Source organism: Alistipes sp. An116 (assembly GCF_002161005.1).
Lineage (GTDB): Bacteria > Bacteroidota > Bacteroidia > Bacteroidales > Rikenellaceae > Alistipes > Alistipes megaguti.
Genome location: NZ_NFLR01000014.1, coordinates 1 through 57,671 on the forward strand (window position 1 = coordinate 1; position 57,671 = coordinate 57,671).

The window sequence follows — 57,671 nt, forward strand, 5'->3', positions numbered from 1 at the left end:
GGGGGGTGGTCCGCAGTCGGCCGGGGGCAAACAGAAAAACGGCCGGAAAGGCTGTAACGGAGTAACCCGGAGGGGTGGCGCAGGTCGGCCGGAGTCAATCAGAAGGACAGTCAGAAAGGCTGTAACGGGGTAAGCCGGAGGGTGAGCCCGCAGGTCGACCGGAGAGATCAGAGATCCGGGTCCAGCCGCCACGAAAGCTCCTCGCGGACCAGCTCCTCGGCGGAGTGCGTCCCCAGCGAATCGACGGCCTGCTGCACGGCAAGGCGGTTCTCCTCGCTCCGGGAACCGAGGTTGACCAGCGCCGCAACGGCTCCCTGTGCCAGCAAATGGCTCTCCTGAAACTCCGACGCTGCCGCCCGGCGAACGATATCGACCACGCGCGGAATCCATGCCGTCTGCGGAGCTTCGGCCCGAGCAACGGCCATCAGCACCGCATACTGCTGGAGCCAGCCGGCCTCGGGGGTCGTCCATGCGTCGAAAAGTGCCGGAAGCGAAGGCGTCCGTCCCAGCAGGGCAAAGGCCCCCTCTTCGGCCATTTCGGAGTTGAGCAGCCCGTCGCCCCAGAACGGAAATTCGTCCGGTGTGAGGCGCCCGGGATCGGCGATATGGAAGGCTGCCAGGCGCAACTCGCGGACATCCTGCTGATAGAGATAGCGGGCAAAGTCGTGATCCGTGGACTCGGCCCGGGCCAGACGGCGCAGGGTCGGAAGGCTCACACCGTAGTTCAAGCCGTACGTGCGGCCGTAATAGCGCATCGAGTCGGCCACGGCGCCGTTCCGCTCCCGGCGAAAGGCGCCAAGCAACGCGGTCATTCGCGTGGTGAAATCCATCATTTGCGGCGAGGCAGGGCTACGTTGATCGTTCGGCCGAATTCAAAGACCGGAAGCACCGTGCGGGCATACTCCTGACCGCCCGAGAGCACCGTGCAGGTCGAGGGATCGGCCACACGGCAGCGGACAACATTCGTCTCCTTGGGTCCGGCCTCGAGTCCCGCTCCGGCCTCGGCGCCCGACGGCTCGATCTGCAGCAGGACGATGTCGCCCGAAAGATCGTTCTCCGGAAGCAAACCGCTGGCCGGACTGAAACGGCAGACGATATACTGCTTCTTGTCCGTCTGCGGATAGACCACATAGCGGCGCGTCGAGGTGGTGGTGACGTGTTTGCCCAGGAAGAGCTCCAGATAGCTCTGCTCCTGGCGGTCGATCTCCTTCAGCGCCGCATCCAGCCCCTGGCCGAAGACATTCTCACCCGCTTCGCCCGTGATGAGGTCGAGGCGGTGGCGACGCAGTGAATAGATCCGCTCGGCGGCCGCGCGCGCCGCATCCTCCAACGAAGAGGTCGTCATCTCAAGTTTGTCGGGCTGCAGCCGCGCAAACTCCTCGTCCGTCGCGGCATAGCTCTGCACACGGGTCGCGGGGGCCGCCGGGGCCGTTGCGTTCAGGCAGGTGGCGCCGTCGAGAAGGGCGATCCGGGCGCCGGTGATGCTCCACGTCGTCTTGTCGGCCAGCGCCGGCCGCACGCCCAGGAACTTCTGCGCATAGCGCGCGTAGGGCCCCGCCAGCGTCCGGTCGCACTCGACGGTCAGGTCCACGGCAAGGATCGTCCGCGGCTGCGACACAACCACGCCGTCAGCCGTCTCGTTGGCACCCTGCAGGGCAATGTATGGATTCTGAGCCGAAGCGCCTCCCGCAAGCAGCAGGATCAGCGCCAAAAGTCTGTATTTCATGGTCTGAATAGTTTGATGCTGTCGAAGAACAAAAGTAGCGTTTTTTCGCGTGTCGTCAAAATTTCAGGTAAAAATCACGCGTCAGCGCCCGGTATTCGGGCGTATAGTCTTCGTGGGCGCCCGTTCCGATGGTCAGTTCGTCGATCCGAAGATCCGTATCCGTGCCGCAGGCCACCGCCGGATCCCCGGCCGGGGAGAACTCCATCAGCACCCGGCGGGGAGCCCGGCGGGACGTGGTGCGAACCCACGTGAGGCGTCGCAACCGCAGGTGCTGCACCGCCAGCCGCCGGAACCGTTCGGCCTCGGGTGTCGGCAGCACCACGGCAAAGCGTCCGCCAGGCGAAAGAAGCCGGACAACCGCATCGAGAAGCTCTTCGTAGGAGAGGCTGACCGTATGGCGGGCCGTCGTGCGACCCGGGTCGGGGCAGGTCAGCGAATCGACGTAGAAGGGCGGATTCGAGACGATCAGGTCGTAGCGCTCCGCGGGGCGGAACTCCTGGATCGCCTGCCCGACGAAGTACAGACGGTCGCCCCAGGGCGAGGCGTCACCGTTCTCGCGCGCATCCGACAGGTCGTCGATATCGACTCCCGTGATCTCGGCCTGCGGGCAACGCTGCGCCAGCATCACGGCAATCAGCCCCGTACCGGTACCGATGTCGAGGATTTGCCGGTCCGTGGGCCGCACACCGACCCACGCGCCGAGCAGCACGCCGTCCGTACCGACCTTCATCGCAGTGCGCTGCTGGCGGATCGTGAAGCGTTTGAAGCGAAAGGCTCCTTCGAGATGTTCGACGGATTCACTCATGGTCGTTGAGAATTCGGTCCATACCGGCTCCGAAGAGCGAAAAATCGTATCGCACGGGGTCCGCCGCGTCGAACTCACGAAGCCGCGAGGTGATCTCCTCGACAGCCCGCCAGTCGTTCTGACGCCGCGTGAGCAGCCCCAGAGCCCGTCCCGTCACGCCGACGTGGAGGTCCAGCGGCAGGTAGAGCGCCGACATCGGAATACGCCGCCAAAGGCCGAAATCGACCCCGCGGTCGTCGCGGCGGACCATCCACCGCAGGTACATGCACAGCCGTTTGCAGGCCGCTCCCCGCTCGATCGACGAGAGGTGTTTCTCGCAGCGCGGGGCGTGGGGCGCAGCGAAGAACTCCCGGCGGAACTCCGCCAGCACGGGCCGCAGATCGCCGTGCACCGCGTAACACTCTTCGAAAAAGGCGCCCAGTCCGCCGTAGCGCTCCTCGAAGCCCCGCAGCGCCAGCACAAAATCCCTGAGATCACCGCCGTTGAAGGTGCGGTGGACAAAAGTTTCCAGCTGCTTGAGTTCACGCTCCGAGGCATGGCGCACGAAGTCCGCCGGGGCGTTGTCCATCAGAAGCATCATCCGGTGGCCGTTGCGGACGATCGAACGGCGGTTGCCCCAGGCAATCGTGGCCGACAGAAAACCGGCAATCTCCCGGTCGGCGCGCTCCGTGAAGCGGTGCGGCACCGAAATCGGATCGTCCGGGATGAACTCCGGGCGGTTATAGCGATCATAGAGCGATTCGAGCAGCTCCCTGAGCAGCGAGGGTTCCATCATGGTCAATTCGGGAATAGAATCAAACGTCGCAGCGGCTGCTGCCGCCGGCATGGACAAACGGAATGCGGGGTACACGCCGAATCGCAAACATCGGGGCCACGGTCCGGCAGAAGAGCCCCCGTTCACGAAAAAAGGATCAGGGTTCGACGATCCGTCCGTCGGACATCGTAATCTTCCGGTCGGCCATCGAGGCCAGATGCTCGTCGTGGGTCACCAGAATGGTCGTCTGCCCCAGGCGGTCGCGCAGTTCGAAAAAGAGGCGGTGGATCTCTTCGCGGTTGTGCGAATCGAGGTTGCCCGAGGGTTCGTCGGCCAGCAGCACCGCCGGCGAGTTGATCAGCGCCCGCGCAATGGCCACGCGCTGCTGTTCACCGCCCGACAGCTGGGCCGGTTTATGGTCGCGGCGCGCCGAAAGGCCCATCAGCTCGAGCAGTTCCGCGGCTCGGCGCTCCACCTCGGCCCGCGGCCGGCGGCCGATCAGCCCCGGAATGCAGACATTCTCAAAGGCCGTAAATTCGGCCAGCAGGTGGTGAAACTGAAAGACAAAGCCGATCCGCTCGTTGCGGAAGCGCGACAACGCCTTGTCATCCAGCGTAAAGACGTCCGTCCCGTCGATCTCGACACGGCCCGAATCGGGACGCGACAACGTCCCGATGATCTGCAGCAGCGTCGTCTTCCCGGCGCCGCTCGCCCCGACAATCGAGACCACCTCGCGCGGCGCAACCTCCAGCGACACGCCCCGCAGCACCTCCAGCGTGCCGAAACTCTTGTGTATATCCGTTATGCGTATCATGATCGGAATGCATTGAACAGTTTGACCGTATCGACCGCCTCGCGCACGTCGTGGACCCGAAGGATCCGCGCCCCCTGACGCAGGCACTCCCAGTCGAGCGCCACGGTCCCGGCCAGCGACTCCTCCGGCGTACAGCCCAGCGTGCGGTAGATCATCGACTTGCGCGAAAGCCCCGCCAACACCGGAAATCCCTCTCCGCACAGGCGGTGCAGACCGCGCAGCAGTTCGAAATTCTGCGCCGCGGTCTTGGCAAAACCGAAGCCCGGATCGAGGATGATCCGCTCGCGGCGGATGCCCGCCGCCATCATCTCGTCGGTCCGGCGGCGGAAATAGTCGACCACCTCGGTGGTGATGTCGCGCCGGTAGTCGGTCTGCGCCTGCATCGTCTGCGGCGTCCCTTTCATGTGCATCGCCACGTAGGGAAGGTCGTATCGGGCCACCGTCTCCAGCATCTTCGCATCCAGTTCGCCCGCCGAGATGTCGTTGACGACCACCTCGCCGAAGGCTTCGACCGTGCGCGCGACCACCTCGCTGCGGAACGTGTCGACCGAGACCGTCATCCCCGGAGCCAGGCGCCGCACCGTCTCCACGCCGAGCGCCACGCGCCGCCACTCCTCCTCCGTCGGAACCTCGTCGGCCCCCGGACGCGAGGAGTACCCCCCGACGTCGATCAGCGAAGCCCCCTCGTCGAGCGCCTCGCGCACGCGGCGTTCGACGGCATCCCGCTCCGGCATACGGCTCCCCGCATAGAACGAATCGGGCGTGACGTTCAGAATCGCCATCACCTGCGGCACGGTCAGATCAGGCATCATGGCGGCGATGGTGGGCTTCAAGCGTGAAACGTCGGTCAAGTTCGGCCACCGTCGGTTCGAGATCCTCCTCGCGGATGTTCACCACGCAGTAGTCGGCCCGGTCGCGCAGCGTATCGTCGTCCAGCTGGGCGGCCATGCGCCGCAGAACCGACTCCCGGTCACAGCCGTCGCGCCGGCACGTGCGCTCCAGACGCAGCTCGAACGGCGCCACCACGGCAACCGTCCGGTCCACGGAGTGCTCCAGACCCGCCTCGAAGAGAATCGCACTCTCCAGCACCACATAGGGGGAGAGCTGACGTGCGGCCCACGCCGCAAAGTCCGCCTTCACGGCCGGATGGACCAGCGCATCGAGATCCGCCAGCGCCTCGGAATCCGTGAAGACCCGCGAAGCCAGATAGCCGCGGTTCAAGGCGCCGTCGGCCGTATAGGCCTCGGCCCCGAAGCGCGCCGAAATCGCCGCGCGAAGCGCCGCATCCTCCGTCATCAGCCGCTTGGCTTCCCGATCCGAATCGTAGACCGCAATGCCCCGTTGTGCAAAGAGGCGGCATACGGTGCTCTTCCCGCTCCCGATGCCGCCCGTAATTCCAATCTTCATCATGACTTCGCCTGCGGTTGGTCGATCTCCGGAATATCCTTGATCGAGATGATCTTGATGTCGCTGAATCGCGGCGCCAGCGCATCCTGCAACGACTGCGGGTCGATGACCAGTTTGCCCTCGTGGCCCTCCTCCTGCGAAGGGCGCGTCTTGAGCTCCGAAAGCGGAATCCGCAACCGTTTGTTCATGTAGACCCGGTAGCCGAACAGATTCGTCCCGACCCCCTCCACCACGCACGTCACCTCGAAGGGCTGATCGTCGACACTCACCCGGACGGTCTGTTCCGTCGTATAGGTATAGCTCAGTTTGGCAATGTACCAAAGAATGAACGACGCCACGAGCAGCGCCAGAAAGACCGGCGAGACGTAACGTCGCATTCCATGCAGCAGATTTTCCATAGTGTGACCTCTATCTTCCCGACAAAGGTAAAAAATAAATACCAATTTGCCAACGACAATCCGCCATCGGCCGTCGCCGGCTCAGAATCCCGTGCCGTCGGCCGCCAGCACATAGAGATTCGGGTAAGAGGCGAAGAGGATCCAGATCAGGCAGGGAACGAACAGCCGGCCGGCCAGACGCTGGCAATGGCGCGGCGTCCGCACAACATCAGTCCCGTCGAAAGCGCCAAGGCGCTGACTCCGCCGATCAGGCAAGCTATCGACGGCACGCGGGAGGTCCGGTTCTCCAAGGCTACGGTAATCGTGCCTTCGTGATTCTTCAATCGCAAAAAACATGCCGACGGATGAGAACACGAAAAAGCCGCTCCCGGAATCCGGAAGCGGCTTTGGGTTCAGCCTCGAAAGCGATTATTTCTCCTCGTCGATCTTGGCGCGCTTCTTCATCAGATCGTAGGCGAGCGGCGTGGCGATGAAAATCGTGGCCACCGTACCGACTACTACGCCGATGATCAGCGCGAAGATGAAGCCACGGATCGTCTCGCCGCCGAAGAAGAAGATTGCAAGCAGCGTAACGAGCGTCGTGCCCGACGTATTGATCGTACGCGACAGCGTCGAGTTGATAGCGTTGTTCACGTTCTCATAGAGGCTCCGCTTCGGATAGATACCCAGGTACTCGCGGATTCGGTCGAAGACAACCACCGTATCGTTGATCGCATATCCGATGATCGTCAGAATGGCCGCAATGAAGGCCTGGTTCACCTCCAGGTTGAAGGGCAGAATACCGTAGAACATCGAGAAGATACCGATGATCAGCAGCGCATTGACGGCCAGGGCCAGCGTGGCACCCGTTGCCCACTGCCAGCGCTTGAAGCGGAACGTGATGTAGAGTCCGATGGCAATCAGAGAGAAGAGCACCGAGTAGACGGCGTTCCACGTCGTGTCGTTGGCAATCGAAGGTCCGATCTTGTCGGCCGTCAGAATACCGTTCACATCGGTCTGCGTGCTGCGGAACTGGTCGAAGGTGATGTCATACGAGTAGAGCGGCTTCAGTGCTTTGTAGATCAGCTCCTCAACCTCGCCCGTAGCCTCATCCGACGTATCGTCGTAACGGTACTGCGTCACGATGCGCATCTGGTTCTCGTTGCCGTACTGCTTGACCTCGAAGCTGATCGACGACTCGTCGGCCCCTTCGATCTGCGAGAAGACACGCTCCATGTTCGCACGAACCTCCTCGGCCGACACGGCCTTGTCGAAACGAACCACATAGGCGCGGCCGCCCGTGAACTCGGCACCCAGGTTCAGACCCCGGACGAAGAACGAAAGAATCGACAGCACGATCAGCGCGCCCGAAATCCAGTAGGCTACCTTACGCTTGCTCAGGAAGTTGACGTGCGTATTGCTGAGGAACTTCTCCGACCACTTGTACGAGAAGGAGATCGAGCCCCACTTCGCAACGATCCAATCGATCAGCAGACGCGTGATGAAGATCGCGCAGAAGACCGACGTAATGATACCGATGATCAGCGTCGTGGCGAAGCCCTGAACCGGACCCGTACCGAAGATGAAGAGCACGATACCCGTAATGATCGTCGTCAGCTGTCCGTCGATGATGGCCGAGTAGGCCTTCGAGAAACCTTCCTTGATGGCCAGCGACAGACCCTTGCCCTCGCGAAGCTCCTCCTTGATACGTTCGTAGATGATCACGTTGGCGTCGACAGCCATACCCATCGTCAGCACGATACCCGCAATACCCGGCAGCGTCAGCACCGCACCGAACGATACCAGTACGCCCATCAGCAGGAAGACGTTCATCAGCAGGGCCACATCGGCCATCCAACCCGCCGTCTTGTAGAACAGCCCCATGTAGAGCAGCACCAGAATGAAGGCGACGACGAACGACAGCATACCGGCGTTGATCGACTCCTGTCCCAGCGACGGTCCTACGACCGTATCCTGGATGATCTTCGCCGGAGCCGGAACCTTACCCGAGTTGAGCACGTTGGCAAGGTCCTGGGCCTCCTGGATCGTGAAGTCGCCCGTGATCTGCGACTGTCCCTTGTCGATCTTCGTATTGACACGCGGGGCCGAGTAGACATAGCCGTCGAGAACGATGGCAATGCACTTGCCGATGTTCTCACCCGTCATGCGCGCCCACTTCTGCGTACCCTCGGCGTTCATCGTCATCGAAACCTCGGCCGTGGCGCCGCGCTGCGCATACTGCTCGCGGGCGTCCGTTACGACCGATCCGTCGAGCGGCGCCTTGCCGTCGGGGGTCGTCACCTTGATGGCGTAGAGGTAGTAACGGCCGTCGATGTGGTCGTCGCCCTTCACGCCCCACTTGAAGAGGATGTCGGCCGGGAAGAGGTCGCGAACCTCCGGACGGGCCAGGTATTCGTTCACCGTAGCAATGTCGGCCTTATAGGCGGCTCCGATGGCGGCGCCTCCGGCATAGTTGGGATCCAGCACCGCAAAGAGCGGGTTCTGCGCCTGGTCGAAGTTGCCCGTATGGGCCGTCTCGGACTTGGCCGTCGAGTCGGCGCCGATCTCACCGATCAGACCCTCACCGGCCGTCGGTGCGACGGCCTCGGCGGCAGGCTGCTCCGTGGCGTTCTCCGTGGCCGGGGCGGCAGTATGCGAAGCCTCTTCCTTGAGGAGCTTGTCGGCCGATACCAGCATCGGAAGCACCTCGCGGGCGTCGTACGTCAGCCAGAACTCCAGCGAGGCCGTTCCCTGCAGCAGGTCGCGCACACGCTGCGGCTCCTTCACGCCCGGGAGCTCGACCAGAATGCGGTGCGAGTTCGGAAGGCGCATGATGTTGGGCTGCGTTACGCCGAAGTGGTCGATACGGCTGCGCAGCACGTTGAACGAAGCGCCGATGGCTGCCTCAGTCTCGCGCTTGAGCATCTTCTCCACGTCGGCATCCGAACTCTCGAGCGTGATGTCCTTGCGGTCGGGGCTCACGAAGATCGCGGCAATCGGACTGCCGTTCGACAGACGCGAGTAGGCCTTCACGAAGTCGCCGATGTAGTCGTTCGACGAACCGTCCTTCATGGCCACATTGGCCTCGGCAATGGCCTGCTGGAAGGCCGGATCGTTCTGGCTGTCGCCGGCAAGCGCCTTCACGACATCCTCGACCTGAACCTCCAGCATGACGTTCATTCCGCCCTTCAGGTCCAGACCCAGATTCAGCTCCTTCTCCTTGCACTCCTTGTAGGTGAACTTCTTGAAGCCCACGTTGTAGACCGTCAGGTTCTGGATCGAATCCAGGTAATGCTGTTCGGCCGCCGACTGCTCGTCGATGGGGAACTGGGCAGCGTAGGCCGCCGCCTTCTTCTCTACGCTCCGCGTCTTGAACGTGAACGAGAGTTGATAAACACATGCGAGGGCCAGAAGCACCGCGATGAGTTTAATGAAACCTTTACTTTGCATTTGGAAAAAATAGTTGTTATTATGTTTGTTTTAATGTCGTTGGGCACAATAGCACGCAAAGATAGAAAAAAAGAATTAAATCCCACGGTTTCAGCGGCAGAAAATGGCCATTGCGGCAAAATTATCACCCCTGCAGCCCCGTTGCGCACGTTGCGGCGGCATGGGCGCTCACGCAACGGAGCCGCCGGAATGTCGGGCTGCGGCGTCGAGGGCATTCGGACGGCACAGGGGAGCGTGCCCGGCCGAGATCTTCCTCCTGCGTTTCTCGATGGCCTGTCTCTGGATCCTCCCCCTGACCCGCGGACGACTCCTCGCCAGCTCGGGCGCGCCGAACGGCCCGAAAAAAACCAAAAGCACAACCCCGAAGGCATAATTCACAGCCGGAATTCGCTTTTTAGCCAATCTTTTCGTACCTTCGGGTATTCAATCCCCGAACACGATGAAAAAAATCCTCCTCGCCTGCTGCTCCGCCGCACTCTCGCTGGCGGCCGCGGCCCAATCCGGGTATGTGCCCGCTTCCGAGAACATAGCTGCCCGGCAGCAATTCGCCGACGATCGCTTCGGAATCTTCCTCCACTGGGGTCTCTACTCCCTGCTCGGGCAGGGCGAATGGGTCATGACCAATCAGGATATCGACTTCCGCGAATACCGCAAGCTGGCCGGCGCCTTCGCCGCCCCGGCCTTCAATGCCCACGAATGGGTCACGGCCATCCGACAGGCAGGTGCCCGATACGTCTGCTTCACGACGCGCCACCACGACGGATTCTCGCTCTTCGACACCGCACAGTCGGACTACAACGTCGTCGACGCCTCGCCGCTGGGCCGCGATGTCGTCCGCGAACTGGCCGACGAATGCCGCCGGCAGGGGCTCGGCATCCACTTCTACTACTCGCTCATCGACTGGTGGCGCGAGGATGCACCCCGCGGCCGCACCGGCCGCGGAACGGGCCGCGACCCCCGAAAGGAGGATGCCGACGCCTATTTCGACTTCATGAAGGCCCAGCTCACCGAACTGTTAACGCAATACGGGCCGGTCGGCGCCATCTGGTTCGACGGCGTCTGGGATCAGGACCAGAACCCCGGTTTCGACTGGCGGCTCGACGAACTCTACGGTCTGATCCACCGGCTGCAGCCCGCCTGTCTGGTGATCAACAACCACCACCTGGCTCCCTTCGAGGGTGAGGATGCACAGACCTTCGAACGCGACCTCCCGGGCGAAAACAGCGCCGGATTGTCGGGCCAGGAGGTGAGCCGCCTGCCGCTCGAAACCTGTCAGACGATGAACCATTCGTGGGGATACCGCATCACCGACTGCGACTACAAGCCGGTCGACGAGCTGGTACGCTATCTGGTCGGAGCGGCGGGGCGCGGCGGCAATCTGCTGCTCAACATCGGGCCGCAGCCCGACGGCCGGCTACCCGAAGCGGCCCTCGAACGGCTCGCCGGAATCGGAGAGTGGCTCGAACGCCACGGCGAGACAATTTACGGAACGCAGGCCGGGCCCGTGACGCCGCGTGCGTGGGGCGTCACGACCCGCCGGGGCGACAAGGTCTATCTCCACATTCTCGACTGGCCCGACACGGAGCTCTTCGTCCCCCTGCAGGGGCTGCGCGTGCGTCAGGCCACGGCCTGCGACAGCGGGGAGCGGCTCGACTTCCGGCAGAACGACGACGGCGTCGTCATCCGTCTCGGAGAGCGGACCGCGACCCCGGACCACATCGTCGTCCTCACCATCCGCCAATAGGCCTCAGTGCACAAGCTTCAGCCCCACGATCCCGATGAAAACCAGCGTCAGGAAGAACATCCGCCAGAAGGTCACCGCATCGTGGAAGCAGAATATCCCGATCAATACGGTGCCGATGCCCCCGATGCCCGTCCAGACCAGATAGGCCGTGCCCATCGGGATCTCCCGCTGCGCCCAATAGAGAAACAGCCCGCTCAGCCCCATCGACAGAACCGACAGCAGCAGAAAGAGCAGATGATAACGCGCACTGAGCGCCGCCAGCTTGAAACCCAACGGCCAGCCCAGTTCAAATAATCCGGCCAATGCCAAATACCACCATGCCATACGATGTTGTTGTTGAGATCGTGCAAAGGTAGCAAAATTTCCGCTCTGCAGCAACGTCCCGCGGAGCCGTTTGCGGGGTGTCGGGCAGGGGGGGGGCCGGACTGGAAGCCGGGCAGGTGTCGGGCGGAAGTCGGGCGGGAAGTCAGGCAGGAGTCGGGCAGGCACAAAAAAAGGAGGCATCCCCTTGCGGGAATGTCTCCTTCGTTTTTAGGCCGGCTCCTCGGTGGAGTCGGACGGCATTATTTCACCTCTTCGAACTCGACATCCTCAGGCTGGCCGTTGTTGCCACCCTGCTGGCTGCCGGCGTTCGACTGCTGTCCGGCATTGGACTGCGAACTCTGCTGCTGGCTCTGAGCCTGCTGGGCCGAGTAGATGTCCTGCGAAGCGGCCTGCCATGCGGCATTCAGCTCGTTCATCGCCGTGTCGATGGCGGCAACGTCGGCGTTCTTGTGGGCCTCCTTCAGTTTGGCCAAAGCGCCTTCGATGGCGGCCTTCTTATCGGCGGGCAGTTTGTCACCGTACTCCTTCAGCTGCTTCTCCGTGGTGAAGATATTCGAGTCGGCGGCGTTGATCTTGTCGATACGCTCCTTCTCGGCCTTGTCCTTCTCCTCGTTGGCCTTGGCCTCGTCACGCATCCGCTGGATCTCCTGCTCGGTCAGACCCGACGATGCCTCGATACGGATCTTCTGCTCCTTGCCCGTACCCTTGTCCTTGGCCGATACGTTCAGAATACCGTTGGCATCGATATCGAACGTTACCTCGATCTGCGGCACGCCACGCGGTGCTGCCGGAATCCCGTCGAGGTGGAACCGACCGATCGACTTGTTGTCGCGGGCCAGCGGACGCTCACCCTGGCATACGTTGATCTCTACCGAAGGCTGGTTGTCGGCGGCCGTCGAGAAGACCTCCGACTTGCGCGTCGGGATCGTCGTGTTGGCATCGATCAGCTTGGTCATCACACCGCCCAAGGTCTCGATACCCAGCGACAGCGGCGTCACGTCAAGCAGCAGCACGTCCTTCACTTCGCCCGTCAGCACACCGCCCTGGATGGCTGCACCGATGGCTACGACCTCGTCCGGGTTGACCGACTTGTTGGGCGTCTTGCCGAAGAAGTCCTCGACGATCTTCTGGATCGCAGGAATACGCGTCGAACCACCTACGAGGATCACCTCGTCGATCTGCGAGGCGGTCAGACCTGCGTCGCGCAGGGCCAGCTTGCACGGCTCGATCGTCTTGCGGATCAGATGATCGCACAACTGCTCGAACTTGGCACGCGTCAGCGTCATGACCAGGTGCTGCGGAATGCCGTTCACAGGCATGATGTACGGAAGGTTGATCTCCGTCGTGGTCGACGACGAAAGCTCGATCTTTGCCTTCTCGGCGGCCTCCTTCAGACGCTGAAGCGCCATCGGGTCCTCACGCAGGTCGATTCCGTGTTCAGCCTTGAACGACTCGGCCATGTAGTCGATCAGCACGTGGTCGAAATCATCACCTCCCAGGTGCGTATCACCGTTCGTCGACTTAACCTCGAAGACACCGTCTCCAAGCTCCAGAATCGAGATATCGAACGTACCGCCACCCAGGTCATAGACGGCGATCTTCATGTCGTTCGACTTCTTGTCCAGACCGTAGGCCAGCGCGGCGGCCGTAGGCTCGTTGATGATTCGGCGAACCTTCAGACCGGCAATCTCACCGGCCTCCTTCGTGGCCTGACGCTGCGAGTCGGAGAAGTAGGCAGGTACCGTGATCACGGCCTCCGTCACCTCCTGACCCAGGTAATCCTCGGCCGTCTTCTTCATCTTCTGAAGAATAATGGCCGAAATCTCCTGAGGCGTGTACTGACGTCCGTCAATGTCGACACGCGGCGTGTTGTTGTCGCCACGAACAATCGTATACGGGGCACGCGCAATATCAGCCGTTACCTTGTCATAGGTCTCGCCCATGAAACGCTTGATCGAGAAGACCGTCCGCTTCGGGTTCGTGATGGCCTGACGCTTTGCAGGGTCACCTACCTTACGCTCGCCTTCCGACGTGAAGGCTACAACCGACGGGGTCGTACGGTGTCCCTCCGAGTTCGGAATCACTACGGGCTCATTGCCCTCCATCACTGCTACGCAGGAGTTCGTGGTTCCCAAGTCAATACCAATAATCTTTGCCATAATCGTATCTGTTTTTAATTGTTTATAATTTTCGTCTTCATCGTCCCCTCCGGTCCTTTCTCTTCCGGGTTCCCGTCTCCGGGTCCCCTTCGGTCCGTGGCCGTCGGTTACGCCCGGAATTCTCACAAACGCCGTACCAATCGGGCGCCTCTGCCAATTTGTCAGCATTTTGGCAGAAATCCCCGCCAACACCCCCTTTCGCCCGGCATTTTGTCACCCCTTTAAGAAAGGGGCTCTATGGGCGGCCGGACCTTTTCGGGGTTTCTCAACGCCACACCCGCTCCCAATACCAGACTTCGGGGTTCTAGGGGCGGCCGGACCTTTACAGGGTTTCTCAACGTCACGTCCGCTCCCAATACCAGACTTCAGGGTTCTAGGGGCGGCCGGGACGTTACTGGGTTTCTCAACGTCACGTCCGCTCCCGAACAAGACAGCGGAAAAGATAGAAGCAGTCGCGGCCCTCCGAAACCTGACAGCATCCGGTTGCCCCTAAAAGCCCCTTCTTAAGGGGCCGGCCCTCCGAAACCTGACGACGCCCGGATGCCCCTAAAAGCCCAGTCTTAAGGGGCCGAGGCAGTTGCAACCCTCCGAAACCTGACAACGCCCGATTGCCCCTAAAAGCCCCTTCTTAAGGGGCCGGCCCTCCGAAACCTGACGACGCCCGGTTGCCTCAAGAAGCCCCTTCTTAAGGGGCAAAAAAAGCCTGCGTCTCCGCAGGCTTCGTTCCGGCTCTCACCGGACAGATCCTTTATATATACTATTGCTGTTGCTCGCTAAGGATACGCATCGCAACATCAAGAATCGTCGTGTCGTCCAACGTGACAACCCCGCCGTCCGGTCCCGGTTCGAAGTGAACCCCGACGCACTCCTTCGCTTCGTGACTCCCTCCGAAGTAGTTGCGGACCGTCTCGACATCGATTCCTAACTCATCTGCAATGCGCTGCGAACTGCCGCTGGGCAGCCGATCCTTGATACGGCGCAACTCGTTAAATGTGATTATCATATCCGTAGATTTTATGGTTGATGGTTCTCGAACACTAAATTAATATAATTTTATGGATTTACAAAATTTCCAGATCAAAAACCACAAAAAAATGTAACCCTTTTGTCATCAAAACGCAACAATCTCCACCCTACCCGAAAGCCCGTTCCGGCATGGATGCAAATCTCCGGCCGACCGACTTCGCAACACAAAAAAACGACCGGAAGAATCTTCTCCCGATCGTTTGATCCTCGTAATGACGGCACTCGCGGCAATGTCTATTTCCCTTCGGCCGGCTCGATGTAGATCTGATAAACCAGCGGCGTATAGGGCGGAATCTCCGTCGAAATGGTTGTCGTCGTCTCCGTCGTGGTGTCGCCGTAGCCGTAACCGTAGTTATAATAGTAGCTGTTCAGATAATTATAATAATAGTTATTGTAATAGTTGCCGTAGTAGCTGTTGCCGTAGTAGCTGTTGTAGTAGTTGTAATAGTTCAGGTAATCGAGGTAGCTCGACGAATAGCCCGTCGATCCGCCGCTCGTCGTCGTACTGCCCGTACGTCCCGTAGCGCCGTAACCCCGGGTCGAAACCGTGACGAACTCCGCCCACTGTCCGTAGCACAGATTCGGAACCACGTAATAGTAGGCCGAGATCTGACTGCTCTGATCTTCGTCGGGCGTATAGGTCAGAGCCGAACCCTCCGAGTCGGCCTCCCCGTAGATAATCTCCTTCACCTCGTCGATGTTCGTATCGTAGATGAATCCGTCGAGCATCCGCGCGATATACCAGATCCTGGCCTCGCCGTCCATCCCGACCGAGTCCGCATCCCGGCTCTCGAGTCCCGGATGCTTGTAATCCTCGTCGGCATGGAAACGCTTCTTGAGTGCCTCGGAGATCCGAGCCTCGAGATCCGACCCGTTATACGGCTCGAAGCCCACATCATACGCCTTGTTGTCCCACAGCAGCTCGTTCTTCTCGCTGCGAACCGGGAAGTTGAAATTCAGGTAGTCGGAGGCCTTCGTCGGATCGTAGCACACGTCGACATAGACCTGGGCCACCGAGTCGCAGGCACTCACCCACCGGTAGCCCTTCTCCCGCAGTTTGTAAGGGTGGTTCTCGTCATCGTATCCCGTCGGGATTTTCGACGATCCCTCTTCGTCGCCCTCCGTCGTATAGAGCCACTGGCTACCGTTGGACGCGCAGAACGAATCCACCTCCGAACCTTCGCTCTCCAGCGGATTCTTCACGATCTCGCGGATCTCCATCTCGATGATGAACGGCCGCTGCGAACTGAGCGAATACTGGCCTTCGTAACCGCCCTGCCCCTCCACGCCGCTCGAGCTGACGATGCGCGACGGCAGGTAGAGCCGCACCTTCGAACCCTTGCGCAGCTCGAAATCCTCGCTCAAACCGTGGCCTGCCGCATATTCCGCACTCAGGTGCAGCACGTTGCGCATGGCCAGATACGTCCCCTCCAGCAGGCTCGTATTGACCGTTCCGCAATAACGGTAATAGGGAACGTAGTGGGTATATTTGGTGAACGTATTGACCAGCTTGGCCTCGGCCGCACGCCGCGTCAGTACGATATTGCCGCTCAGATCGCGCCCCGAAAAGTCGAACCGCACCCAGCATGCCGTATCGCGGATCGGCTTGACCGTGGAGAGATCCTCCCCAGCCTCCAGCACCTCGACGTAATAGCCTCCGTCGCTCTGCAGGTTGCCCACCAACTCCGGTCGGTTCTGGGTCATCCACGCCTCCAGGGCCTGGTCTTCGAACTTGTCGTAGGATTCGCTCTCCTCCTTGGCACACGAGGCCAGCAGCAATACACCGGCCAGCGGAAGATACAGCAAACGGGTAATCAACTTCATATTTCGTTTTCCGATTCTAAATCCACATTTTATCATTCTACGGCATCCACCGTAAAGAACCACGCGATCGGGCTTTCGCTCGGAATGGTGCTGAACGAACTGTCGCCGTAGGCCATGTTGTAGGTCATGTAGGCCTCGACTTCGTCGCCCTCGCGACATCCCAATAACGCAAGACGCAGTCCGTTTAGTATGTTGCCGTTCATCGATACGTGCAGCGGCTCGAAGGTCCATCCGCCCTCGCCGACACTCAGCCCCAGCTCCTGATAGGCGCTCTCCAGCAGCGGATCGTTCGACCAGAAGGGAAAGGTCGAGTCGGTAATGTTCGAAAACTCGAACACATAGGCCCGGAAGGTGATCGCCACTGTGGAGTTCTCGCCCACTTCGGGTCGGTTCGCCCGGTCGGGGTCGTAGACATTCTGGATGTACCGATAGACCGAATTCCCCGCGACCGTATAAAAGGGCAGCTGGCTCCCCTCCTCGACCGAAGTGTCGGGGATCAGCGACGGGGAGTGGGTCCGCTCCAGGTAGGAGACGAGTTTCTCCCGCTGTCCGGAGAGCGTATCCTCCTCCTGCGAGCACCCGCCCAGAAGCAGCGCCGCAGCACAAAACAGGATGGCAAAAGGTCGTTTCATCGGCATACAATTGTGCAAATGTACAAAAACAATCCGATATCCATGAATATGAAACGTAAAAATTCGCCCCGTAGCGTCCGAACGGACAAAAAAAAGAGGAGAGCCGCAGCTATCCTCGTTCCTCGGAATGGTAGGCATAATCCCGGCGTGGGTCCATCAGCCGGTGAAGCCGGCGTTGCCGCCACACATAGGCAATCAGCAGCACCACGAAGGCTCCGACCGCAAGGCCGAGCATCAAAAGCAGGAATCCGATCGGAAATTCACCCATGGGTCATTGCATTTACAGTTCGACAAAGATAAGGCAAATCTCCTGCCAGAAAAAAACAGACCCCCCAACCTTGGGCCTTTAGTGCAACTTTCAGGCCTTTTGGGACACAAATACAACGTTTTACAGGATTTGCGGCAGGCCGTTCAAACCGGGAGTATTCAGAAGTCCCGTTCCCGGAGTCGGAACACTCCACGGCCGCCCTGGAACCGCAGGAAGATCGACCTCATGCAGCCGCCCTGGAACCGCATCATGTGGATCGCCCGCCGGCCGTCTCAGAGCCGCACGGGAATCGTCCCGGCCGCCTCAGGCCTTCAGCCGGCCGTCTCAGAACCGCATGGGAATCGTCCCGGCCGCCTCGGGCCTCCAGCCGGCCGTCTCAGAGCCGTTTGAGGGCCATGCGCACCACCTCCTCGACCGGTGCCGAGGGCGATTCGCGCACCACGGCCCGCACGGCCTTCTCGGCCACCCCGCGTGCAAAGCCCAGCATGACCAATGCCTCCAGCGCCTCGTCGACAACCCCTCCGTCGGGAGTCGCCGGCTGCGGGCCGTTGTCGTCGAAACCCAGCGTCATGAGCTTGCCGCTCAACTCGACGATGATCTTCTGCGCCGTCTTGAGCCCCAGTCCCTTGACATTCTTCAGCAGGACGGCGTTCCCCGACGAGATGATCCCCTGCAGTTCGCGCGGCGAGTAGGTCGACAGAATCATCCGCGCCGTATTGCCCCCCACGCCCGAAACGCTGATCAGCAGCCGGAACAACTCACGCTCGACCTTCGTCGAGAAACCGTAGAGCAGCTGCGCATCCTCGCGCACGACATAATGAACAAAAAGCTTCGCCTGTGCGGCATGCTCGATGGCCGTGTAGGTTTCGAGCGAAATGTGCAGGTAGTAGCCCACTCCGCCCACGTCGATCACGGCATAGGCCGGAGCAACCTCGGCTACCGTTCCCTGGATATATTCGTACATGATCGTCTGCTATAAATTCCGCACGCAATCCGCGACTTACGGACATCCGGGCCAAAGTCGGGGCGCGTCCGCAAGACGGTCCCTGCCGCCGCGTCGACGAGTCCTCATCCCTGCGCAGAGCCGCATCCGGCAACAACGCCCGCCCGGGGTGCGATAAAATTGTCTTCCGGTAGGCAAAAGTAAAGATTTTTTTTTACCTTTGTGTTTCAAATGAAGAATATTTAACCAAACACTACGTAACAAGATGAAAAAAACGCTATTCCCGGCATTGGCTGCGGCTCTTGTCCTCGCGGCCTGCGGTACGAAAACCGCGGAAAAGGCTGAGTCTGCAAGCGCAACGGTTGCTCAGGAGGTCGTCTCCAGCGACATCGCCTACATACAGGTTGAAGCCGTCCTGGCCCAGTGCGACCTCTATCAGAAGGAGGGTGTCGCCCTGCAGGAGAAGACCCAGAAGGCCCAGAAAAGCTGGGCCCAGCGCGAGCAGAGCCTCCAGGCCGAAGCCGCTCAGCTGCAGGAGAAGTTCGACAAGGGGCTGATCACCACCCGCGACGCACAGGCCCAGCAGGAGAGCATCCAGAAAAAGGTCGCTTCCTATCAGGCCAACGCCCAGAAAGAGGCCCGGTCGCTCGATGAGGAGAACTTCGTATTCACGAACCGCGCCCAGGACCTGCTCCACCGCGCCGTGAAGGAGATCAACGCCGACGGCAAGTACAAACTCATTATCAACGCTTCGGCTCTGATCGACGCCGACTCGACGCTCGACATCACCCCCGCCATTCTGGCCAAGGTCAACGAGCTCTACGCCGCCGATCAGAAGGACGCAAAAAAATAGCCCCGTCCGTGCGGAACAAAAAACCGGCTTCCACAACGAGTGGAAGTCGTTTTTTTTTCCTACATTTGCGCTGTCAACTCCGAAACCTGATTAAAGTCCGATTGCAATGGGATTCGTTCCGTTCACCTTCATTGATCTGATAGACATCGTTCTGGTGGCCCTGATCATGTACTGGATCTACCGCATGACCAAAGGCACCAATGCCCCCTATATCCTCTCGGGCATCATCGCCGTCTATCTGCTCTGGGTCGTCGTCCGCACCCTCAACATGGAGCTTCTCTCCACGATCCTCGGACAACTGATCTCCGTGGGCGCCATCGCCCTGATCATCGTCTTCCAGCCCGAATTGCGACGCTTCCTGCAGATGATCGGCATGCGGCAGAAACACTTTAACTTCATCACACGCATCTTCTCCTCGGGCGAAGACCCCGTACAGACGAACATCGCGCCCATCGTCACGGCGTGCCGCGAAATGGCACAGACCAAAACCGGAGCCCTGATCGTCATCGGACAGCAGAGCGACCTGCGGCTCATCGCCGAAGGCGGAATCGCCCTCGATGCCAAAGTTTCCACTCCGCTGCTGAAAAACATCTTCTTCAAGAACGCCCCGCTGCACGACGGCGCCGTGCTGATCGAAGGCGACCGCGTCGTGGCGGCCAAGTGCATCCTCCCCGTCACGCAGAGCGACGTTCCGAAGGAGTTCGGAACACGCCACCGTGCCGCTATCGGCATGAGCGAAATCTCGGATGCCATCATCATTGTCGTCTCCGAGGAGACCGGCGAGATAGCCATCGCCCAGGGCGGTGAGATCCGTCAGCATCTCGATCCGACCCGTCTGCAGCAGACCCTGCAGCGCTATCTGAACATCAACTCCCGCAAGCGTTCCAAAAACAACGAAGTTGCCGAATAACCCCGGTCTAAGAGACCGGTTTCAGAGGCGACCATACCCCTCTGCGACTCAGTAACAAATCACCGCTCCCGGTCCAAAAGACCGGTTTCAGGGGCGGCCAGGCCCCTCTGCGACCAGTAACAAATCACCGCTCCCGGCCCAAGAGACCGGTTTCAGGGGCGGCCAGGCCTCTTCTCGCCCCCCCCCGGTCACAAACCTCCGCCAATCACTCCGGAAGCCGGCTGATCCCGGCGAATGTCGCATGCACGTACGCCGCCAACTCCTTCGGCGCCACACGCAGTTGAAGCCCCCGGACCCCCGCACTGACATAAATAAACGGAAGCGTCTCGGCCGACGTATGGATGTAGGTCGGGAAGGCCTTCTTCATCCCGATCGGCGAACATCCGCCCCGGATATAACCCGTCACCGGAAGCAGCTCCTTCATCGGAATCAGATCCACCTTCTTGTTGCCCGAAACCCGCGCGGCGGCCTTCAGGTCCACCTCGTGGTCGCCCGGAACCACACAGACAAAATAACCCGTACGGTCACCCTTCAAAACCAGCGTCTTGAAGACCGTCGAAATATCCTCGCCCAACTGCGCAGCCACGTGCGTGGCGGCCAGATCCGTCTCGTCAACCTCGTAGGGAACCAACTCGTAGGCTATCTTCGCGCGGTCGAGCAGCCGTGCCGCATTCGTCTTTTCAATCTTGCCGTGTGCCATAAACTGTCATCATTTTCAACCGTTTTGCCGCAAAGGTAGTTTATTTTCTGCGATTCTGAACTTTTTTCTTACATTTGCCCGCATAGGTACGGAGAATGATTTTCGGGTTGCTGTCCGCCCTGCTCGGAACTGCCGGCGCCCATGCCCAAATGACCCGGGTACGCGGACGTGTGACCGACTCCAACGGCGAGCCGTTGGCTTTTGTGAGTGTGGTATTCCCCGGTACGACCGTCGGGATTACGACCAATGAACAGGGCATCCATCCGCTCGAGACGCGCGACACGGTCACCCGAAACCGCGCGCGCAACGACCCCGACCGCCACGATACGTATCACTGCCGGACCTACACGAAAATGGAGCTCGATCTGACGAATATCCGGCCCGGGTTCCGCAACCGACGCATGCAGCGCAACTTCGGATTCATCTTCAACGACATGGACACCTCGGCCCTGACCGGTCAGGCCTATCTCCCGGCCATGATCTCCGAATCGACGGCCGACCTCTACCGCAGCCGTTCGCCGGAGTTCAAACGCGAGGTGATCCGCGCCAGCCGCGTCTCGGGCGTCGACAACAACATCGCCGTGGCGCAGTTCACCGGCGGCATGCACGGCGACGTGAACTTCTACGACAACTACATCGTGCTCTTCAACGCCCGCTTCGCCAGCCCGCTTTCGGCCAGCGGCCGCAGCATCGGATTCGCGACAGGAGAGCGCCGCACGGAGACAAAAAATTCCCGGTCGGCGTGTTTTCCCGCCCGTCTTTTCGTATCTTTGCCCTCCGAAAACGAACTGCAATCATGAAAAAAGCCGCTTTATTCGATATGGACGGCACGCTGGTGGACAACACGCTGGCTCATGTCCGCGCCTTCGAGGTCTTCTGCGCCCGCTACGGCGTCGAGGGCTGGCAGCAGCGCCTCAGCCAGGCCTACGGCATGGGAAACGACGACATCATGCGTCTGATCCTGCCCGAGGAGCTGATCCACCAGAAGGGCGTCAAGGCCCTCGGCAACGAGAAGGAGGCCATCTACCGTGAGATCTACGCCCCGGAGATCCACCCCGTCGAGGGGTTGCGTCAGCTGCTCGAACGACTCAACGGGGCCGGCATCCACTGCGCCGTCGGGTCGTCGGGCTGCCGCGCCAACGTCGACTTCGTGCTCGAAAAGTGCCGGATCGGACAATGGTTCGAGGCCCGCATCTCGGGCGACGCGGTGACGCATTGCAAACCCGATCCGGAGATCTATCTCAAGGCTGCGGCGGCCGTCGGGTGCGATCCGGCCGACTGTGTGGTCTTCGAGGATGCCAAGGCCGGCATCGAGTCGGCCCGCCGGGCCGGCGCCGGGCGCATCGTGGCGCTGGCCACCACCCTGCCGCGCGAGGTGCTCGAGCGTGAAACCAGTGCCGATCTGGTGATCGACACCTTCGCCGATCTGACCGACCTCGACGCGCTGCTGGCCTGATCCGTCCCCGGGTCGTTCTGTGGATCCGGTGCTTATGGCGGCCCGCTGACCGGGCCCTTCTCCGGGCTCAAAGCCTCACCGACACCTCCCTGCCGAAGAGCGAAAAAACGCACATTCCTGTCGGGAAATGTGCGTTTTCGCCTGCAAAAGAGTCACATTTGCGAAAAATTCGCTAATTTTGCGCCGCTTTTAAAAACAGATGCTTATGTTCCGTGGACTTGCCACCGTCGCGTTGCTCGTCATCTCCAACGCCTTCATGACGCTGGCCTGGTACGGGCAGATCGCCTTCAAATCACGTCTCGAACGCTTCAGTCTCATGCTGGTTATCCTCATGAGCTGGGGCGTCGCCCTCTTCGAATACTGTTTCCAGGTGCCGGCCAACCGCATCGGCTCGGCCGAATTCGGAGGACCCTTCTCGATCTGGGAACTGAAGGTCATTCAGGAGGTCGTCTCGCTCTCGGTCTTCACCATCTTCGCGCTGGTCTTCATGAAGTCCGACACGCTGCGCTGGAACCATCTGGCCGGGTTCCTCTGCATCATTCTGGCCGTCTACTTCATCTTCCGCAAATAGTCGTCGGGAGGGCCGGACGGCCGACCCCCCTACCGAATCGCGATCCGTTCGACGGGCTGCGTCTGAGTGCGGTCCAACGGGTGGACCTGGTAGCTCACCCGCGCAAAGTCGATCTGCGAGAGGTCGATGCAGCGGATCGTATTGTTGTAGGCCGTCTTGTAGTAGACCACACGGTGGGTCAGGTCGATGGCCGAGGTCCACTGCGTGGCGCTCGGAATGTCGGGACACTTGCCGGCCGGGTGCTCCAGACCGATCGGCACGTCAAAGTTGTTCAGCAGGTGGAAACACTCCTGCACCGTGGCGAAGGCTGTGGCACGCACGGGGGCCGTGGCACGGAAAAAGGCCGCACGTACGAAACGCGACGGCGGCGTATCGTCACCCGGAAGCCCCAGAAATCCGGCCGTGGCCCCGAAGGCCCGAAGCGTCTTCTCACCGATCTTGCAGGGTTCGACATCGCCCGGACGCAGATTGACGTAGTTGTTCAGATTGGTCACCTGCCACTCGAAGCCCGGGGCGTTGGTCAGCACTCCCACCTCATTCTCGTAGAAGTGCGGCACGCCGCCGACGATCTCCAGCACCACCTGGCGGCCCGACGGCTCGCCGATGCGCCAATGCACGACGGCATTGGCCTCGAGCCCCACGATGCGCACCCCGCCGATCGCGGCCTTCACCTCGTCGATGGTCGAAAACTGCGTCAGAATCCACTGCGCCACCTCCAGATCAACCAGCGTGCGGGCGCTCTGTGCCGGTTGATAGGTCTCGTAACTGCCGTACTGCGGGAAGAAGAAGAGCCCGGCCGAAAGTCCTGCCTCGTTGATCCCCTCGGCGATGAACTGCTTCTCGACAACGGCCAGCCCCACAACCCCGTAGCGTGCCTTGAAGGAGAGCCCCGTCTGGCCGTCGGGCGTGAGCGACTGCAGCCGTTCGCCGCGCGGAATGACGACATACATGCTCTCCAGGGCGCTGTTGCCCCACTCAATCGTCCGCGACTGGATGTAGCTGCCGTCGGCCGCCGTGAGCGAGATTCCCGTACAGGCCAACGCCTCGAAGGCGCCGCCAATGGCCGCAAGGGCCAATAACAGATGTTTTGCTTTCATCTCTTTTCCGATTTTGATGTGCTTGATCGGGTGAACCTTCCACGGGTCGGATACGCCCCGGGGCCGGATCCCGAAGTCCGGCTGCAAAAACCGAACCGCGAAAAGAACCTCACGGCCGAATCGTTTCCCGAAATTTTTACTAAATTCGCCTCGTCAAGCATAACCCGGAGATACGGAGCCCGGCTCCGATCTCCATAAAACGATACGATATGATCCGTTTGAATGTTTTTATCCGCACGACGGAGAGCAACCGTGACGAACTGGTCCGCACGGCCCGCGAACTGGTCACCGCTTCGCTCAAGGATGAAGGATGCGTCGCATACGACCTCTTCGAAAGCGCGACGCGCCGCGATGTGTTGATGATCTGCGAGACGTGGAGCGACGCCAAGGCGCTGTCGGCCCACGAACGTTCGTCACACTTCACGACCCTCGTTCCGCGCATGGAGCAACTCGGTGAACTGAAGCTCGAAAAGTTCGTCTTCTGATCGCCGGCAGACTCTGCGCCGCCGAGATGCCCGTCCGAGCCAATGCCCGGACGGGCTTTTTCGTGGCTTCGGGTTTTCCGGATCTCCCGGGACGCCCCGGAGGGTTTCCGGCCCGCCCGGAGTCCGCGGGAAAAGGCGCTTCCCGGCACGCTCAGATTCGCTCCGGAACTCCCGGTTCCGGAGCGGAACCGGCAGACGTCCGTTACTCCTCGACGGGACGGAATGCCTCCTTGTAGAGTCCGCACACGGGGCAGGTCCAGTCGTCGGGAATCTCCTCGAACGGCGTACCGGGGGCGATGCCCGTCTCGGGATCACCCTTCGCGGGATCGTAGACGTAGTCGCACGCCGTGCAGCGATAACGGCGAGGTACGGCCCGGTCGGCCACCTGCTTCCAGTCGATCAGTTCCCAGAAGGCCTTCAGAAAGTCGGCCCGGCGGTTGCGCCAGTCGATGTAGTAGGCGTGCTCCCAGACGTCGACCGTCATCACCGGGCGCAGCCCGTCACGCAGCGGATTGCCGGCATTCGACATCGCCACGATCGAGAGGTGTCCCGCACGGTCGGCCGCCAGCCACACCCAGCCCGAGCCGAACAGCCCCAGAGCCGCCCGGGTGAACTGCTCGCGGAAGGTCTCGACCGAACCGAATTCGGCCGTGAGTTTGGCAGCCAGTTTCGCGGGTACGGGACCCTGTTCGGGGGTCAGCTGGCGGAAGAAGAAGGTATGGTTCCAGGTCTGGGCGGCGTTGTTGAAGATCGCCCCGTCGGCCTTGCGGATGATCTCCTCGAGAGGCATCTCCTCGTAGGGGGTGCCGGGAATCAGGGCGTTGAGATTGTCGACGTAGGTCTGCAGGTGTTTGCCGTAGTGATAGTCGAGTGTTTCGCGGCTCATCTTCGGAGCAAGGGCCTCCGGTGCATACGGAAGCGCAGGCATTGCATGTTTCATGGCAGTTCGTTTTTTGATTGAATGAACAAGACGTGTCGCAGAACTCTCCGCAACACGTCCTGAAGATAGCAAAAATCCCGCACGTTGGTATCAGGACGACCGAAAAAATCATGTTTCGGCCCTTACATCCCCCCGGGACCGACCCGAGACCGACCCGAGACTGACCCGGGTCCGATTTGCGACCGGCCCGGGGCCGACCCTATCAAAACCCAAGACCAGCCAGCCCGATTCCGCCGCGCCGCGTGCGGACCAGGCCGGTTCGCCGGATCAGAAGTTGGCCTTGATGCCGACGGTAAACCGCGCGCCCGGTTCGGGGAACCAGGCCTCGTCGTAGAGTTTCCGGTTGAGCAGGTTGCGGCCCTCGGCAAACAAGGTCACGCGACCCGAAACATGCCAGTCGAAATGGGCTCGCAGATCAACCCCGAACGGTGTCCGGAAGGGATCCAGCGCCTCCTTCTCCAACGTGCCGCTCCCCTCCCAAGTCGAGCCGTCCACGCCGGCAGACTGCAGCGTATACCGATAGACCGACCAACTGCGCGCACTCTCGAACCGAGCCTCGACACCGAAGGCGATCCTGCGCCCCTCATAGGCGATGCCGGCATTCCCCGCAAAGGCCGGATCGCCGTTCTTCAGATCGGTTTCGTCGTTGTAGAGACGGCCGTGAGCCCCGAGGTCGATCTTCAGCGAGCTCAACGGACGGATTTCGATCTCGCCGTTGAGCGACGTCACGGTCTGGCGCGCCTGGACCGGCAGGAACAGCACGTCACACCCCGTGTCGGGTCTTGCCACCTGCCATCCCGTCCAGAAGAGGTGGTTGTCGTGGATCGAAAAGCCCGCATAGAGGCGATAGGCAACGATCGAATGCCAGAGGCTGCCCCCCAGACCGAGGCGGAAGTTGTAGTCTACGGAACTCTTCGCAAGCCACAGCGAAGTTTCGTCGTAGATCGGGAAGAGGCTCTTGCCCTGCGGCTGGTCCGACGTGGTGAGGAAGGCGTCCGACGGCCACTGCGACGAACGCACGTAGGGGTTCTGCTCCGTGAGCGAGCGCAGGTCGTTCGGATGCACCCCGCCGTCGGCCTCGACGAAGGGCTGCAGTCCGGGCGTGCCGAGGTTGAAATTCAGCCGCAGGTAGGGAATGAGGTAGTTGCCGCGCTCGTAGTCCGCAAGGGCTGTCGTGCCGACACGGTCACGGTAGTAGTCGGCCCCCGCGTCGAGCCGAACCACCCCGCCGTCGAAGCCGTAGCGCACTCCGGCACGGATCAGCTGCTGGTTGCTGCCCTCCAGATACTTGTGGCCGCCCAGGTAATCGTAGGCTATCGACACGCCGAAGCGGCTGCGGCCCCAGGCCCAGGCAATCCGGCCGTCAGCCCCGATCGAGCTCTCACGTCCCGACATGTCCGGAACGGGCAGATCGGAGTGGTCGAAGAAGAGCCCGCCGTGGAGCCCCACCTCGAAATTCAGCCGGCTCAGATCCTGGAAATCGTCGCCGAAACGCAGCTGCAGCCGTGCATCGCCATAGTCGGTCATCGCCCCGGCACCGAATGCGAGCTCCGGAACGGAGGGTACCCAGACCCCGTAACGGTGATACATGCGGTTGTCGTAGGAGAGTTCGCCCTCGAGCGTATGGCGTCCGATGTATTTGCCGGCCGCAATGCCCGCCCGGTTGTACATCCGCGTGGAGTTGTGCTTCCCGCCGAACGGATTGGCGATCTTCGCATAATATCCCGCATGGTTCACATAGGCCATGGCGTAGCCCGTCGAGGGATTCTGCGTCGTGGCGTAGAAATCCAGCACGGAATTCAACGGATAGCCCGCCCCGACCTTCAAGTAGAAGGGCTGCGGACGGTTGAACTCCCAGTAGGTGACCGTCGCCGGACGGATCGGACGCGTCGTGAGCGTCGTGCGCAGCGACAGCGGCGTCACCGTATAACCGATCTCGGGACGCATCCGCGTCGTATCGTTCATGTCGGGTTCTATCGCCAGCTTCGCGGCGCTCTCCACCCGCGGGACGTAGGCCTTCGTCACCTCGACCTGCTTCTCCACCTGGGCCGCAACCCACTGCGGCACCACCATCGCCGCACAGGCGGCTATCATCCACAATCGTTTCATCATCAGTTGAGTTTAGCGATTCGCGCCCGGGCCTCCTCGACAATGCCGTCATCGGCGGGCGAATATCCGTCGGCCACGCTCTGCCACGTGGCCCGTGCCTGGAACGTATCGCCCCGGCGCACGTAGACCTCGCCCAGCAGCAGGTAGGCACGGGCCAGCCAGTAAGGCTGCGGGTTGCGATCCGAGAGGGCGAAGACCTCCTTCTCGGTACGGTCCAGATCGCCCGACGCAAAGGTCGCCTCGATCAGGCGGTAGGCCGCCTCGGAACCCTCCTTCGTGCGGACCTCCGCAGCCAGGTCGCGGTAGAGCTTCGCGGCCTCTGCCGCATCGCCCCCTTCGCGCAACTGCGTGGCCAGCGCATACTTCGCCTCACGCGTGGCCGTCTGACCGGCATCCGGAAGCGCAATCACCTCGCGGGCCGCCGCGGCAATCTTCGCGGCGTCACCGCCGGCCACTCTCGCCCGCACGTAGCCCGTCGCGGCATCCTCACGCGCCGTGCGCGACGGCGCCACATCGTAGAGCCGCCGGTAGGCCGCGGCGGCCTCGTCCCAACGCTTCTCGGCGCAGGTCAGCTCCGAAAGTTTCTCCAGCACCGGAACCGTATAGGGGGTCTTGCCCTGATCGGCCAGCGCCGTGAGGGTCTCGATGGCCCGCTCGCGGTTGTCGGCCACCAGATAGCAGTCGCTCAGGTAGTAGAGGGCATCGGTGCGGTAGGAGCCCTTCGGATAGGTCTCGACATAACTGTTCAGGGCACGGGTGGCGGCCGTGCGGTCGCCGTCGAGGTAGAGTTTCTGCGCCGCGGCAAACGAGAGCGAGTCACGCGACAGGGCCGTCAGATCGCTCTCAATGCCCGCCCGGGCCGCATAGTCGAAGTAGGCATCGGCATCACCCTCCGAGACGTAGATCTCGCGGATGCTCTGCATCGCACCCCGCGCCTCGGAGGATTGCGGAGCCGCAGTCACCACGCGGTCGTAGCAGGCCAGCGACTTCTGCCGGTTGCCCAGATTCAGATAGGCCAGACCCAGGTCCGACCAGGCGGCCGTCACCCGCGGCGACGAGGGGTAGCGGGCCACGAAACGCTCCAGCTGGGCGGCACCTTCGGCATACTTCTGCTGGGCGATGTAGCTGCGGCCCAGTTCGTAGGAGGCCTCGTCGGCATATTCGCCGCCCGCCGCCTCGATCTGCCGCAGGGCCTGCTGTTTCTGCTCCGTGCGGCCCAGAATGCCGAGCGTCACGGCCCGTTTGTAGCGGGCGTACTCCGCCTCGGGGGTGGCCAGCGCAATGGCCCGGTCGTACTCCCCGACCGCCTCTTCGAAACGGCGATCCGAGTAGGCCACGTCGCCCAGCCGGTTCAGTGCATCGGCCCGGTAGCGGTCTTTCGGCGCATGGGCCGCGAGGAAGCGGTCGAAGGCATCGCCGGCCTGTGCCCAGTCGCTGCGGTCGAAGGCGCAGTAACCGAGGTTGTACCACGCCAGGGCATACTCGCGTTCCGTACGCGGCGCCCGTTTCAGATAGGCGTTGTACTTGGCCGCAGCCACGGCGTAGTCCCCCTCCCGGAAGGCAATCTCACCCTGCCAGAAGGTGCTCAGCGCCGTATACTTGGGACTGACGTTGATCGACTGCGCCTCGGCCAGGCACGTCCGAGCCGTGCGGATATCACCCGCGCGGTAGGCCTCCAGTCCGCGGTAGTAGGCGATCTTCTGCTGCGCGGCGCGGATCTCCGCATCGCCCGACGGCATCGCCTTGATGGCCCGGTAGGCGGCTTCGTAGTCGCGCGAATTGTAGTAGGCGGCAATCAGCAGCGTCCGCGCCTCGGCGGTCCGCGGCGTCGAGGGGTAACGTTCGATGTAGCGCGTCAGCAGGTTGATCGCCCCGTTGAAGGCCCCGCCGCCCAGTTCGTACTGCAGTTTGGCGTAGTTGAACAGCGCATCCTCGGCGATCGCGGCATCGAGCGACTCGTCCGTGGCCATGGCAAAGGCCTGCATCGCACGCTCCTTGTCGCCGGCCCGCAGGTAGCAGTCGGCCAGGTGGTAGGAGGCGTTCTGCGTCAGGGCATCCTCCGCGCCGCACGCCTTGCGCAGCCACTCCGCAGCCTCGGCATAACGCGCCGTGCGGTAGAGCGAGAAGCCCTCCAGGTAGCAGGCGTCGCGGTCCATCTCGCCGCCCGAAGTGCGGTAGGCGGCCAGATGTTCGAGCGTGCGGTTGAAATCCTCGAGCCGGAACCACGACTCGGCAATCACACGCTCCAGCTCGGCACGGCGTTCCGGCACGGCCTGCCGGGCCAGCGCATCGCCATGTTCGACCACGTAGCGGTAGTTGCCCTCGCGGAACTCGATCTGAAGCAGGTAGTAGGGAACCAGCGCCCCGTAGGCGTCGCTCTTCCGCAGCCGGAGGAAGCCCTGTTTGGCCCGGGCATAGCGGCCCTCGGCATAATCGATGTAAGCCAGGTAGTAGTGCGCATGGTCGGCATACTCGCTGCGGTCGCCGATGCGCGAGAAGTGCTCGCCGGCCTCCTTGTAACGGCCGTCCGCGAACTCGACGTAGCCCATGCGGATGTCGTACTGTTCGCGGCGCTGCGGACTCAGGGCCTTGTAATTCGTACGTTCAAAGGCTTCGCGCGCCCGGGCCATGTTCCCCGCCGCGCAGTAGAACGATCCGAGCGAGAAGCGCACGTCGTTGGCATAGACCGACTGCGGATAACGCTCCTCGAAACGGCGCAGGGACGCCTCGGCATCGGCGCTGCCCAGTTCGACGGCACACGCCGCCAGGTAGTAGTCAATCTCCTGCTGCAGGGAACGGTCGTCCGGGGCCATCGCCTCGCGGGCCCGCAGCAGTTCGTGGCGGGCATCGCTCCAACGGCCGTAGCCGAACAGATCGCGGGCCCGCCGCATCAGGGTTTCGGGATCGCTCTCCGCGGCCCGTACACCGGGCGCACAGAGTGCCAGCGCCATCAACGGCAGCAATATTCGGAATCTTCGCATAGTCAATTCAAGTTCATCTCCGCGCTCCGGGCGGCCGGGGCGGATGGAGAATCGGACAAAGATAAGAAAATTTATCCGACGCCACACCCTTAAAGGAACGGAATTTGCCCGCGGCGTATTGTTCAAACCAAAAACCGAATACCATGACTGAGAAAGTGAACGTTCAGATGAACCGCGCCGGGCGTTTCGAACCGCGCGGAGGGGCCGATACGGCCTCGATGAACCCCAAGGAGCTGCTGCTCTATGCCGCGGCGCAGTGTGCCGGGCAGACCGCCGCCGCCATCATGCAGCGCAAACGCATGAAGCCCTGCAATTTCGAAATCAGCGTTTCGGGCGACCTCTCGACCGAAACGCTCCGCACCGAGAGCACCTTCACCTGCTTCCATGTCGTCTACAACGTCGCGTGCGCGAGCGAAGAGGACTGTGCAAAGGCCAGCCACGCCCTCGAACTCACCCACGACAAGTATTGCGGGCTGGTGCAGATGCTCTCGCGCATCGCCCCCGTCTCGCGTGAGATCGCCGTCGTGAACACCGCGCCGGTCAAGGCCTGAGCCCCTCGCGTCAGTCCAGAAAAGGCAGCGGGCGAAGACTTCCACGACTCTTCCGATTGAGGAAAAGCGCCGGGAATCTTCGCCCGTCTGGTGTCGGGAGGGGAGGTCACTGTGCCGTGATGCGGCGGTAGTCCGACAGGGCTGCGGCATAGTTGAAGTGGGCCCGGATGGCGTTGGTATAGAGCTGGATCCAGCTCAGCTGCGCCTGCATCACGTCGAGGATCGTCGTCAGACCCTCGCCGTAGGAGTAAGTGCTGATCTGCAGGTTCTCGCCCGCGATGCGCAGGCTCGCCTCCGAGGCATCGACCTGCGCCCGGCTCTGCACCAGCGCCGTCCAGCCGTTCATCTCCTCGCGGACGATGTCGTCGTAACGCTGTTCGGCCGCCCAAGCCTGCTGTTCACGGGCGGCCCGGGCCGCGGCCACCGTGCGACGCCGTTCGCCCCAATGGAAGATCGGAACGGACAGCTGCACGAAGGCCGAACCGTCGATCTGCGTGCGGCCGTCGCGGTTGGGCGTCGCCGGCTGCCACGAGCCCCCCACCCCGACGCTCACCTGCGGATTGTACGGGGCCCGGGCCGCCCGCACCCCTTCGTCGGCCTGCTCCGTGCGCAGCAACGCGGCCGTATGGTCGGGACGTCGCGCCACGGCCTCCCCGGCCGGAATGCGGCGCGGCAGCGGCAGCGTGTCGCGGATGCTCTCGCGCAACGACACGGACTCGGCCGGATCGGTGCCGCGCAGGATGTTGAAGTTGTGCAGGGCCACCTCGCGGTTCTGCTCGACGCTGACCAGCGAATACTCCGCCTCGCTCAGCCGCGCGTCGATCATCAGCACGTCGCCCTTTGCGATATAGCCCTCGGCAAAGCGGCGGTCGACGACCTCCTTCAGCGAACGGATCAGCGAGACGTATTCACGCATCGCCGCGGCGTAGAGTTCCACGGCCGAGAGGCTCCAATAGGCGTATTCGGCCGCGTAGCGCACCTCGAAACGCGAAAACGCCTCCTCGCAAAGGGCAATGTCGCTCCCCAGGGCCGTCTGCCGGGCCGCCGCACGCACGGCCCCGCCGCCGTAGAGCGTCTGCACCAGCTGCGGCAGCACGCCGAAGGTCCACTGTTCGGCGCCCTCGCGGCAGCGGAACGCCCACGAGAAGTTCCCGGCCAGCGACAACTGCGGCAGGTAGCCCGTACGCGCGGCGGCGGCCTCGGCCTCGGCGGCCCGGCTCCCGGCCCGGGCGATTTTCAGCGTCCGGCTGTAGGAGGCGACCTCCGTGCGGTACTCTTCGAGCGACGTCTGCCCGAAGGCGGCAACAGGCCCGGTGAGCAGCAGAATGAGTGGGAACAAGCAGGTTTTCATGGTCATCGGATCCGGTAAAAGAGGGCATAGACTACGGGCAGGACGCAGATCGTCAGCAGCGTGGCCACGAGCAGTCCGCCCATGATCGTGGCGGCCATCGCGCCGAACATCGCATCGAAAAGCAGCGGCAGCATGCCGAGGATGGTGGTCCCCGAAGCCATCACCACGGGGACGATGCGGCTGCGCGTCGCCTCGACGAGCGCCTCGCGCGGCGTACGGCCCGCGGCCCGCAGCGTGTTGATCTGTTCGACCAGCACCACGGCGTTCTTGATGTTCATCCCGACGAGCCCCAGCAGCCCCAGCAGCGAGAAGAAGTTGAAGATCCGGCCCGTCACGGCCAGTCCGAAGACCACGCCGATGAAGATCAGCGGGATCATCAGCAGAATGACCACCGGCTCGCGGTAGTTGCGGAAGAGCAGCAGCAGCGTGATGAAGATCAGCACCAGCGTCAGCGGCAGGTAGCGGCCCAGTGCGGCGTTGGACTCCTGCTGGCTCTCCTGCTCGCCGAAGACGCGCATCGCATAGCCCGCGGGAAGGTCGACGGCACGGCGGAGGGAGTCCTTCAGTGCCGCGAAGAGCTGCATGGTGTTGACCCCGCGCACCGGGTCGCACTGCGCCTTCATCACCCGCTGGCGGTCAAAACGGCGGATCACCCCCGGGCGGAAGTCGAAGCGCACGCCGTCGGTCGCCTGCTCGATCGAGAAGACCCGCCCCGAAGGGTTGAAGATCGGCAACGACTGGAGGTTGGTCAGGTTATAGGCGGCGATATTCTCATCCTTGAGCAGGATGGGCAGCGTGAGGTCCCCCTCGCGGTACTGTCCGAGCGGATAGCCCTGCGTGGCGATGGTGATGCCGCGGGCCAGCTGGCTGCGCGTGATGCCGATGCGCTGCCCCTTCATCTGCGAGTAGAGCGGCTGCCAGGTCGGGATGCGGTTGCCCCAGCTGTTGCGGATGTTCGTAGCGCTGGGCGTACGGTGCATGACAGCCTCGGCCCGCGCCGTCAGGCGCCGCAGCGTATCGATGTTCCCGCCGATGAAGCCGAACTCGATCGCCGCATCCGGCACGGGCGAGAGCTTGAACAACGACGAGCGCAGCCACACGTCGGGGAACGTAGCGGTGACCCAGCCGTCGAAACGCTCCTCGACGGCGGCCGTCTGACGGCTGTCGTGGAGCTCGACGAGCAGGTTGCCGAAATTGGGCCGCTGCGACGAGGTGCCGCTGGCCAGGTAGTAGCGCGGCGGCGTAGCACCGGCCGTCCACGAGACGAACTTCACCTCGGGCTGTTCGTGCAACCACGCCTCCATCCGTTCGAGCTGTTGCTCCGTATCGTGGATGTTGTACCCCTCGGGCAGCAGCACGTCGGCCCGGAAGTAGGGTTTGTCGAGCGCCGGGAAGAAATTCTGCGGCATGCGGCCCATGACGGCCAGCGACACGACAAAGAGTGCGGCCACCGCGGCAACGGTCGCCCAGCGGTGGCGCAGCAACGCATCGAGCAGGCGGTCGAAGGCCCGGTAGAAGCGCGTATCGTAGGGATCGCGCCGGGCCGGGGCGACCTGCAGCAGCCGCACGCCGAAGAGCGGCGTCTGGGTCAGGGCCAGCACCCAGCTCAGCAGCAGCGAGAAGGCCACCACAACGAAGAGCGGCCGCACAATCTCGGCCACGGACGACGGGGCCAGATAGAGCGGAAGAAACGAGAAGATGGCAATCAGCGTAGCCCCCAGCAGGCTCCAGCGCGGGGCCGTGGCCCCGGTGATGAAGGCCTCGCGGCACGCCGCGCCGCGCCGCATCGCCTGACGCGCGTTATCCGTGACGACGATGGCGTTGTCGACCAGCATGCCCATGGCGATGATGAAGCCCGCCAGCGAGGTGCGGTTCAGCCCCTCGCCCGCAAACTGCATCAGCAGCAGCGTGCCGCCGATCGAAAAGAGCAGCGACGTGCCGATGAGCACCCCCGGGCGCAGCCCCATCACCAGCATGATGACCGCCACGACGATGGCCACCGACTCGACCAAATTCCACAGGAAGGTGCGCGTCGCCTCGCGGGCGATGCGGTTCTCGGGGTAGAGCACCGTGAGCTCCATGCCGAAGGGCATTTCGCCGCGCAGTTCGGCCAATCGGGCGTCGATCCGCTCACCGACACGCACCACGTCGCTCCCCGATTCGGTCGAGATGCCGATTCCCACCGCCCGGCGTCCGTCGACGCGCATCAGCGTCTGCGGCGGATCGGCATAGCCGCGTTCGATGCGGGCCAGGTCGCCCAGGCGGTACTGCCGGCCCGAGGAGGAGATCAGCAGCTGATTCTCCAGATCGTCGAGCGAATGGTAGGTGCCGTCCTCCAGGATGCGGATCTGCAGCTCGCCGGCCTGCTTCTCGCCGCTGTCGACCAGGGTGTTCTGCTGGCCGATCGTCGCGACGATCGTCTCGGGGCGGATCGCAAAGTTGGCCAGCGCCGAGAGGCTCACGTAGACGTTCACCACGGGGCTCTGCTCGCCGAAGAGGGTCACCTTCTGCACCCCGTCGAGCGTCACCAGCTCGCGTTTCAGCCGCTGGGCCCAGTCGCGCAGCTCGGTCAGCGTGAAGCCCTCGTCGGCCGAGAGGCCGTAGTAGATGCCGTAGACGTCGCCGAAGTCGTCAGCCACCGCAATAGCCGAGGCCCCCGAAGGCAGCTGCGGCTGGATGTCGAGCGCCTTGCGGCGCAGTTCGTCCCACAGCTGCGGGATCTCTCGCGACGGGGTGCCCGGGTCGAGTTCGACCAGGATCCGCGAACGTCCGTAGTGTGATTCGGAGGTGATCTTGTGGATGCGGCGCATCGACTGCACCTCGCGTTCGATGGGTTCGGTGACGAGCTCCTCGACCTCCTGCGGCGTCGCCCCCGGGTAGGAGCACATCAGCAGGGCACTCTTGATGACAAAGGTCGAATCCTCCTTCTTGCCCAGGCGCAGAAAGCCCGCCACGCCCCCGACCAGAAGCAGGGCGAGAAAGAAACCGACGACGCGGCCGTTGCGCAGCGAATAGGTAGTGAGATTCATGGCCCGATCAGTTGAGAATCCGTACCTCTTCGCCCTCCGTCAGGCGGTAGACCCCCGCCGTGACGACCCGCTCGCCGGGCTGCACGCCGCGGTCGATCACCACACGGTCGCGACCGAAAAGCTCGCCCAGCGTCACGGCCCGCCGCGTCACCCGGTCGGCCGCACCCACGATCCAGACGTAGGTCCCGCCCTCGGCCGGAGCGCAGACCGCCGTCAGCGGCAGCGACACGGCATCCGCCACCGGATCGGCACTCTGCATCGTAATCGTGCACGACATGCCGGGCGAGATGCGCCACCGCAACGGATCGGGATTCTCCAGCCGCAGCGACACCGGAAATCCCGAGGCGTCGGACGAGGTCTGGGCGTAATCCTTCAGCCGGGCGGGGATCGTCACCCCGCGGTAGTTGTCGAAACGCACCACGAAGCGCGTCGTCGTGTCGCGCAGCGCATCCAGCGCACTCTCGGGCAGGGTGAACTGCACGGTCGTCGTCACGGGATTGACCAGCCGCACGATCGACTGTCCGGCCTGCACCCGCTCGAAATTGTCGACGTACGTACGCTCGATCACCCCGGCGAAGGGGGCCTTCAGACGGGTTTCGTCCAGCAGGTCGAGCGTATTCTCGTAGGTTGACCGCGCCTGGGCGTAGCGTGTGTCGGCCGCCTCGGCCTCCTGCCGCGAAACGGCTTCGTGCGACAGCAGCCGCTGCATGCGCTCACGCACCGAACGCGCCTCCTCGAAGGCCGAACGCGTCGCCGTGACCTGCAGTTCGACATCCCGCGGATCGAGTTCGGCCAGCAACGCCCCCCGTTCGACCCGTTCGCCCTTCGATACGGCCACGCGCAGCACCTGGCCCGAGAGTTTGAAGGCCAGCGTGACGGCATCGTCCGGCGTGGCCAGACCGGCAAAATCCTTTTCCAGGGTGTGGGCCGCAGCCGCCGTGGTGACCTTCACCGGACGCGGAGCCGTCGCTACCGACGCTCCGCGGCGTGAACACCCGCCGGCCAGCAGCGGCAAAAGCAGATAACAGAGAATGTGGCGCATGGGATGAGTTCGATTTCATGGATCGACCTCTCCCCGTCCGGGCTCCGATGCCGGGATTCCGACCGCGGCTTCACCGTGCGGAGATCCCCCGCAAACGGAAGGCCCCTCAAAAAGAAAAGTCGACCTCCCGTCGGAAGGTCAACTTTCATACCACAAGCCCCGCCGGGCCCCCTCGCGCGCCTCTACGGACGAATATCGCGACAGTTCTGCTTAGCCGTGATGGTGCCGTCGTCGAGCGTCACCAGTCCGCATTCGGCCCGCAGCATGGTCTTCATCGTCGAGGCGTCGATGTTGTAGCAGGGCACCCCGCCCGTACCGAAATCGTGCGTCATCGCCCCGTGGAGCAGGTCGGGGGTCAGGCAGACCACCCACGCACCTTCGCTGCGGGCCCGCTCGACCAGTTCGGCCATCCGGCGGGTGCAACGCTTCGACTGCCGCTCGAAATCCGTCACGCAGAGCATGTAGACCCTCCCCGGGCGGGTGATCACCTCCAGCGTGGCGTCGCGACCTGCGGCATCACGCAGCGCAAACTCACTCACCAGCGGACGGACGGACGGTACATCGCTCGTCGTGCGCGTATCGACCCACTCCCACTTCGTATCGTCCTGCCACTCGGGATCCTCCAGCGAGAACTCCCGCTCCTCACCCGTCGCCCGGTTGCGGTAGACGAGCACCGTCTCCGATTCGTCCGGAGCCTCGTCCGGAGCCTGCATCGCCTCGTGGATGTTCACCCCCACCTTGTAGGGCAGGAAGTCGATCAGCGGCAGGTGAATGTAACAGTAGTAGCCCAGATACATCGACAGGCAGAAGAACGTGCAGGTCAGCACGATCTCCATGGGTTTGAAGGCAAAGACCTTGTCCGGGCGGTAACGCCACCACACCACCAGCGCCATGGGCAGCAGCACGACATTCTTGGCAAAGGTCTCCCATGGCGTCAAACGCAGTGCATCGCCGAAGCAGCCGCAATCCTCGACCGGAAGCACCGTGGCGCTCAGCAGCGTCAGCACCGTAAAGAAGGTCATCGACAGCACCGCAAAGATCGAAATCAGCCGGATACGCACCTTGAACAACAGCATGCAGCCCATCATCAGTTCGGCGCCGCACAACCAGATCGAGAAGGTCATGGCCGCCGGATCGAGCCACTCCATGCCGTAGATCGAGAGGTATTCGCTCACCTTGAGTGCCGTGCCCCACGGGTCGATCACCTTCGTGAAACCCGACAGGATGAACGTGCAGGCCAGAATGAGCCGGCAGATGTTCGCCACAATCTTGAATGTTCGCGTCCCTCTCATCGTGCGTCGATTATCGGGGCCAGCACCCCGCGGATTTTTTCAAAGATACGTTCCGGGCTCTCCATCGCACCGCTCGAATCGCCGCACTCCACGACGCACAGTTTCGCATCGCGCGCCGCCATCGAGAGGTAGACCTCGCGCACGCGGCGCTGCAGATCGAGGGCATCCTCGTGGATGTCGCGCCCGCCGTGGAGGTAGTCGCGGTCGGCACCCTCGCGCGTCTCGGCGAGTTTGCGCTCGGTGAAGGCGAAGGGAACATCGAGGAAGAGCGACACGTCGGGACGCGGCAGCGCATTGTGGCCGAACTCCAGGTCGAGGATCCACCGCGCCAGACGGTCACGCTCCTCTCCGGCCGGAAGTTTCGCACACTGGTAACCGACGTTCGACCAGACGTAACGGTCGAGAATCACAGCCCGGCCCGCAGCCAGCCAGCCGCGGATCATCCCGGCGGCCTCGGCCCGGTCGCCGGCGTAGAGCAGCGCCACCAGATAGGGGTTCACCTCGTCCACACCCCCGAACTCACCCCTGAGAAAACGAGCGATCAGATCGCCGTAGACCGGCGCATCGAAACGCGGGAAATGGACGTATTCGCTCTCCACGCCACGCTCCGCAAAGAGTTGGCGCAGCATCCCGATCTGGGTCGACTTGCCGGCCCCGTCCAGACCTTCGAGTACGATGAACATAGGCTTCTACCGTTTATTTCGTTTGTTGTTGCTTCCGAGTTTTTCCGGGGTCAGATCCCTTGCCGTCGGGTCTCCCCCATCGGGACCTTTCCGTTCCGGCCCCCTTTTATCCGGGCCCTTTTGTCCGGGTCCCTCTATCCAGGGTCCCTTTGTCCGGGCCCCCTTGTCGGGTTCCTTTGGTCCGGGTCCCTTTGGTCCGGGCCCCGGTTCTGCCCTCTCCGGTCGGGACTCTTGCCTGCCCCCGCCGGGCCTCTTGTCCCCACCCGGCGGATCTCCTGTCTCCTCCCGGCCGGAACTCCAGCTTGCCCCGCCGGGTCACTTGTCTCCTCCCGGCCGTCCCCGTCGGAGGGTCAGTTGCGCAGCATGCGGACGGCACGCTCGACGCCGGCGGCCAATGCGTCGATCTCCGACGCCGTATTGTACAGCGCCAGCGACACGCGGCACATGCCCGTGATGCCGAAGTGGTCCATGACCGGTTCGGCACAGTGGTGCCCCGTCCGGACGGCGATACCCAGTTTGTCGAGGATCATCCCCACGTCGTAATGGTGGGCCCCCTCGATGTTGAACGACACGATGCCGCATTTGTCCGCCGTCTCTCCGTAGATGCGCAGCCCCGGGATGGCCGAAAGGCGCTCCTCGGCCCGCTGCCGCAGCATCGTCTCGTGGGCCTCGATCTCCGCGGCGTCGAACCGCGAAAGGAACCGGATGGCCTCGCCCAGCCCGATGGCCCCGATGAAATTGGCCGTGCCGGCCTCGAACTTCAGCGGAACCGGAGCGTAGGTCGTACGGGCAAAGGTCACCCGGTCGACCATGTCACCTCCGCCGAAGAAGGGCGGCATCCGTTCGAGCAGTTCCCGTTTGCCGTACAGGACGCCGATGCCCGTCGGGCCGTAGAGTTTGTGGCCCGAAAAGGCGTAAAAGTCGCAATCCAGCGCCCGTACGTCGACGCCGCCGTGGACCACCCCCTGACAGCCGTCGACCACCGCAACGGCACCCACGGCGTGGGCCGCCTCGATGACGGGCCGCAGGTCGGGCCGCGTGCCCAGCGTATTCGATGCCTGCGTAACGGCCACCACGCGCGTGCGCTCGTCGATGAGCGTCGGGAGCAGATCCGTGCGCAGCGCCCCCCGGTCGTCGATCGGGAGCATCCGCAACTCGGCACCCCGCCGCTGGGCCACCAGCTGCCACGGCACCAGATTCGAATGGTGCTCCATCTCGCTCACCACGATGTTGTCCCCCGCCCCGACGAACGTATCGCCCCAGGCGTAGGCCACCGTATTGAGCGACGCCGTGGCGCCGGCCGTAAAGACCACCTCCTCCTTCTCGGCCGCACCGATGAAGTCGGCAATGCGCCGACGCGCCTCTTCGTAGAGCTCCGTGGCCTGCTCCGAAAGCAGATGAACGCCCCGATGGATGTTGGCATTCAGGTGGCGGTTGAGCCAGTCGATCCGCTCCAGCACCTGCTGCGGCTTCTGGGCCGTAGCGCCGCTGTCGAGGTAGATCAACGGCTTGCCGTAGACCTTCTCCCCAAGGATCGGAAACTCCCCGCGTATCTTTTCGACATCGAATCTCTCCTTTGTCCCCATGTCACTTGTCTGCTTGTTCGCTTCGTTATTCTTTTCTTTGCCGGGCCGACCCCTCCTCTCCGGAGGCCCGCTACCGCTCCAGCTTCGCAGCGGCCAGCCGCATGAGTGCCTCACCCAGCGGCTCGACACCGCACCGACGCACGATGTCTCCCACGAAGCCCTCGATCTGAAGGGCCCGGGCCTGCGCTTCGCTCAGGCCGCGCTGCCGCATGTAGAGGATCGCTTCCGAATCCATCTGCCCGACCGTCGCACCGTGCGAACACTTCACGTCGTCGGCATAGATCTCCAGCTGCGGCATCGTCTCGATACGGGCCTTCTCGCTCAGCAGCACGTTGCGGCTCTGCTGCCGCGCATCCGTCCGCTGGGCGTCGGGCGCCACGTAGACCAGTCCCGAGAACTCGCCCACCGCCTCGTCATCGGCCACTCCCTTGATGCACGAGACGCTCGTGCAGTCGGGGACGTTGTGCGCCGTGTGGAGCCGTACCACGCAATGCTCCTTCTCCGTAGCGAGGAAGACGCCGTTGAGCTCGTTCGAGGCTCCGCGGCCGTTCAGGTCGATGCGGTACGAGGCGTTGGCGCTCGACAGTTCGACCGTCGTCACGCGGCAGCAGCTCCGCTCTCCCTGCCGAAGGGCTATTTCAGCAAAAGTCTCTCCCAGAAAAATCTCCGTCAGGTCCAGTTGCGCCCCTTCGGCCAGTTCGACGTCAAGCCGCGCAACGCCCGCCTTCGTATGGAGCACCACCAGTTGCGCCGCAGCCCCGGCCGTGAGCTCCACCCGCAGGTGGTCGGGATCCGCCGCCGCATAGGCCTGCGGTACCGGCGTCTCGACCCGGAAAAGCTCCGGACCCGCCTTGCGCAACTCGCCGATAATCTCCAGAATCCGCTCCATCACTTGTCGTATTGGTTGATCAGCCAGTCGTAGCCCTCCCGTTCGAGTTTCAGCGCCAGCGTCTTGTCTCCCGTATAGATGATCCGCCCCTTGTAGAGCACGTGCACCACGTCGGGCACAATGTAATCCAGCAGCCGCTGGTAGTGCGTGATGACCACCGTGGCGTTCTCCGCCGTATGGAGCTTCGTAACGCCCGTGGCTACGATCCGCAGCGCGTCGATATCCAGTCCCGAGTCGGTCTCGTCCAGGATGGCCAGCTTCGGATCGAGCATCGCCATCTGGAAGATCTCGTTCTTCTTCTTCTCACCGCCCGAGAAACCCTCGTTCACGGCCCGCGACGTGAGTTTCGACGACAGCTCGACCACGGCGCTCTTCTCCTTCATCAGGTGCAGGAACTCCGCGGCCGACAGCGGCTCCTCACCGCGGTACTTGCGCTGCTCGTTGACGGCCATCTTCATGAAGTTGGCCATCGTCACCCCGGGGATCTCCACCGGATACTGGAAGCCGAGGAACAACCCCAGCCGCGCCCGATCCTCGATCGACATCGCGAGCAGGTCGTGACCCAGAAACTCCACGGAGCCCTCGGTGACCGTAAACTTCTCGTTGCCGGCCAGCACCGAGGCCAGCGTCGACTTGCCCGAACCGTTCGGGCCCATGATGGCGTGCACCTCACCGGCCTTCACCTCGAGGTTAATGCCCCGCAGGATCTCCTTGCCATCAACCGTCGCGTGTAGATTTTTTACGCTTAGCATATTCTGTATCTATTCTCTAAATTTCGTTTGTTATCTCTTTTCCGGCGGTCGTTTCCCGCACCCTGCGGCCGTTTCCCGCACCCGGCGGCTGTTTCCCGCGCCCTGCGGCCGCGGATTCAAATCCGTCTCGGCCGCCGGACTTCGCCTTGTCGCTTCTCGGGTTCCTACGCCCGGCAGAACTTTCCGCCCAGTCTCCGGCATTTCGAAACCTCCCGGGCCGTCAGCTCCGGATGCTTCCGGCAGCCGCCCTTGCCCAGCGTCCCGACAACCCGGAAGCCGCTCCAGCGGAAAATCTCCCGCAGCGAGCGGAAAACCCCGCTCGTCTGGTGGAACCACACGCTGAACGGCCAGGCCGTATTGCATGTGGCCACCATCACCGCCCGTTTCCCCTTGTGCAACGGAACGGGCAATCCTCCCTCCCGGTCCTCCATCAGCGCATAAACCATTCGATCGAACAGCACCTTCAACTCGCCGCTCATGCCGCCCCAGTAGCAGGGCGATCCTACCACCAGCGCATCTGCCCCGCGAAGGGCCTCCGCCACGCGGTGCGCATCGTCCTCGGCCAGCACACACCGGTGCAACGACCGGCATTTCATACATCCGCAGCACGGTCTGACGGTCAGATCGTGAACGAAGAGGCGCTCCACCTCAACCCCTTCGGGCATTCCGGCAATCACCTCGTCGAGCATCCGCGACACCAGTCCGCTGCGGCGCGGGCTTCCGTTCAAAACAACGACTTTCATCTACCCGATCGTTTATCCCACCGTGCCCTCCAGCTGCAGGGCCAGCAGTTTCTGCGCCTCGACGGCAAACTCCATCGGCAGCTTCGCCAGCACCTCCCGCGCGTAGCCGTTGACGATCAGTCCCACGGCATCCTCGGTCGACAGCCCGCGCTGGTTGCAGTAGAAAAGCTGGTCGTCCGAAATCTTCGACGTCGTGGCCTCGTGTTCGACCACCGCCGTGCGGTTGCGGCTGTCGATCACCGGGAAGGTGTGGGCACCGCACCGGTCACCGATCAGCAACGAATCGCACTGCGAGTAGTTCCGCGCATGCTCCGCCCCCCTGGCCACGCGCACCAGCCCGCGGTAGGAGTTCTCGCTCTGTCCGGCCGAGATGCCCTTCGAGACGATCCGGCTCCGCGTGTTGCGGCCGATGTGGATCATCTTCGTGCCGGTATCGGCCTGCTGGCAGTTGTTGGTCATCGCCACCGAATAGAACTCCCCGACCGAGTTGTCACCGGCCAGAATGCAGCTCGGATATTTCCACGTGATGGCCGAACCCGTTTCGACCTGCGTCCACGACAGTCGTGCGTTCTCGCGGCACAGACCGCGCTTGGTCACGAAGTTGTAGACGCCGCCGCGCCCCTCCCGGTCGCCCGGGTACCAGTTCTGCACGGTCGAGTACTTCACCTCGGCGTCGCGCTCGACGACGATCTCCACCACGGCGGCATGCAGCTGGTTTTCGTCACGCTGCGGCGCCGTGCACCCTTCGAGGTAGCTCACGTAGGCACCCTCGTCGGCCACGATCAGCGTCCGCTCGAACTGCCCCGTCCCGGCGGCATTGATGCGGAAGTAGGTCGACAGCTCCATCGGGCACCGCACCCCCTTCGGGATGTAGCAGAACGAGCCGTCGGAGAAGACCGCGGCGTTCAGCGCGGCGTAGAAGTTGTCCGTGTAGGGGACGACGCTTCCGAGGTACTTCCGCACCAGATCGGGGTGGTCGCGCAGTGCCTCCGAAATCGAGCAGAAGATGATCCCCTTCTCGGCCAGTGTCTCCTTGAAGGTGGTCTTCACCGACACGGAGTCCATCACCGCATCGACGGCCACCCCCGACAGCGCCATCTGCTCCTCGAGCGGAATGCCCAGCTTGTCGAACGTGCGTTTCAATTCGGGGTCGACTTCGTCCATCGAACCCAGCTTCTTGCGGGCCTTCGGCGCCGCGTAGTAGATGATATCCTGAAAGTCGATCTCCGGGATCCTGAGATGTGCCCACGTCGGGGGCTCCAGCGTCAGCCAGTGGCGGTAGGCCGCCACACGGCGCTCGGTCATCCACTCCGGTTCGCCCTTCTTGGCGGAGATCAGCCGCACGACCTCTTCCGAGAGCCCCTTGCCGATGGTTTCGGTCTCGATCGCCGAGGTAAAGCCGTACTTGTATTCCTGTTCTCCGAGGTTTTCCAGTATCTCTTTTTCGTTCTCTGCCATTGCTTGCAAAATATCGAGCAAAGATACAAATTCTAATCCGAATTTCATAATACTGCCTTCAAAACCGGTGCCGCAGACCCCTTTCGGCCCGCCGGGGCACAAAAAAGGGCGTGGATTGCTCCACGCCCCGTTCTCCCGGCAGGGATCGGCTATTTCTCGTAAACAATCACCACCTTGCCTACCTCGACGTTGGTCGATTTGTCGGTGTAGTCGATGCGGAAGTTGTCGGTCGCCACTCCCGCCGCAGCGAAATCGAACGTGATCGTCTCCGACTTCTCGCCGGCAGGCTCAACGGCGGCCAGCGTCGTTCCGTCGTATGTACACTTCAGCATCGCCGGATCGCGCGTCGAATTAGGATAAACCGTGATCGACTTGATCTTGCCCATGCCCGAACCGGCCACGTGCGTCTCGGCCTTGCCCTTGTTGAAGTACCAGACAATGTTCTTCGCGGCATCGGTGCTGTAATAGACGTTGCCCGTGAAGGTGATCGTCGAGGCGCCCGAATCGTCGGTGGCCGTCCAGGTCGAATCCTCCTCCTTCCAGCTCGTCGGCAGCCCCGAGATATTTGTCGACAGCACGCCGGCCGTACCCGTAAGGGTCATCGTATACTCCTTCGTGGAGGGTACCGTCGAGGGATCCGGCTCCCACGAAAGCGCGTAGATGTTGATCGTATTGTAGCAGTAGATGTAGATCATCGTCTCGCCCGTCAGATCCGTAAAGGTCACCGTCTTGGGCTCGCCGGACGACGACGTCGGGCAGGCCTCCTTCAGATACTCCTTGCCGTTGGCACTCACGCCTACCTCTCGATCGGGATCTGAACCGCTGCTCGAAATGGCCTTCAGCGTCAGCGTACCGTTGCCGTTCACGCGCAGAGCCAGGGCACGGGCCGACGGCGTCACGCCCGAAAGCGTACTCTTGCCGTTGAACTTGATCCGGTTCACCGGTTCACCGGAGCTGCCGACCGAATGTTCGATGGTCATCGGTTTGGCCGGATCGGTAACCAGGAACTGCAGGTTGCCATAAACGGTCGTCTCCTTGATATCACCGGCCGGGAAGACCTCGGCATCGGAGAAGTCCCAGGTATGGTTGGTCAGGATGGTCGTCAGTACCTCGTTGATCTTCAACGGCAGGCTGGCTGCCTGAGAATCCGTCCAGTTAAGCGAGCCCTCGGCCGCCTTGGCTACCACCGTCACCGTATAGTTGCCCGCCTTCAGAGCCGCTACCGTCGAGGCCGAAATCTCATACGTCGGCGTCTCTACGGTCTGCGTCTTGCCGTTGAAGGTCACCTCATAGGCGGCGGCATTCGGTACGGCGTTCCAGCTGACGGTCACGGCCTGCGACGTGCCCTGATCCAGCGAAGGAAGTTCCGTGGTCGTGAAGACCGGCGTCTCGAGCACCTTCGGCTCGCCGCCCGATACCACCTCGAGCGACCACTCCAGCGCCTCGAGCTCAACAGGCGAGCAGCTGCAGATGTAGATCATCGTCTCGCCCTGGATGTCGCCGAAGCCGAACTTGCTCTGCGAACCGTCGGCCGGAAGCGCATAGCGCGAACCGTTGACGATCAGCTCCATGTGTTTGTTGTAGCCGGCATCCGACGGCGTGATGAGCACCGACCCCGGTACGCTCACCTTGAAGGCCAGCGCATTGTTCGTCGGCTCGTCCACGGGCGAGAAGGTCGAGGCGGCCGAGAACGAAATCGTTCCGTTCCCCGTAATGGCCATCGGAGCCTCCGCGTCGTTGACCAGGAACTGCAGGTTGCCCAGAATCCGGTTGCGGTCGATCGTCTGTGCCTCGAAGGTCTCCGGATCGGCGAAGTTCCAGACCGTAGCCTCGGTGATGGCGTTGAGCTCCGTCTGCTCCGGGATGACCGGCGCCACGGCATTCCACCAGCGCGGGTCTCCCACGCGTACCGACGCGATCTCGCCGTTCACCAGATAGAACTTGCCCCGCTCCGAAGCCTCGCACGGATCCTCCGAAAGCACCTTGCTGCCGTTGACCAGGATCAACTCCGGAGTCAGGTCCAGATTCGACGCATAGAAGAAGCCCTCCTTCTTATCCGCATTGTCGTAGTAGTTGAAGAAGTAGTTTGCCGACAGGGTCGGAACGACGGCATCCGAATAGTTCGAAATGAACGAGAAATCCTTGGAGGCCAGATATTCATTCAGAATCAGGTTGTTCGAAACCGTGAAGTTCTCCGTGGTCAGCCCCGTGGCACGCAGGCAGATCAGACCCTTGCGGTTGGTCGCCAGCGAGAAGTTCGAAATCGTGTTGTTGCTGACGGTCACCTTGCCCGGGATCGTACCGCGCTGCATGAAGAGGAAGCCGCGGCCGCCGTTGTAGAACGTCGAATTGACAACCGAAACCTCATGGTAGGTACCGAACCGGAAGTCGATCGCATCACCGCCGTCTCCCGCAATGTCGTGCATGTAGAGTCCGTCGAAGGTCATCTTCTGGACATCGATGCCGTTGTCCGCCTGATCGAGCGTCTCGGCAATCACACCCTTCGTGTAGTTATATACCTCGCAGTTCTTGACCGTCAGGTTCTCGATCTTGACATTGGCCGACTCGATCGCAACAACCGATCCGCCGCCGTTGCCGTTGAGCACGAGATCCTCCAGGTGGAACGAATAGGCCGCCGTGCCGACTCCCAGTTTGGCGGCAAGGCCGATTACGGTCGGCTTCTTACCCTCGGTGGAGGTCTGACCGTAGATGGCCAGATCCTGCGTGAGCGCCGTGCTCAGGGCATTGGTCGAACCGGCCGGCTCGCTCGGAGGCGTCACGTCGTAGGGGGTTTCCGTGTTGGTCAGCAGGATCCGGGTGGCGCCGTCGGTTACCAGACGCAGCAGCTCCTCGGCCGTTGCAGCCTCGGAGGCGCCCTCCGTATCGGGACGCGTCCAGACATCCTGACCGCCGCGAACCGCACTGTTGTAGCAAACCGTAATGAAGTACTCCGTCGAGGGTTTCAGCCCCGAGATCGTCGCCTCGGCCTGTGCGATCTGATCCTCCGACAGATCCAGCCGGACAGGCTCCTCGGCCGTCGCGGCTACCGGCGTAGCCAGCAGGTGCGACACGAAGTCGTCCTGATCCCACGTCAGCGTCACCGACTCGGAGGTGCGCGCCGTAACCACCGGATTCAGCGGCGACATGATGGCGTAGGTCGTCATCGGGCCCACGATGGCCACCTTTGACGGCGCCGTGCGCTCGTTCGAACTGAAGGCCTGGACTGTTGCGTAGTATTCCTTCTCGACCTCCAGATCGAGCGTCACCGGAAGATCCGTCGGCTGGATATCACTCCGCGTCGTGACCTTCTGCGTCAGCCCCTCGTCCGAATAGACCACTACCTCGTAGGTGTCCGTCGTGCGGACATCCCACGTCAGACGGATCTGGTTGCCCGTCGTCAGGACCGATCCCATGACATTCAACGGCATCAGCGCCCGATCGAGCACCAGTTCGTCATTAATGCCGTCCGGATCGTCCGAACAGCCGCCCAGTCCTGCCGTGGCGATCAGCAGCAGGCCGGACATCCATTTGCGAAATATGCTTTTCATAATCGTTTGTTCTGTTTTGATGCGGTCAACCTGTTAATATCCGTAGTCGTTGCGGATCTGACCCTGCGAGTTGTCGACCACACTCTGGAAGATGGGCCAGTACTGACGCGTATTGGGATCCCGGTCGTAGAGGCGGTCGATCTCCGCCTGCGTAAACTTCGGACTGTCGGTCTTCGAGGCACACGGCATGTAGCGCGCTACGGCACCCTTCGAATCGGTGTAGGGAATCCACGTGTTGTCGGTCGGCGCCGTCTGCTCGTCGGGCAGCAGGCCGTACATCTCCAGCTTCGTGCCGTCCACCTTGTAGTAGATATAGCCGTCACCCTGCGAGAGGTAGCTGAAATCACCCGACCAGTTGTTCAGGTCGCTGATCTTCTGCTTCGTCTCGTCCATCTTCGTCTTGAGCAGGTTCCAGCGGATCAGGTCCGTCTTGCGCAGCATCTCGCCCACGAACTCCAGCGCACGCTCCTTGACAAGGGCTTCGAACATCGCGTCGGCCGAGCCGATCGCATTGACATACACCTGGGCCATCTGCTCGTTGCCGGCATAGGCACGCTTGCGGACCTCCAGCAGGTAATTCTTCGCGTTGTTCAGACCGCCGCCGTCGACATCCGAGCACGACTCGTGGATCGCACACTCGGCCGCCATCAGATAGACGTCCGAAAGACGCATGTAGGGCGGTTTGAAGCCGTCGTCGTTACCGCCGCTGTAGGGATAGTTCTCCATCCACTCGTAGCGGTACTTGCCGAAGAACCACTGGTCGATGCCGGCCAGCTGCGGCGCGGCGGTCGACCCCGAGACGTACTCCCACTCGAAGTTCACGCAGCTCACGTCGCGGCGCGTATCCTGCTTCTCATACTCGAACCAGAAGGTGGGTACCGGACCGACATTGCCGCCACGGCTCGACGTTCCGGCCGATGCTCCGAGATACTGGTCCGTACCCGGGTGCGGAATGGCGAACGAGTAGTTCCAGCGTCCGCGGTTGTTGCCGTAGGGGAAGATCCACAGCACCTCGCGGCCCGTACCGGCCGACGTGCGGTCGAAGTTGTTCAGGTCGCGCCACAGCTGCTCGTAGTTCGGATAGAGCGACATGCCGCTGTTGCGGATCACATCCACGCAGGCGGCCAGCGCCTTCGGGTAGAGGACCTCCTTCTGCAGTTCGGGATCCGACGAGAGGCGGATCGAACCCGGATCACCCGTTCCGACGGCTCCGTCGGCCGGACGAAGCGCATAGCCCGAAGCCATCAGCGCCAGACGCGCGTAGAGTCCCTTGGCAAAGGCCCGGCTTACACGGTCGGTCGTCGTGGCATGGCCCTGACCCGGCCACGGCAGGTAGTCCCACGCCTCCTGCAGGTCGCCCAGGATCTGCTTGAAGATCACGTCGCGGCTCGTCTTCGGAATGTAGATGTCGTCGCTGATGGGCTCCGTACGGAAGGGAACGTCGCCCCACGCACGGATCAGGTCGTAGTACATCACCGCACGCAGCGTCAGCGCCTCACCCAGCAGGTAGGCCATGTCGGGGTTGTTGGCCACGTCGCCGTACTGGCGCAGGTTCTTGATGTTGAGGTTCGCCCGCTCGATGGCCGTATAGTAGGGCGAATAGGCGTCGGCACTCGAGCCCGAAGTGTTCATCTCGCCGTTGGTCGGCAGCAGGTTGTAGCCGTAGATGGCCTGACGGTTGTCGTTGTTCACCTTCTCGGTATCGTTACTCCAGTTGTTGGCCCACTCGATGTCGGAGTTCAGACCCACGTAGGGATGGTAACGTCCGCGGTGGTTCGCCTTCTCCAGCAAGGCCTGCGTGATACCGAAGTTGCAACCTTCGGCCAACTCGTAGTTCGAGAAGACGGTCTCGGTATCGAACGACGATTTGGTCTCCGTCTCCAACAGGTCGGCGCAGGCCGTCAGTGCACCCGCTCCCGACAATACGAACATATATTTGATCAGTGTTTTCATACTCGTTTGGAAAATTTGCTTTTGAAGGTCTTTAGAAGGTCAGATTCGCACCGAAGACAACCGAACGGCTGCGCGGGTAGGCCGAATAGTCGACTCCCGGAGTCAGCGGCGTGGCACGGCGGGTATCCACCTCGGGATCGTAGCCCGAATACCCCGTCCAGCAGAAGAGATTGGCGCCCGTCACGTAGAGGCGGAACTTCTTGATGTGCAGTTTCTGCATCCACCGATCGGGAAGCGTGTAGCCCAGCGTCACGGACGACAGACGCAGGAACGACCCGTCCTCGACGGCCCAGTCCGAGAAGACGGCCGTCGACATCAGCGGCGACCACATCGTCGTCCCGGCATTCGCCTCGGCCAGCTGCGTCGGATCGGTGATCAGCTCGCCCGTCGACCAGTCGATGTTCGTCCAGCGGTTCTGCGTGGCCATCATGTCGATCAGGTTGCGGAATTTGTTATTCGTACCGCGCTCCGTGGTGAACTCGATCTTGTTGGCATTGTAGATCTGGTTGCCGTAGACCCAGTTGAAGTTGGCTGCAAAGTCGAAGCCGTAGGCATAGCCCGTCAGCGAGAAACCTCCGGTCCACTTGGGCTGTGCATTGCCGATGATCGTACGGTCGGCCGTCGTCACCTTGTTGTCCGCGCTGCCGTCGACATTCCTGAGCTTCATGGCTCCCGGACGCAGATAGGTCGTACCGATCACGGCCGAGCAGTCCACGACACCCTCCTTGAGCACCCACTTGCCGTCGACGTAGTTGAAGTCGTCGACCTCGTAGCGGCCGTCCGAAACGTAGCCGTACATCTGGCCCAGGGCGCTGCCTACCGTCACGCGGTAGTCCGTACCGACCTCATTGGCCGATACCCAGCCCGACTGCAGACCGTCGAGGAAGTCCAGACCGCCCAGATCCATCACCGTATTCTCGTTGTAGCTGGCGTTGGCCGTGAAGGTCAGACCGTAGTCCGGCTTCTCCAACAGCACGAACGTCGCAGCAAGCTCGACTCCGCGGTTGCGCGTCTCGCCCAGGTTGCGGTACTGATACTCGTAGCCGCTGCCCGTCAACGGGTATTTGATCAGCAGGTCCTTCGTGTTGTTCTGGTAGACGTCCACCGAACCGTTGATCCGGCCGCGCAGGAAGCTGAAGTCCAGACCCAGGTTGTGCGAGTAGGTCGTCTCCCACGTCAGATCGGGATTGGCCATGACGATCTTGGCGTCGTCGTCCTTGGCCACGCCCCACCAGTTGTCGTACAGATACCAGTTGCTGGCATTGTCGTTTCCGGCATACTCCTGCAGCATCAGGCCCGAGGGGATGTTGTTGTTACCGGCCGTACCGTAGCTGTAACGCAGCTTCAGGTTGTCGATCCAGGTGATGTCCTTCATCCACTCCTCGCCCGACAGACGCCACGACACGGCCGCCGACGGGAAATAGCCCCACTGGTTGCCCTTGGCGAACTTCGACGAACCGTCGGCCCGCATCGTCGCCGAGAGCATGTACTTGCCCTTGTAGTCGTAGTTCAGACGACCGAAGAACGAGAAGAGACGGTCGTCCGGATCGTAGAAGTTGTTCACCGAACGCGTTCCCGTGGCCGAGCTCATCATCTGCCAGGCCATCATCGAGTCGTAAAACTCCGGGAAATCATAGGCCCAGGCCGTCAGCGTGTTCGAACGCGTCACGATGTACTCCTGACCCAGCAGCAGGTTGAGCGAGTGGTCCTTGTTGCCGATCACGTTCTTGAAATCGTAGCTCAGCGTATTGGTGCTGCGGATCTTGTTGCGCGTATAGTCGGTATACTGCGTGGCGGGACCCGGACGGTTCGAGTTGTAGATCAGATAGGTCGTCATGCCGTAGAAGCGGTCCTTCGTCTGGTCGTAGGTATCCAGACCCGCCTCGACGCGCAGCTTCAGATTGTCGACGATCTCCCACTGGAAGGCCGCATTGCCGTTCCAGTTCTTGCGCTCGTAGCGGCTGTCGTTGTCGGCCGTGGCGATCAGCGGGTTGACGTTGTCGCCGGCCGACGTCTCATCTTCGTCACCCGACACGGCCGTCGTGAAGGGGAACGGTCGGTACTGGATGGCGTGCTTCACACGGCCGTTGCCCGACGTCGAACCCGAATCGTTGTAGGAGTTCGAACCCGCTCCGCGCACGTTCGTATCCGAATAACGGATCGAAAAGTCGAACGAAACCTTCTTCGTCGGCTTGTAGCTGGCCTTGAAGTTGAGGTTGTTGCGCTTGAAGGTCGACCCCACCATGATGGCCCGCTCGTCGATGTGGGCATAGCCGGCCGTCCACTTGAACTTGTCGCCGCCGCCCGAGATCGAAAGGTTGTGGTTGAAGGTCGTACCCGTACGGCCGAAGGTCTGGTCGAGCCAGTCGATGCCCTGCAGGTTCTTGTAGAGGTCCATGTCGGCAAATCCGCCGAAATAGGGCTCGTAGTTGGTGGCAAGCTTGCCCTCCACCATGGCCGCCTCGTACTGGTACTGCACGAACTCGTAGGGCGTCATCGGCGTCAGCGCATCCTGGTTGGCAAACTTCTTGATGCCGTAGTAGGCGTTGTAGTTGACCGTGATGCGGCCCGATTCACCGCTCTTGGTCGTCACGATCACAACGCCGTTGGCGCCTCGCGCACCGTAGATGGCCGTCGAGAAGGCATCCTTCAGCACGTCGATCGAGGCGATCTCCGAAGCCGGGATGTCCGAGATGCTCTCCACCGGGAAGCCATCGACGATGTAGAGCGGCGAATTGTCCTGTGTGATCGAACCGCCGCCGCGCACGCGGATCTTGATCTCCGCATCGGGATCACCTTCGGTAGACGTCACCGTCACACCGGCCATGCGGCCCGACAGCGCCTCGGTCACCGAGTTGACCGGCATCTGCGTCAGTGCGTCGGCGCTCACCGAGGCCACCGATCCGACCACGTCACGACGCTTGACGGCCGCATAACCCACGACCACCACATCGTCCAGCGCCGTCGACTCGACCTCGAGCGTCACGTCGATCTGCGTTTTCGTGCCGATGGCCACGCGCTGCGTCTTCATTCCTATATAGGAGACCACCAGTGTCTTCTTCGACGCGTCGGGGACCTGCAGGGTCCACGAACCGTCGACTCCCGAACTTGCTCCCAAAGTCGTGCCTTCTACGACCACCGAGGCTCCGATTACCGGATTGCCTGCCGAATCCTTGACCACTCCTCCGATCTTCTGGGCCATGGCCGCGGCAGCCATCCCCAGTCCCAGCAGGAGCGTCAGGGCAAACTTTAGCGTAAAGTTTTTCATAAAAAAGGTTTTGGTTAATAATTAGGTTCCTATTCTTTTTTAATTTTTTTATGGAATTACCCGCTTTTCCCTATACAAAAATAGAATCCATACCCAGATTCAAATGGTAAAATTTATCACTTCTCATGGAGATTTTATCAAATAGTCCCGATCGGCCTCCAAATGGACCCGGAAGCACCTCTCCGAACAAAAAATCCTCCCCACAGGGAGGATTTTCCGTATTCGGTGACGGGATTCCACAAAGGATTTTCGCCAGAGATCCGACCTCACAACCACCCCTCACACCTCCGGTCCGGAGCTACAGCCGCCCCTTGGCACGGTCGTACTCGAGCGAGGCCCAGATGAAGGGTCCCACGCCCTTGCAGTCGTTCTCGATGACCGGCTCCGAGATGTAGTATTCGAACGTGCCGCTGCGCCGCTGCTTGCCGCCCAGTCCGGCCACCGCACAGCAGTCCGTCATCGAGATCGTGCCGTCGGCATTCTCACGGATGAAGCGGTCGACGAACTGTTCGTAGCGGTGCAGCGCTTCCTCGCGCATCTCCTCGGGCAGGTAGCCCAAACGCACGGCCTTCAGCTGCGCATAGACGAACATCACCGATCCGGTCGACTCGAGGTAGTTGCCCTCGCGCCCCGGCTGGTCCAGCACCTGGTACCACATCCCCGTCCGGGGGTCGGCATACTTCGGCAGCACATCGTAGATCCGCTCCAGGATGGCCTGCATCGGACGCGTGGCATCGTTCTTACCCAGATACTGCATCGTCTCGACGATCGCCATGGCATACCACCCCATGGCCCGGCACCAGGCGTGGGCCGACTGCCCCGAAATCGAATCGCACCAGAACATCTCGCGCGAATCGTCGTAGGCGTGGCGGTAGAGCCCCGTCGCGGGGTCCCACGTGTGCTTGCCCACCGTGACGAACTGGTTCACGATGTCGGCCACGGCATCGTCGAGCGCCGCACCGGTCAGGTGCGTCATCGCATACTCGGCATAGAAGGGTTCGGCCATGTAGAGGCCGTCGAGCCACATCTGGTGCGGATAGACCGCCTTGTGCCAGAAGCCGCCGTCGAAATTGCGCGGCTGCGCGCGCAGCTGGGCGTAGAGCGTGTCGAGCACCTGCGCGTAACGCTGCTCTCCGGTGCGGTTGTAGAGGCTGAACAGCGCACGGCCCGGGCAGATGTGGTCGAGATTGTACTTCGCACGGCTGTAGGTCAGCACGCTGCCGTCGGCCTGCACGATCGTGTCGTAGTAGCGGTCGGCATAGGCGATGAAGTCCGGACGGTTCCACGCCTCGCCCGCATCGCGGATGGCCAGCAGTTCGAGCCCCGTCGTATAGTTCCACTTCACCTTGCCGGCCGGAATGCCGTCGAGCATCGCGGGCGAAGGGTTGCGCGCAATCTCGCTCTCGGCCATCCGGACGGCCAGCGACACCGGCGAATCGTACAGCGCTCCCGATCCCGAGGAGCAGGCGGCCATCCCCAGGACAGCCACGGCAATCAACAGTCGTTTCATGATTTTCTGGTCTCTTTTTTGGTCTCTTTATCCTGATTCTGCTTCAAATGGTTCGTCTTGAGGAACTCGGCCGGCGACATGTGGTACTGTTCGCGGAAGCAGCGGCTGAAGTAGCCCGGATCCGAGAAGCCCACCTTGTAGGCCACCTCCGATACGGAGAACTGCCCCGTGCGCAGCAGCATCTGGGCCTTGGTGATGCGGTACTCCTTGATCAGTTCGACGGGCGACTTGCCCGTGAGGCTCTTCAGCTTGTTGTACATCGTCGTGCGCCCCACGCCCAGGTGCGAGGCCAGCTGGTCGATCGTCAGTTCGGAATTCTCGATGTTCTCCCCGAGCCACGACATCACCTCCCGCAGGAACTCCTCGTCGCGGTCCGTAACGACCACATCCTCAACCGCCAGCTCGACCACCTTGTTGCGGGCCGACTGCGTCGAGAAGCGTTCGAACAGCGTCCGCCGCTGCGTGAGCAGGTTGTCGATGCGTGCCAGCAGCAGCTCGATGCTGAACGGCTTGGTGATGTAGCCGTCGGCGCCGAACTCCATGGCCTTCACCCGGTCGTCGGGCGAGTGGCGCGCCGTGAGCATGATGATCGGCAGGTGGCTCATCGTGAAGTCGTGGCGCACCTTGTCGATCAGTTCGATGCCGTCCATGCGGGGCATCATCAGGTCCGTGACGATGATGTCGGGCTGTTCGCTGCGGATCTTCTCGAGCGCCTCGACGCCGTCGTCGGCCTCCACGACGTGGTACGTGTCGATCAGGCTGTTGTACATGAAGATCCGCAGCTCGCGGTTGTCCTCCACGAGCAGGATCTTCTGTGCATCCTTCGGCGGCCGTACGTCCGTGCGGCGCTGGCTGTCGGCCGACGTGTAGTCGCTCACCATGTAATTGTTGCGATGGCTGTGTCCGTGGCCGTCAGCCTCGCTGCCCGCCTGCGAGAAGTCGATCTGCTCCATGCCGAAGTGGGCGTTGCCCAGCCGCAGCCGCACGGTGAAGGCCGCACCTTCGCCCGGACGGCTCTCCACCGAGATCTCGCCGTGGTGCAGTTCGACGATGTCGCGGCACAGCGACAGGCCGATGCCCGACCCCTTCATCGATCGGTCGACGGCCCGCGATGCCTGCGCAAAGCGTTCGAAGATCTGCTCCTGTTTGTCCTTCGGGATGCCGATGCCCGTGTCGCGCACGGTCAGCAGCACCCGCTCCTCGGCCTCGCGCAGCGAGAGAATCACCTCGATGCGACCGCCGTCGGGCGTGAACTTCATGGCGTTGGACAGCAGGTTGTAGACGACGCTCTCCATGCGTTCCGGGTCGACCCACACCAGCACCGAGCGGCTCGAGACCGTGAACAGCAGCTCGATCCGCCGCTCGGAGGCCATCTCGCGGAAGTCATCCAGCGCATCCTCCACGAGCGGCACCAGATCCACGCGCGAGATCTTCAACTCCATCTTGTTCTTGACGATCTTGCGGAAATCCAGCAGCTGGTTGATCAGCGTCAGCATGCGTTTGGCGTTGCGGTGGGCCAGCGTGAGGCTCGTCTCGCCGCGCGGCGAGAGCTGGTCGTGCTTGCGCACATCCTCGATGCCGCCCAGAATGAGCGTCAGCGGCGTGCGCAGCTCGTGCGAGATGTTCGTGAAGAAGCGCAGCTTCAGATCCGTCATGTTCTGCTCGACGCTCGCCTCGCGGCGGATCCGCATCACGGAGGCGGCAATGCGGAAGGCGATGACCAGCACCGCCAGCACCGCCAGCACGTAGAGCGTCTTGGCCCACCACGTCAGCCACAGCGGAGGCAGCACCTCGATCTCGATCGAGATCCCCTCGTCGGCCGTATCGGCGTTGCCGACGAAGGCCTTGACATGGAAACGGTATTTGCCGATCGGCACGTTGGAGTACGACGCGCGGTTGATCGTTCCCGAGATGTTCCAGTCCTGGTCGTACCCCTCGAGGCGGTACATGTAGCCCACCTCGTGCTGGATCGAGAAGTTCAGCGTGGCGAACTCCACGCGGAAATTCGAGAAGTTGTAGGGCAAAACCACCCGGCCGGCCTCCGGGACGGCCACTTCGAGCGGAGCGTCCTTGCCGACCCGCGCCGGTTTGTTGCGCACGTCGAAGCCCGTGAAGCGCAGCCGGTAGTCGATCTTCCCGGAGAGCATCTCCCCGGGGCTGAAGCGGTAGAGCTGACGCCCGCCGGCGAAGTAGACGTCGCCCAGCGGCGAGGTGAGCGCCGTGGCCTCGCTGAAGATCTCGTTGCGGTGTTCGTCGTAGACGTAGTAGTTCGAGAAGAGGTGGCGCGAGGGGTCGAAGCGCGAGACGGCGTTGTGGGTCGAGACCCAGATGTCACCCCGCCGGTCCTCGGTCAGCGCCATGCAGATGTTGCTGGCCAGACCGTACGAACGGTCGTAGCAGTGGAAGTGCGGAAGTCCCTCGCTGTCGTAACCCGTGATGAGGTTCAGTCCGCCGCCGAAGGTCGCCAGCCAGATCCGCCCCTTCGAATCCTTCAACATGTGGATGATGTCGTTGTTACCCAGCGAGGTGGTGTCGCCCGGGATCTTCTGCATCAGGCGGAAGCGCATCTCGCGCGGCGGCAGGCTCGGATCGAAAAGCAGCAGTCCGTCGACCGTCGCGGCGAACATCCGCTCCGCACCGTCGCACAGCAGCCACCGCACGCGCCCCGCCTCGTCAAGCGGATAGTGCGACAGCTGGTTCCCGGCGTGGATGAAGCGGCTCCCGGCAGGATCCTCCAGCAGGTTGATGCCGCCGCCGTAGGTGGCCACCCAGATCCGTCCCCGCGTATCGGTCTCGACGCAGTAGATCTGGTCATCGCTCAGCGAATAGGCCTCCGCGTCGGAGTGGGTGAAGTGCGTCACCGCATAGTCATCCGTTCCCTTCGGCGTCAGCCGGTAGAGGCCTTCGCCCTTGGTACCCACCCAGATACGCCCTTCGGCATCCTCCCGGAGCGCATAGATCATGCCCGTGCCGGCTCCCTGCTGCGGCAGCGTGTAGACCGGGCGGTTCGAGGCGTCGAAGGCCGTCAGTTCGCCGTCGCGCGTCCCGACCCACATCCGTCCCCGGCGGTCGGTCATCAGCGCGCGGATCTCCCCCGACAACGGATTCGACGACTTGGCGTCGAGCGTCAGCACATCGGCCGGCTGCTGCAGCAGCACCGCCTTGCGAAGCCCCCGTTCGTTGTAGGTCGACAGCCACAGCACGTTGTCGTGCACGTCGAAACGCACCACGGCATTGGTCATCCGGCAGTCGGGCTGCTCCGGATCGTTGTAGAAGGGTTCGATGCGGTCGTTCTTGCGGTCGTAGTAGCCGAAGCCCCAATTGTTCATCTTGATCCACAGCCGGCCGCCGCTCTCGGCGATCTTCGGAATCGTATCCAGGTAGTAGGAGACCGTATAGGGCTTCTGCTCGAAGTGTTTGTAGTCGTCCGATGCGGGGTTGTAGCGCGTGATGCCCGTCTCGGGGGTGGTCACCCAGACGATACCGTGCGAATCGGTGGCCAGGGCCCGGATCCGTCGCGGGCGGTGGCCCTTCGGATCGAGCCGCTCGAGACGGTCGCCGCCCACGCGGTAGAGTTCACCCGTGCGGCTGCCGGCGTAGATGCGCTGGCGCACCGTGTCGGCCGTGATGGCCGTCAGCGGCGAACTGCCGCCGCCGAGAC

Annotated in this window: 45 protein-coding genes (1 of these 45 running past the window's edge); 9 read left to right on the forward strand and 36 right to left on the reverse strand. The window is 62.3% G+C overall.

The annotated features are described in order from the left end of the window. Window positions 1-167: 167 nt before the first annotated feature. The 8 genes from B5E60_RS09750 to B5E60_RS09785 form a co-directional block, all read right to left on the reverse strand. Complete coding sequence (locus B5E60_RS09750; RefSeq protein WP_087311359.1) at window positions 168-830, reverse strand: DNA alkylation repair protein; 663 nt, start codon at window positions 828-830, stop codon at window positions 168-170. After that, complete coding sequence (locus B5E60_RS09755; protein ID WP_087311314.1) at window positions 830-1,726, reverse strand: DUF4831 family protein; 897 nt, start codon at window positions 1,724-1,726, stop codon at window positions 830-832. Before B5E60_RS09755 ends, B5E60_RS09750 begins: the two co-directional genes overlap by 1 nt. 55 nt (window positions 1,727-1,781) lie before the next feature. Continuing rightward, entirely contained in the window at window positions 1,782-2,531 is a 750-nt protein-coding gene (locus B5E60_RS09760) for a tRNA1(Val) (adenine(37)-N6)-methyltransferase (RefSeq protein ID WP_239403306.1), read from the reverse strand. Then, window positions 2,524-3,303 (reverse strand): TIGR02757 family protein, encoded by a 780-nt coding sequence (locus B5E60_RS09765; RefSeq protein WP_087311361.1) that lies wholly within the window; start codon window positions 3,301-3,303, stop codon window positions 2,524-2,526. Before B5E60_RS09765 ends, B5E60_RS09760 begins: the two co-directional genes overlap by 8 nt. Window positions 3,304-3,442: 139 nt before the next feature. After that, entirely contained in the window at window positions 3,443-4,099 is a 657-nt protein-coding gene (locus B5E60_RS09770; protein WP_087311315.1) for an ABC transporter ATP-binding protein, read from the reverse strand. Beyond that, complete coding sequence (gene folP / locus B5E60_RS09775; protein WP_446698001.1) at window positions 4,096-4,911, reverse strand: dihydropteroate synthase; 816 nt, start codon at window positions 4,909-4,911, stop codon at window positions 4,096-4,098. The genes B5E60_RS09770 and folP overlap by 4 nt, the downstream gene beginning before the upstream one ends. Further along, the gene (gene coaE / locus B5E60_RS09780) at window positions 4,901-5,506 is read right to left on the reverse strand and encodes a dephospho-CoA kinase (RefSeq protein WP_087311363.1); all 606 of its coding nucleotides are present in this window, start codon (window positions 5,504-5,506) and stop codon (window positions 4,901-4,903) included. The genes folP and coaE overlap by 11 nt, the downstream gene beginning before the upstream one ends. Further along, a complete protein-coding gene (locus tag B5E60_RS09785) occupies window positions 5,506-5,904 on the reverse strand; it encodes a hypothetical protein (RefSeq protein WP_087311316.1) in 399 nt (132 codons plus the stop codon). The genes coaE and B5E60_RS09785 overlap by 1 nt, the downstream gene beginning before the upstream one ends. Here B5E60_RS09785 and B5E60_RS13790 point away from each other — a divergent pair. Beyond that, complete coding sequence (locus B5E60_RS13790; RefSeq protein WP_143260733.1) at window positions 5,887-6,219, forward strand: hypothetical protein; 333 nt, start codon at window positions 5,887-5,889, stop codon at window positions 6,217-6,219. The genes B5E60_RS09785 and B5E60_RS13790 overlap by 18 nt on opposite strands. Window positions 6,220-6,312: 93 nt before the next feature. Here the strand turns inward: B5E60_RS13790 and secDF are convergent, their stop codons facing one another. Beyond that, window positions 6,313-9,333 carry a protein translocase subunit SecDF gene (secDF, locus tag B5E60_RS09790; RefSeq protein ID WP_087311317.1) on the reverse strand — a complete coding sequence of 1,007 codons (3,021 nt, stop codon included), beginning with the start codon at window positions 9,331-9,333 and terminating at the stop codon, window positions 6,313-6,315. Window positions 9,334-9,772: 439 nt separating this feature from the next. On the opposite strand from secDF, the gene B5E60_RS09800 reads away from it, so the two are divergent. After that, on the forward strand, window positions 9,773-11,077 hold the full coding sequence (locus tag B5E60_RS09800) for an alpha-L-fucosidase (RefSeq protein ID WP_087311319.1): 1,305 nt from the start codon (window positions 9,773-9,775) through the stop codon (window positions 11,075-11,077). 3 nt (window positions 11,078-11,080) lie between these two features. On the opposite strand, the gene B5E60_RS09805 is transcribed toward B5E60_RS09800, so the two are convergent. From B5E60_RS09805 to ruvA, 7 genes are all read right to left on the reverse strand, one after another. After that, the gene (locus B5E60_RS09805; RefSeq protein WP_087311320.1) at window positions 11,081-11,401 is read right to left on the reverse strand and encodes a DMT family transporter; all 321 of its coding nucleotides are present in this window, start codon (window positions 11,399-11,401) and stop codon (window positions 11,081-11,083) included. Between the two features lie 239 nt (window positions 11,402-11,640). Next, entirely contained in the window at window positions 11,641-13,560 is a 1,920-nt protein-coding gene (dnaK, locus tag B5E60_RS09810; protein WP_087311321.1) for a molecular chaperone DnaK, read from the reverse strand. A gap of 757 nt (window positions 13,561-14,317) precedes the next feature. Continuing rightward, window positions 14,318-14,563: a DNA-binding protein gene (locus tag B5E60_RS09815; protein WP_087311322.1), complete on the reverse strand. Its 246-nt coding sequence runs from the start codon at window positions 14,561-14,563 to the stop codon at window positions 14,318-14,320. A 257-nt stretch (window positions 14,564-14,820) separates the two neighbouring features. After that, window positions 14,821-16,410 carry a hypothetical protein gene (locus B5E60_RS09820; RefSeq protein WP_087311323.1) on the reverse strand — a complete coding sequence of 530 codons (1,590 nt, stop codon included), beginning with the start codon at window positions 16,408-16,410 and terminating at the stop codon, window positions 14,821-14,823. 32 nt (window positions 16,411-16,442) lie between these two features. Further along, complete coding sequence (locus tag B5E60_RS09825) at window positions 16,443-17,042, reverse strand: hypothetical protein (protein WP_087311364.1); 600 nt, start codon at window positions 17,040-17,042, stop codon at window positions 16,443-16,445. A gap of 109 nt (window positions 17,043-17,151) precedes the next feature. After that, window positions 17,152-17,310 carry a hypothetical protein gene (locus tag B5E60_RS14045; RefSeq protein ID WP_162992919.1) on the reverse strand — a complete coding sequence of 53 codons (159 nt, stop codon included), beginning with the start codon at window positions 17,308-17,310 and terminating at the stop codon, window positions 17,152-17,154. Window positions 17,311-17,686: 376 nt separating this feature from the next. Next, window positions 17,687-18,274, reverse strand: a complete 588-nt coding sequence (gene ruvA / locus B5E60_RS09830; protein ID WP_087311324.1) for a Holliday junction branch migration protein RuvA — start codon at window positions 18,272-18,274, stop codon at window positions 17,687-17,689. Between the two features lie 244 nt (window positions 18,275-18,518). Here ruvA and B5E60_RS09835 point away from each other — a divergent pair, with 244 nt between their 5' ends. Together B5E60_RS09835 and cdaA are read left to right on the forward strand one after the other, a co-directional pair. After that, window positions 18,519-19,106: an OmpH family outer membrane protein gene (locus B5E60_RS09835; protein ID WP_087311325.1), complete on the forward strand. Its 588-nt coding sequence runs from the start codon at window positions 18,519-18,521 to the stop codon at window positions 19,104-19,106. A gap of 106 nt (window positions 19,107-19,212) precedes the next feature. Next, window positions 19,213-20,016 (forward strand): diadenylate cyclase CdaA, encoded by an 804-nt coding sequence (gene cdaA / locus B5E60_RS09840; RefSeq protein WP_087311326.1) that lies wholly within the window; start codon window positions 19,213-19,215, stop codon window positions 20,014-20,016. Between the two features lie 205 nt (window positions 20,017-20,221). Here cdaA and ybaK read toward each other — a convergent pair whose 3' ends face one another. Further along, window positions 20,222-20,716 (reverse strand): Cys-tRNA(Pro) deacylase, encoded by a 495-nt coding sequence (gene ybaK, locus B5E60_RS09845; protein WP_087311327.1) that lies wholly within the window; start codon window positions 20,714-20,716, stop codon window positions 20,222-20,224. A 95-nt stretch (window positions 20,717-20,811) separates the two neighbouring features. On the opposite strand from ybaK, the gene B5E60_RS09850 reads away from it, so the two are divergent. The 3 genes from B5E60_RS09850 (at window position 20,812) to B5E60_RS09860 (ending at window position 22,743) form a co-directional block, all read left to right on the forward strand. Then, on the forward strand, window positions 20,812-21,516 hold the full coding sequence (locus B5E60_RS09850; RefSeq protein ID WP_239403307.1) for a DUF5686 family protein: 705 nt from the start codon (window positions 20,812-20,814) through the stop codon (window positions 21,514-21,516). Then, window positions 21,513-22,172, forward strand: a complete 660-nt coding sequence (locus tag B5E60_RS09855; RefSeq protein WP_087311328.1) for an HAD family hydrolase — start codon at window positions 21,513-21,515, stop codon at window positions 22,170-22,172. The genes B5E60_RS09850 and B5E60_RS09855 overlap by 4 nt, the downstream gene beginning before the upstream one ends. A gap of 205 nt (window positions 22,173-22,377) precedes the next feature. Further along, a complete protein-coding gene (locus B5E60_RS09860; protein ID WP_087311329.1) occupies window positions 22,378-22,743 on the forward strand; it encodes a DMT family protein in 366 nt (121 codons plus the stop codon). Window positions 22,744-22,772: 29 nt separating this feature from the next. Here the strand turns inward: B5E60_RS09860 and B5E60_RS09865 are convergent, their stop codons facing one another. Beyond that, the gene (locus B5E60_RS09865; protein ID WP_087311365.1) at window positions 22,773-23,840 is read right to left on the reverse strand and encodes a linear amide C-N hydrolase; all 1,068 of its coding nucleotides are present in this window, start codon (window positions 23,838-23,840) and stop codon (window positions 22,773-22,775) included. 209 nt (window positions 23,841-24,049) lie between these two features. Between B5E60_RS09865 and B5E60_RS09870 the strand changes: the two genes are divergently transcribed. Then, the gene (locus tag B5E60_RS09870) at window positions 24,050-24,325 is read left to right on the forward strand and encodes a putative quinol monooxygenase (protein WP_087311330.1); all 276 of its coding nucleotides are present in this window, start codon (window positions 24,050-24,052) and stop codon (window positions 24,323-24,325) included. A 202-nt stretch (window positions 24,326-24,527) separates the two neighbouring features. Here B5E60_RS09870 and rd read toward each other — a convergent pair whose 3' ends face one another. The 3 genes from rd to B5E60_RS09885 form a co-directional block, all read right to left on the reverse strand. Then, window positions 24,528-25,265: a rubredoxin gene (gene rd, locus B5E60_RS09875; protein WP_087311331.1), complete on the reverse strand. Its 738-nt coding sequence runs from the start codon at window positions 25,263-25,265 to the stop codon at window positions 24,528-24,530. A gap of 267 nt (window positions 25,266-25,532) precedes the next feature. Next, entirely contained in the window at window positions 25,533-27,374 is a 1,842-nt protein-coding gene (locus B5E60_RS09880; protein ID WP_087311366.1) for a TonB-dependent receptor, read from the reverse strand. Window positions 27,375-27,376: 2 nt separating this feature from the next. After that, window positions 27,377-30,355 (reverse strand): tetratricopeptide repeat protein, encoded by a 2,979-nt coding sequence (locus B5E60_RS09885; RefSeq protein WP_087311332.1) that lies wholly within the window; start codon window positions 30,353-30,355, stop codon window positions 27,377-27,379. 143 nt (window positions 30,356-30,498) lie between these two features. Here B5E60_RS09885 and B5E60_RS09890 point away from each other — a divergent pair, with 143 nt between their 5' ends. Continuing rightward, entirely contained in the window at window positions 30,499-30,906 is a 408-nt protein-coding gene (locus tag B5E60_RS09890) for an OsmC family protein (RefSeq protein ID WP_087311333.1), read from the forward strand. 106 nt (window positions 30,907-31,012) lie between these two features. On the opposite strand, the gene B5E60_RS09895 is transcribed toward B5E60_RS09890, so the two are convergent. From B5E60_RS09895 to B5E60_RS09965, 15 genes are all read right to left on the reverse strand, one after another. Further along, window positions 31,013-32,257, reverse strand: coding sequence for a TolC family protein (locus B5E60_RS09895; RefSeq protein ID WP_087311334.1), 1,245 nt, complete (start codon window positions 32,255-32,257; stop codon window positions 31,013-31,015). Window positions 32,258-32,259: 2 nt separating this feature from the next. Continuing rightward, on the reverse strand, window positions 32,260-35,286 hold the full coding sequence (locus tag B5E60_RS09900; RefSeq protein ID WP_087311335.1) for an efflux RND transporter permease subunit: 3,027 nt from the start codon (window positions 35,284-35,286) through the stop codon (window positions 32,260-32,262). A 7-nt stretch (window positions 35,287-35,293) separates the two neighbouring features. After that, on the reverse strand, window positions 35,294-36,328 hold the full coding sequence (locus B5E60_RS09905) for an efflux RND transporter periplasmic adaptor subunit (protein WP_087311336.1): 1,035 nt from the start codon (window positions 36,326-36,328) through the stop codon (window positions 35,294-35,296). 182 nt (window positions 36,329-36,510) lie between these two features. Continuing rightward, a complete protein-coding gene (locus B5E60_RS09910; RefSeq protein ID WP_087311337.1) occupies window positions 36,511-37,620 on the reverse strand; it encodes a BT_3928 family protein in 1,110 nt (369 codons plus the stop codon). After that, entirely contained in the window at window positions 37,617-38,303 is a 687-nt protein-coding gene (gene tmk, locus B5E60_RS09915; protein ID WP_087311338.1) for a dTMP kinase, read from the reverse strand. Before tmk ends, B5E60_RS09910 begins: the two co-directional genes overlap by 4 nt. Before the next feature lie 350 nt (window positions 38,304-38,653). After that, a complete protein-coding gene (locus tag B5E60_RS09920) occupies window positions 38,654-39,889 on the reverse strand; it encodes an aminotransferase class V-fold PLP-dependent enzyme (RefSeq protein WP_087311339.1) in 1,236 nt (411 codons plus the stop codon). A 70-nt stretch (window positions 39,890-39,959) separates the two neighbouring features. Next, on the reverse strand, window positions 39,960-40,778 hold the full coding sequence (locus B5E60_RS09925) for a SufD family Fe-S cluster assembly protein (RefSeq protein WP_087311340.1): 819 nt from the start codon (window positions 40,776-40,778) through the stop codon (window positions 39,960-39,962). Further along, complete coding sequence (gene sufC, locus B5E60_RS09930) at window positions 40,778-41,530, reverse strand: Fe-S cluster assembly ATPase SufC (RefSeq protein ID WP_087311341.1); 753 nt, start codon at window positions 41,528-41,530, stop codon at window positions 40,778-40,780. Before sufC ends, B5E60_RS09925 begins: the two co-directional genes overlap by 1 nt. Before the next feature lie 164 nt (window positions 41,531-41,694). After that, entirely contained in the window at window positions 41,695-42,273 is a 579-nt protein-coding gene (locus B5E60_RS09935) for a flavodoxin family protein (protein WP_087311342.1), read from the reverse strand. 12 nt (window positions 42,274-42,285) lie between these two features. Beyond that, the gene (gene sufB / locus B5E60_RS09940; protein ID WP_087311343.1) at window positions 42,286-43,731 is read right to left on the reverse strand and encodes a Fe-S cluster assembly protein SufB; all 1,446 of its coding nucleotides are present in this window, start codon (window positions 43,729-43,731) and stop codon (window positions 42,286-42,288) included. Between the two features lie 149 nt (window positions 43,732-43,880). After that, the gene (locus B5E60_RS09945) at window positions 43,881-47,279 is read right to left on the reverse strand and encodes a DUF4957 domain-containing protein (protein ID WP_087311344.1); all 3,399 of its coding nucleotides are present in this window, start codon (window positions 47,277-47,279) and stop codon (window positions 43,881-43,883) included. Between the two features lie 33 nt (window positions 47,280-47,312). Next, complete coding sequence (locus B5E60_RS09950; RefSeq protein WP_087311345.1) at window positions 47,313-49,232, reverse strand: RagB/SusD family nutrient uptake outer membrane protein; 1,920 nt, start codon at window positions 49,230-49,232, stop codon at window positions 47,313-47,315. Between the two features lie 31 nt (window positions 49,233-49,263). Then, entirely contained in the window at window positions 49,264-52,500 is a 3,237-nt protein-coding gene (locus B5E60_RS09955; protein WP_087311346.1) for a SusC/RagA family TonB-linked outer membrane protein, read from the reverse strand. Window positions 52,501-52,798: 298 nt separating this feature from the next. Further along, window positions 52,799-54,010 carry a glycoside hydrolase family 88/105 protein gene (locus tag B5E60_RS09960; RefSeq protein ID WP_087311347.1) on the reverse strand — a complete coding sequence of 404 codons (1,212 nt, stop codon included), beginning with the start codon at window positions 54,008-54,010 and terminating at the stop codon, window positions 52,799-52,801. Then, window positions 54,007-57,671: the 3' portion of a hybrid sensor histidine kinase/response regulator transcription factor gene (locus B5E60_RS09965; RefSeq protein ID WP_087311348.1), read on the reverse strand. It continues 754 nt past the right edge of the window; only the last 3,665 of its 4,419 coding nucleotides appear in the window; its start codon lies beyond the right edge, outside the window; the stop codon is at window positions 54,007-54,009. Before B5E60_RS09965 ends, B5E60_RS09960 begins: the two co-directional genes overlap by 4 nt.

What these genes read in the sequence shown, in the direction of transcription:
- B5E60_RS09825 (WP_087311364.1), bottom strand. Translation starts at nt 17,042, where the DNA reads ATGAAACGACCTTTTGCCATCCTGTTTTGTGCTGCGGCGCTGCTTCTG.
- B5E60_RS09820 (WP_087311323.1), bottom strand. Translation starts at nt 16,410, where the DNA reads ATGAAGTTGATTACCCGTTTGCTGTATCTTCCGCTGGCCGGTGTATTG.
- coaE (WP_087311363.1), bottom strand. Translation starts at nt 5,506, where the DNA reads ATGAAGATTGGAATTACGGGCGGCATCGGGAGCGGGAAGAGCACCGTA.
- B5E60_RS09925 (WP_087311340.1), bottom strand. Translation starts at nt 40,778, where the DNA reads ATGGAGCGGATTCTGGAGATTATCGGCGAGTTGCGCAAGGCGGGTCCG.
- B5E60_RS09900 (WP_087311335.1), bottom strand. Translation starts at nt 35,286, where the DNA reads ATGAATCTCACTACCTATTCGCTGCGCAACGGCCGCGTCGTCGGTTTC.
- B5E60_RS09815 (WP_087311322.1), bottom strand. Translation starts at nt 14,563, where the DNA reads ATGATAATCACATTTAACGAGTTGCGCCGTATCAAGGATCGGCTGCCC.
- cdaA (WP_087311326.1), top strand. Translation starts at nt 19,213, where the DNA reads ATGGGATTCGTTCCGTTCACCTTCATTGATCTGATAGACATCGTTCTG.
- B5E60_RS09935 (WP_087311342.1), bottom strand. Translation starts at nt 42,273, where the DNA reads ATGAAAGTCGTTGTTTTGAACGGAAGCCCGCGCCGCAGCGGACTGGTG.
- B5E60_RS09850 (WP_239403307.1), top strand. Translation starts at nt 20,812, where the DNA reads ATGATTTTCGGGTTGCTGTCCGCCCTGCTCGGAACTGCCGGCGCCCAT.
- B5E60_RS09755 (WP_087311314.1), bottom strand. Translation starts at nt 1,726, where the DNA reads ATGAAATACAGACTTTTGGCGCTGATCCTGCTGCTTGCGGGAGGCGCT.
- B5E60_RS09950 (WP_087311345.1), bottom strand. Translation starts at nt 49,232, where the DNA reads ATGAAAACACTGATCAAATATATGTTCGTATTGTCGGGAGCGGGTGCA.
- B5E60_RS09885 (WP_087311332.1), bottom strand. Translation starts at nt 30,355, where the DNA reads ATGCGAAGATTCCGAATATTGCTGCCGTTGATGGCGCTGGCACTCTGT.
- B5E60_RS09895 (WP_087311334.1), bottom strand. Translation starts at nt 32,257, where the DNA reads ATGAAAACCTGCTTGTTCCCACTCATTCTGCTGCTCACCGGGCCTGTT.
- sufB (WP_087311343.1), bottom strand. Translation starts at nt 43,731, where the DNA reads ATGGCAGAGAACGAAAAAGAGATACTGGAAAACCTCGGAGAACAGGAA.
- B5E60_RS09805 (WP_087311320.1), bottom strand. Translation starts at nt 11,401, where the DNA reads ATGGCATGGTGGTATTTGGCATTGGCCGGATTATTTGAACTGGGCTGG.
- ybaK (WP_087311327.1), bottom strand. Translation starts at nt 20,716, where the DNA reads ATGGCACACGGCAAGATTGAAAAGACGAATGCGGCACGGCTGCTCGAC.
- B5E60_RS09750 (WP_087311359.1), bottom strand. Translation starts at nt 830, where the DNA reads ATGGATTTCACCACGCGAATGACCGCGTTGCTTGGCGCCTTTCGCCGG.
- B5E60_RS09855 (WP_087311328.1), top strand. Translation starts at nt 21,513, where the DNA reads ATGAAAAAAGCCGCTTTATTCGATATGGACGGCACGCTGGTGGACAAC.
- B5E60_RS09945 (WP_087311344.1), bottom strand. Translation starts at nt 47,279, where the DNA reads ATGAAAAGCATATTTCGCAAATGGATGTCCGGCCTGCTGCTGATCGCC.
- B5E60_RS09905 (WP_087311336.1), bottom strand. Translation starts at nt 36,328, where the DNA reads ATGCGCCACATTCTCTGTTATCTGCTTTTGCCGCTGCTGGCCGGCGGG.
- B5E60_RS09785 (WP_087311316.1), bottom strand. Translation starts at nt 5,904, where the DNA reads ATGGAAAATCTGCTGCATGGAATGCGACGTTACGTCTCGCCGGTCTTT.
- B5E60_RS09770 (WP_087311315.1), bottom strand. Translation starts at nt 4,099, where the DNA reads ATGATACGCATAACGGATATACACAAGAGTTTCGGCACGCTGGAGGTG.
- folP (WP_446698001.1), bottom strand. Translation starts at nt 4,911, where the DNA reads ATGATGCCTGATCTGACCGTGCCGCAGGTGATGGCGATTCTGAACGTC.
- B5E60_RS09870 (WP_087311330.1), top strand. Translation starts at nt 24,050, where the DNA reads ATGATCCGTTTGAATGTTTTTATCCGCACGACGGAGAGCAACCGTGAC.
- B5E60_RS09860 (WP_087311329.1), top strand. Translation starts at nt 22,378, where the DNA reads ATGTTCCGTGGACTTGCCACCGTCGCGTTGCTCGTCATCTCCAACGCC.
- tmk (WP_087311338.1), bottom strand. Translation starts at nt 38,303, where the DNA reads ATGTTCATCGTACTCGAAGGTCTGGACGGGGCCGGCAAGTCGACCCAG.
- B5E60_RS09920 (WP_087311339.1), bottom strand. Translation starts at nt 39,889, where the DNA reads ATGGGGACAAAGGAGAGATTCGATGTCGAAAAGATACGCGGGGAGTTT.
- B5E60_RS09960 (WP_087311347.1), bottom strand. Translation starts at nt 54,010, where the DNA reads ATGAAACGACTGTTGATTGCCGTGGCTGTCCTGGGGATGGCCGCCTGC.
- B5E60_RS09955 (WP_087311346.1), bottom strand. Translation starts at nt 52,500, where the DNA reads ATGAAAAACTTTACGCTAAAGTTTGCCCTGACGCTCCTGCTGGGACTG.
- B5E60_RS09800 (WP_087311319.1), top strand. Translation starts at nt 9,773, where the DNA reads ATGAAAAAAATCCTCCTCGCCTGCTGCTCCGCCGCACTCTCGCTGGCG.
- B5E60_RS09835 (WP_087311325.1), top strand. Translation starts at nt 18,519, where the DNA reads ATGAAAAAAACGCTATTCCCGGCATTGGCTGCGGCTCTTGTCCTCGCG.
- ruvA (WP_087311324.1), bottom strand. Translation starts at nt 18,274, where the DNA reads ATGTACGAATATATCCAGGGAACGGTAGCCGAGGTTGCTCCGGCCTAT.
- rd (WP_087311331.1), bottom strand. Translation starts at nt 25,265, where the DNA reads ATGAAACATGCAATGCCTGCGCTTCCGTATGCACCGGAGGCCCTTGCT.
- B5E60_RS09760 (WP_239403306.1), bottom strand. Translation starts at nt 2,531, where the DNA reads ATGAGTGAATCCGTCGAACATCTCGAAGGAGCCTTTCGCTTCAAACGC.
- B5E60_RS09765 (WP_087311361.1), bottom strand. Translation starts at nt 3,303, where the DNA reads ATGGAACCCTCGCTGCTCAGGGAGCTGCTCGAATCGCTCTATGATCGC.
- B5E60_RS09880 (WP_087311366.1), bottom strand. Translation starts at nt 27,374, where the DNA reads ATGAAACGATTGTGGATGATAGCCGCCTGTGCGGCGATGGTGGTGCCG.
- dnaK (WP_087311321.1), bottom strand. Translation starts at nt 13,560, where the DNA reads ATGGCAAAGATTATTGGTATTGACTTGGGAACCACGAACTCCTGCGTA.
- B5E60_RS14045 (WP_162992919.1), bottom strand. Translation starts at nt 17,310, where the DNA reads ATGGGTGAATTTCCGATCGGATTCCTGCTTTTGATGCTCGGCCTTGCG.
- B5E60_RS09890 (WP_087311333.1), top strand. Translation starts at nt 30,499, where the DNA reads ATGACTGAGAAAGTGAACGTTCAGATGAACCGCGCCGGGCGTTTCGAA.
- secDF (WP_087311317.1), bottom strand. Translation starts at nt 9,333, where the DNA reads ATGCAAAGTAAAGGTTTCATTAAACTCATCGCGGTGCTTCTGGCCCTC.
- B5E60_RS13790 (WP_143260733.1), top strand. Translation starts at nt 5,887, where the DNA reads ATGCAGCAGATTTTCCATAGTGTGACCTCTATCTTCCCGACAAAGGTA.
- B5E60_RS09910 (WP_087311337.1), bottom strand. Translation starts at nt 37,620, where the DNA reads ATGAGAGGGACGCGAACATTCAAGATTGTGGCGAACATCTGCCGGCTC.
- sufC (WP_087311341.1), bottom strand. Translation starts at nt 41,530, where the DNA reads ATGCTAAGCGTAAAAAATCTACACGCGACGGTTGATGGCAAGGAGATC.
- B5E60_RS09865 (WP_087311365.1), bottom strand. Translation starts at nt 23,840, where the DNA reads ATGAAAGCAAAACATCTGTTATTGGCCCTTGCGGCCATTGGCGGCGCC.